59 protein-coding genes and 1 pseudogene (1 of these 60 running past the window's edge) are annotated in these 57,671 nt (G+C 45.8%); 44 read left to right on the top strand and 16 right to left on the bottom strand.

What is annotated here, in order from left to right; translation table 11 throughout:
- Positions 1-29: the 3' end of a nucleotidyl transferase AbiEii/AbiGii toxin family protein gene (locus CBF27_RS11745; RefSeq protein WP_170175103.1), read on the top strand. The gene continues 841 nt to the left of window position 1, outside the view; only the last 29 of its 870 coding nucleotides appear in the window; its start codon lies beyond the left edge, outside the window; it ends in the stop codon at positions 27-29.
- Positions 30-86: 57 nt separating this feature from the next.
- Positions 87-863, top strand: coding sequence for a Fic family protein (locus CBF27_RS11740; RefSeq protein ID WP_126814537.1), 777 nt, complete (start codon positions 87-89; stop codon positions 861-863).
- A gap of 216 nt (positions 864-1,079) precedes the next feature.
- On the opposite strand, the gene CBF27_RS11735 is transcribed toward CBF27_RS11740, so the two are convergent.
- Entirely contained in the window at positions 1,080-1,904 is an 825-nt protein-coding gene (locus CBF27_RS11735; protein WP_126814535.1) for a zeta toxin family protein, read from the bottom strand.
- Positions 1,901-2,230, bottom strand: coding sequence for a hypothetical protein (locus CBF27_RS11730; RefSeq protein WP_126814533.1), 330 nt, complete (start codon positions 2,228-2,230; stop codon positions 1,901-1,903). Before CBF27_RS11730 ends, CBF27_RS11735 begins: the two co-directional genes overlap by 4 nt.
- 366 nt (positions 2,231-2,596) lie before the next feature.
- Between CBF27_RS11730 and CBF27_RS11725 the strand changes: the two genes are divergently transcribed.
- Positions 2,597-3,856, top strand: coding sequence for a dermokine domain-containing protein (locus CBF27_RS11725; RefSeq protein ID WP_126814531.1), 1,260 nt, complete (start codon positions 2,597-2,599; stop codon positions 3,854-3,856).
- A gap of 152 nt (positions 3,857-4,008) precedes the next feature.
- Complete coding sequence (locus CBF27_RS11720; protein ID WP_126814529.1) at positions 4,009-4,299, top strand: hypothetical protein; 291 nt, start codon at positions 4,009-4,011, stop codon at positions 4,297-4,299.
- Between the two features lie 171 nt (positions 4,300-4,470).
- Here the strand turns inward: CBF27_RS11720 and CBF27_RS11715 are convergent, their stop codons facing one another.
- Complete coding sequence (locus CBF27_RS11715) at positions 4,471-4,992, bottom strand: hypothetical protein (protein WP_126814527.1); 522 nt, start codon at positions 4,990-4,992, stop codon at positions 4,471-4,473.
- Positions 4,993-5,209: 217 nt separating this feature from the next.
- Here CBF27_RS11715 and CBF27_RS11710 point away from each other — a divergent pair, with 217 nt between their 5' ends.
- The 4 genes from CBF27_RS11710 to CBF27_RS11695 all read left to right on the top strand — a co-directional run bounded on the left by CBF27_RS11710 (position 5,210) and on the right by CBF27_RS11695 (position 9,770).
- Positions 5,210-5,902: a response regulator transcription factor gene (locus CBF27_RS11710; RefSeq protein WP_126814525.1), complete on the top strand. Its 693-nt coding sequence runs from the start codon at positions 5,210-5,212 to the stop codon at positions 5,900-5,902.
- Positions 5,892-6,905, top strand: coding sequence for a sensor histidine kinase (locus CBF27_RS11705; protein ID WP_126814523.1), 1,014 nt, complete (start codon positions 5,892-5,894; stop codon positions 6,903-6,905). Before CBF27_RS11710 ends, CBF27_RS11705 begins: the two co-directional genes overlap by 11 nt.
- A gap of 105 nt (positions 6,906-7,010) precedes the next feature.
- Entirely contained in the window at positions 7,011-7,769 is a 759-nt protein-coding gene (locus tag CBF27_RS11700) for an ABC transporter ATP-binding protein (RefSeq protein WP_126814521.1), read from the top strand.
- 3 nt (positions 7,770-7,772) lie between these two features.
- Complete coding sequence (locus CBF27_RS11695; protein WP_126814519.1) at positions 7,773-9,770, top strand: FtsX-like permease family protein; 1,998 nt, start codon at positions 7,773-7,775, stop codon at positions 9,768-9,770.
- Positions 9,771-9,861: 91 nt separating this feature from the next.
- Here the strand turns inward: CBF27_RS11695 and CBF27_RS11690 are convergent, their stop codons facing one another.
- Positions 9,862-10,071, bottom strand: a complete 210-nt coding sequence (locus tag CBF27_RS11690; RefSeq protein ID WP_126814518.1) for a hypothetical protein — start codon at positions 10,069-10,071, stop codon at positions 9,862-9,864.
- A 192-nt stretch (positions 10,072-10,263) separates the two neighbouring features.
- Between CBF27_RS11690 and CBF27_RS14505 the strand changes: the two genes are divergently transcribed.
- Complete coding sequence (locus tag CBF27_RS14505) at positions 10,264-10,587, top strand: DUF1307 domain-containing protein (protein WP_170175102.1); 324 nt, start codon at positions 10,264-10,266, stop codon at positions 10,585-10,587.
- A gap of 2 nt (positions 10,588-10,589) precedes the next feature.
- Positions 10,590-10,790: pseudogene (locus CBF27_RS14500) on the top strand (hypothetical protein); the annotation flags it as partial.
- On the opposite strand, the gene CBF27_RS11675 reads toward CBF27_RS14500, so the two are convergent.
- Positions 10,785-11,018: a hypothetical protein gene (locus CBF27_RS11675; protein WP_148112299.1), complete on the bottom strand. Its 234-nt coding sequence runs from the start codon at positions 11,016-11,018 to the stop codon at positions 10,785-10,787. The pseudogene CBF27_RS14500 and the gene CBF27_RS11675 overlap by 6 nt on opposite strands.
- Positions 11,019-11,335: 317 nt before the next feature.
- On the opposite strand from CBF27_RS11675, the gene CBF27_RS11670 reads away from it, so the two are divergent.
- From CBF27_RS11670 to CBF27_RS11660, 3 genes are all read left to right on the top strand, one after another.
- Complete coding sequence (locus CBF27_RS11670) at positions 11,336-12,076, top strand: TraX family protein (RefSeq protein ID WP_126814513.1); 741 nt, start codon at positions 11,336-11,338, stop codon at positions 12,074-12,076.
- Positions 12,077-12,124: 48 nt separating this feature from the next.
- Positions 12,125-12,832 carry a DUF554 domain-containing protein gene (locus CBF27_RS11665; RefSeq protein ID WP_126814511.1) on the top strand — a complete coding sequence of 236 codons (708 nt, stop codon included), beginning with the start codon at positions 12,125-12,127 and terminating at the stop codon, positions 12,830-12,832.
- Positions 12,833-12,995: 163 nt separating this feature from the next.
- Entirely contained in the window at positions 12,996-15,506 is a 2,511-nt protein-coding gene (locus CBF27_RS11660) for a phosphatidylglycerol lysyltransferase domain-containing protein (protein WP_126814509.1), read from the top strand.
- 55 nt (positions 15,507-15,561) lie between these two features.
- On the opposite strand, the gene CBF27_RS11655 is transcribed toward CBF27_RS11660, so the two are convergent.
- The 4 genes from CBF27_RS11655 to CBF27_RS11640 form a co-directional block, all read right to left on the bottom strand.
- The gene (locus tag CBF27_RS11655) at positions 15,562-15,987 is read right to left on the bottom strand and encodes an Hsp20/alpha crystallin family protein (RefSeq protein WP_126814507.1); all 426 of its coding nucleotides are present in this window, start codon (positions 15,985-15,987) and stop codon (positions 15,562-15,564) included.
- A 97-nt stretch (positions 15,988-16,084) separates the two neighbouring features.
- Positions 16,085-17,251 carry a hypothetical protein gene (locus CBF27_RS11650; protein WP_126814505.1) on the bottom strand — a complete coding sequence of 389 codons (1,167 nt, stop codon included), beginning with the start codon at positions 17,249-17,251 and terminating at the stop codon, positions 16,085-16,087.
- Between the two features lie 12 nt (positions 17,252-17,263).
- Positions 17,264-18,160 carry an ATP-binding cassette domain-containing protein gene (locus CBF27_RS11645; RefSeq protein WP_245986068.1) on the bottom strand — a complete coding sequence of 299 codons (897 nt, stop codon included), beginning with the start codon at positions 18,158-18,160 and terminating at the stop codon, positions 17,264-17,266.
- Positions 18,135-18,542 carry a GntR family transcriptional regulator gene (locus CBF27_RS11640; protein WP_126814503.1) on the bottom strand — a complete coding sequence of 136 codons (408 nt, stop codon included), beginning with the start codon at positions 18,540-18,542 and terminating at the stop codon, positions 18,135-18,137. The genes CBF27_RS11645 and CBF27_RS11640 overlap by 26 nt, the downstream gene beginning before the upstream one ends.
- Positions 18,543-18,754: 212 nt before the next feature.
- Here CBF27_RS11640 and CBF27_RS11635 point away from each other — a divergent pair, with 212 nt between their 5' ends.
- Positions 18,755-20,197 (top strand): NCS2 family permease, encoded by a 1,443-nt coding sequence (locus tag CBF27_RS11635; RefSeq protein ID WP_126814501.1) that lies wholly within the window; start codon positions 18,755-18,757, stop codon positions 20,195-20,197.
- A gap of 120 nt (positions 20,198-20,317) precedes the next feature.
- On the top strand, positions 20,318-21,526 hold the full coding sequence (locus CBF27_RS11630) for a multidrug efflux MFS transporter (protein ID WP_126814499.1): 1,209 nt from the start codon (positions 20,318-20,320) through the stop codon (positions 21,524-21,526).
- Between the two features lie 87 nt (positions 21,527-21,613).
- Here the strand turns inward: CBF27_RS11630 and CBF27_RS11625 are convergent, their stop codons facing one another.
- Positions 21,614-21,793, bottom strand: a complete 180-nt coding sequence (locus CBF27_RS11625) for a YjzD family protein (RefSeq protein WP_126814497.1) — start codon at positions 21,791-21,793, stop codon at positions 21,614-21,616.
- A gap of 153 nt (positions 21,794-21,946) precedes the next feature.
- Between CBF27_RS11625 and dnaE the strand changes: the two genes are divergently transcribed.
- From dnaE to CBF27_RS11580, 9 genes are all read left to right on the top strand, one after another.
- Complete coding sequence (gene dnaE / locus CBF27_RS11620) at positions 21,947-25,279, top strand: DNA polymerase III subunit alpha (RefSeq protein WP_126814495.1); 3,333 nt, start codon at positions 21,947-21,949, stop codon at positions 25,277-25,279.
- Positions 25,280-25,435: 156 nt separating this feature from the next.
- Positions 25,436-26,398 carry a 6-phosphofructokinase gene (gene pfkA, locus CBF27_RS11615; RefSeq protein WP_126814493.1) on the top strand — a complete coding sequence of 321 codons (963 nt, stop codon included), beginning with the start codon at positions 25,436-25,438 and terminating at the stop codon, positions 26,396-26,398.
- Between the two features lie 37 nt (positions 26,399-26,435).
- Positions 26,436-28,193: a pyruvate kinase gene (gene pyk, locus CBF27_RS11610; protein ID WP_126814491.1), complete on the top strand. Its 1,758-nt coding sequence runs from the start codon at positions 26,436-26,438 to the stop codon at positions 28,191-28,193.
- 123 nt (positions 28,194-28,316) lie between these two features.
- Positions 28,317-29,036, top strand: a complete 720-nt coding sequence (locus tag CBF27_RS11605) for an AzlC family ABC transporter permease (RefSeq protein WP_245986066.1) — start codon at positions 28,317-28,319, stop codon at positions 29,034-29,036.
- Complete coding sequence (locus CBF27_RS11600; protein ID WP_126814557.1) at positions 29,023-29,349, top strand: AzlD domain-containing protein; 327 nt, start codon at positions 29,023-29,025, stop codon at positions 29,347-29,349. Before CBF27_RS11605 ends, CBF27_RS11600 begins: the two co-directional genes overlap by 14 nt.
- 54 nt (positions 29,350-29,403) lie before the next feature.
- A complete protein-coding gene (locus CBF27_RS11595) occupies positions 29,404-30,279 on the top strand; it encodes a CvfB family protein (protein ID WP_126814487.1) in 876 nt (291 codons plus the stop codon).
- A 104-nt stretch (positions 30,280-30,383) separates the two neighbouring features.
- Entirely contained in the window at positions 30,384-30,848 is a 465-nt protein-coding gene (gene fur / locus CBF27_RS11590; protein ID WP_126814485.1) for a ferric iron uptake transcriptional regulator, read from the top strand.
- A 109-nt stretch (positions 30,849-30,957) separates the two neighbouring features.
- The gene (locus CBF27_RS11585) at positions 30,958-31,605 is read left to right on the top strand and encodes a SatD family protein (RefSeq protein ID WP_126814483.1); all 648 of its coding nucleotides are present in this window, start codon (positions 30,958-30,960) and stop codon (positions 31,603-31,605) included.
- On the top strand, positions 31,605-32,360 hold the full coding sequence (locus CBF27_RS11580) for a DUF3307 domain-containing protein (protein WP_245986076.1): 756 nt from the start codon (positions 31,605-31,607) through the stop codon (positions 32,358-32,360). The genes CBF27_RS11585 and CBF27_RS11580 overlap by 1 nt, the downstream gene beginning before the upstream one ends.
- Before the next feature lie 322 nt (positions 32,361-32,682).
- On the opposite strand, the gene CBF27_RS11575 is transcribed toward CBF27_RS11580, so the two are convergent.
- The 3 genes from CBF27_RS11575 to CBF27_RS11565 all read right to left on the bottom strand — a co-directional run bounded on the left by CBF27_RS11575 (position 32,683) and on the right by CBF27_RS11565 (position 36,100).
- Positions 32,683-33,246 carry a YdcF family protein gene (locus CBF27_RS11575; protein ID WP_245986064.1) on the bottom strand — a complete coding sequence of 188 codons (564 nt, stop codon included), beginning with the start codon at positions 33,244-33,246 and terminating at the stop codon, positions 32,683-32,685.
- 121 nt (positions 33,247-33,367) lie between these two features.
- The gene (gene argH / locus CBF27_RS11570; RefSeq protein ID WP_126814477.1) at positions 33,368-34,741 is read right to left on the bottom strand and encodes an argininosuccinate lyase; all 1,374 of its coding nucleotides are present in this window, start codon (positions 34,739-34,741) and stop codon (positions 33,368-33,370) included.
- A gap of 156 nt (positions 34,742-34,897) precedes the next feature.
- Complete coding sequence (locus tag CBF27_RS11565) at positions 34,898-36,100, bottom strand: argininosuccinate synthase (RefSeq protein WP_126814475.1); 1,203 nt, start codon at positions 36,098-36,100, stop codon at positions 34,898-34,900.
- A 237-nt stretch (positions 36,101-36,337) separates the two neighbouring features.
- Between CBF27_RS11565 and CBF27_RS11560 the strand changes: the two genes are divergently transcribed.
- The 18 genes from CBF27_RS11560 (at position 36,338) to CBF27_RS11475 (ending at position 54,295) form a co-directional block, all read left to right on the top strand.
- Entirely contained in the window at positions 36,338-37,177 is an 840-nt protein-coding gene (locus CBF27_RS11560) for a hypothetical protein (protein ID WP_211334657.1), read from the top strand.
- 140 nt (positions 37,178-37,317) lie between these two features.
- A complete protein-coding gene (gene murC / locus CBF27_RS11555) occupies positions 37,318-38,655 on the top strand; it encodes a UDP-N-acetylmuramate--L-alanine ligase (protein ID WP_126814471.1) in 1,338 nt (445 codons plus the stop codon).
- A 340-nt stretch (positions 38,656-38,995) separates the two neighbouring features.
- Positions 38,996-39,472 carry a MaoC/PaaZ C-terminal domain-containing protein gene (locus CBF27_RS11550; protein ID WP_126814469.1) on the top strand — a complete coding sequence of 159 codons (477 nt, stop codon included), beginning with the start codon at positions 38,996-38,998 and terminating at the stop codon, positions 39,470-39,472.
- A complete protein-coding gene (locus CBF27_RS11545) occupies positions 39,462-40,151 on the top strand; it encodes a Bax inhibitor-1/YccA family protein (RefSeq protein WP_126814555.1) in 690 nt (229 codons plus the stop codon). The genes CBF27_RS11550 and CBF27_RS11545 overlap by 11 nt, the downstream gene beginning before the upstream one ends.
- Positions 40,152-40,344: 193 nt before the next feature.
- Positions 40,345-40,551 (top strand): PLD nuclease N-terminal domain-containing protein, encoded by a 207-nt coding sequence (locus CBF27_RS11540; RefSeq protein ID WP_126814467.1) that lies wholly within the window; start codon positions 40,345-40,347, stop codon positions 40,549-40,551.
- Entirely contained in the window at positions 40,548-41,441 is an 894-nt protein-coding gene (locus CBF27_RS11535) for an ABC transporter ATP-binding protein (protein ID WP_126814465.1), read from the top strand. The genes CBF27_RS11540 and CBF27_RS11535 overlap by 4 nt, the downstream gene beginning before the upstream one ends.
- A 2-nt stretch (positions 41,442-41,443) precedes the next feature.
- The gene (locus tag CBF27_RS11530) at positions 41,444-42,247 is read left to right on the top strand and encodes an ABC transporter permease (RefSeq protein WP_126814463.1); all 804 of its coding nucleotides are present in this window, start codon (positions 41,444-41,446) and stop codon (positions 42,245-42,247) included.
- The gene (locus CBF27_RS11525; RefSeq protein WP_126814461.1) at positions 42,247-42,633 is read left to right on the top strand and encodes a GntR family transcriptional regulator; all 387 of its coding nucleotides are present in this window, start codon (positions 42,247-42,249) and stop codon (positions 42,631-42,633) included. Before CBF27_RS11530 ends, CBF27_RS11525 begins: the two co-directional genes overlap by 1 nt.
- Positions 42,634-43,770 (top strand): DUF1648 domain-containing protein, encoded by a 1,137-nt coding sequence (locus tag CBF27_RS11520; protein WP_126814459.1) that lies wholly within the window; start codon positions 42,634-42,636, stop codon positions 43,768-43,770.
- Positions 43,771-43,983: 213 nt separating this feature from the next.
- On the top strand, positions 43,984-45,936 hold the full coding sequence (locus CBF27_RS11515; RefSeq protein WP_170175101.1) for an alpha/beta hydrolase: 1,953 nt from the start codon (positions 43,984-43,986) through the stop codon (positions 45,934-45,936).
- Between the two features lie 158 nt (positions 45,937-46,094).
- A complete protein-coding gene (gene polA / locus CBF27_RS11510) occupies positions 46,095-48,746 on the top strand; it encodes a DNA polymerase I (RefSeq protein WP_126814455.1) in 2,652 nt (883 codons plus the stop codon).
- 20 nt (positions 48,747-48,766) lie between these two features.
- Positions 48,767-49,621, top strand: a complete 855-nt coding sequence (gene mutM / locus CBF27_RS11505; RefSeq protein WP_126814453.1) for a DNA-formamidopyrimidine glycosylase — start codon at positions 48,767-48,769, stop codon at positions 49,619-49,621.
- Positions 49,618-50,226, top strand: coding sequence for a dephospho-CoA kinase (gene coaE, locus CBF27_RS11500; protein ID WP_126814452.1), 609 nt, complete (start codon positions 49,618-49,620; stop codon positions 50,224-50,226). Before mutM ends, coaE begins: the two co-directional genes overlap by 4 nt.
- Before the next feature lie 163 nt (positions 50,227-50,389).
- Positions 50,390-50,869 carry a transcriptional regulator NrdR gene (gene nrdR, locus CBF27_RS11495; RefSeq protein ID WP_126814451.1) on the top strand — a complete coding sequence of 160 codons (480 nt, stop codon included), beginning with the start codon at positions 50,390-50,392 and terminating at the stop codon, positions 50,867-50,869.
- Positions 50,870-52,273: a replication initiation and membrane attachment family protein gene (locus tag CBF27_RS11490; RefSeq protein ID WP_126814450.1), complete on the top strand. Its 1,404-nt coding sequence runs from the start codon at positions 50,870-50,872 to the stop codon at positions 52,271-52,273. It abuts the gene before it with no gap.
- 2 nt (positions 52,274-52,275) lie between these two features.
- Complete coding sequence (gene dnaI, locus CBF27_RS11485; RefSeq protein ID WP_126814449.1) at positions 52,276-53,205, top strand: primosomal protein DnaI; 930 nt, start codon at positions 52,276-52,278, stop codon at positions 53,203-53,205.
- A 183-nt stretch (positions 53,206-53,388) separates the two neighbouring features.
- Positions 53,389-53,781: a DUF4430 domain-containing protein gene (locus CBF27_RS11480; RefSeq protein ID WP_126814448.1), complete on the top strand. Its 393-nt coding sequence runs from the start codon at positions 53,389-53,391 to the stop codon at positions 53,779-53,781.
- Positions 53,756-54,295: an ECF transporter S component gene (locus CBF27_RS11475; protein WP_245986061.1), complete on the top strand. Its 540-nt coding sequence runs from the start codon at positions 53,756-53,758 to the stop codon at positions 54,293-54,295. The genes CBF27_RS11480 and CBF27_RS11475 overlap by 26 nt, the downstream gene beginning before the upstream one ends.
- On the opposite strand, the gene CBF27_RS11470 is transcribed toward CBF27_RS11475, so the two are convergent.
- Positions 54,282-55,061, bottom strand: a complete 780-nt coding sequence (locus CBF27_RS11470; protein ID WP_211334656.1) for an ABC transporter ATP-binding protein — start codon at positions 55,059-55,061, stop codon at positions 54,282-54,284. The two genes, CBF27_RS11475 and CBF27_RS11470, sit on opposite strands and share 14 nt — an antisense overlap.
- A 135-nt stretch (positions 55,062-55,196) precedes the next feature.
- Between CBF27_RS11470 and CBF27_RS11465 the strand changes: the two genes are divergently transcribed.
- Together CBF27_RS11465 and rpmF are read left to right on the top strand one after the other, a co-directional pair.
- Positions 55,197-55,754, top strand: coding sequence for a YceD family protein (locus CBF27_RS11465; RefSeq protein ID WP_126814446.1), 558 nt, complete (start codon positions 55,197-55,199; stop codon positions 55,752-55,754).
- A gap of 59 nt (positions 55,755-55,813) precedes the next feature.
- Positions 55,814-55,993: a 50S ribosomal protein L32 gene (rpmF, locus tag CBF27_RS11460; RefSeq protein WP_126814445.1), complete on the top strand. Its 180-nt coding sequence runs from the start codon at positions 55,814-55,816 to the stop codon at positions 55,991-55,993.
- 214 nt (positions 55,994-56,207) lie between these two features.
- Here the strand turns inward: rpmF and CBF27_RS11455 are convergent, their stop codons facing one another.
- Together CBF27_RS11455 and tnpC are read right to left on the bottom strand one after the other, a co-directional pair.
- On the bottom strand, positions 56,208-56,768 hold the full coding sequence (locus CBF27_RS11455) for an LptM family lipoprotein (protein ID WP_126814444.1): 561 nt from the start codon (positions 56,766-56,768) through the stop codon (positions 56,208-56,210).
- 140 nt (positions 56,769-56,908) lie between these two features.
- Positions 56,909-57,671: IS66 family transposase (gene tnpC / locus CBF27_RS11450; RefSeq protein WP_126814443.1), on the bottom strand; the 763-nt coding region annotated here is incomplete at its 5' end.

The raw sequence follows: 57,671 nt of genomic DNA, 5'->3' as shown, positions 1-57,671 counted from the left end.
ACATCAGCTTGTTTGAGCCGAGAGAATAGGTAAAAAATATGTCAGATGCACTTGATTTGGAATTGTAGCGTTGAAGGGATGATATAATGGATTTTACTTACGTCACGACATTGAAAAATAATTTGACTAAATTCAAGCCGTTGACTGACATAGAAGCAGCAGTGTTACGGCATAATGAGCGGCTAAACGAAATTTATAATAGTAACGCTTTAGAGGGAAATACAATCACTTTAAATGAAACCCGACTCATCTTGGACGATGGAATCACCATTGCCGGCAAGTCAATGCGTGAACACTTGGAGATTGTTAATTTATTAGAAGCAATTGAGTATGCGGAAGACATAGTCAAGCGTAAACAATGTTTGACCGAAACGGTTATTAAAGAGTTACACAGTCTCGTCTACAATAAATTGGGCGCAGATACCAGAGACCGCGGCAACTACCGACGTCTGCCTGTTGAAATCGTTGGTTCGCAACATCAACCGACGCTCCCGCAGCAAATTCCTTATGAAATGGCAAAACTAATCAAATGGAGTCAAAAAGAGAAAGAAATTCTGCATCCAGTCGAATACGCAGCTGCCTTGCACGAAAAATTTGCTGCTATTCATCCGTTTATTGACGGGAACGGTCGAACTGGCCGGTTACTATTGAATTTTGCGTTGACTGAAGCCGGCTATCCGTCTGTGATCGTCAAAGCTGATAATGAATCAAGATTGATTTACAATAATACGTTAGAAACGGCGCATGTGACTGGTGATCTGGAACCTTTTACTCGCTATATTAATGAATTAGTAGAAAATAAGCTGGAGAGAATGATTGATTTACTGGAAAAAGCAAACGCATACGATCATATTGAAAGGTAAGCTCATAACGTTAGACAATGAGTTAGTCACAGTCTTTCCGAACAATGTCGGGTCTGTGAATTGAATGAGGTATGCGTGAATGGTTTCAATTGAAATTTAAAACGATACTTTCTAAAAAATAATGCCGACCTCCAAACGTTAGAACAAAAAATCTAACTCTTGGAGGTCGGTCTGTGTTTGATTGTCTGTTGTTCATTTAGTTGCGTAACACTTGGTTTAGTTTCCTTTAATTGAACGAAATTCGCTTTTTAGAGAGAAATAGTCATCGGAATCGTTATGTCCATTTGTTTCCATAAGCGCTAAAATACGTTCCGCTCTTATTCGGATTTCGCCCATAGGCTTGGCAGACAGTTCTTCTGCCAAAATTTCTTTAGGAGACATAGCGGGTGTTTGTTGAAAGTCATAAATGACTGTTCCGTCTCTTTTGATTAGTGATATATTATCAAATAGTTTTGCCTGATAAAGATAGTCCAAGTTTGAAGGAAGAACATCAACAATTTGGTCATGAATAACTTTTGTTGTAGCTCTAGCAATACTAGGATCAATTAAAAAAGTTTTTTCGTAACGTTCAAGCGTTGCCAGATAAGATAAATAACGGGATACCGCCATAACCGCTAAATTCACCCGATAACCTTTTCTTTTTAAATCCAGAGCAGTTTTTAGCGGTGTTTCAGTTGTTCTTAATGTGCCTTCAATCATTAGGTGATAATGCTCGTCACTAAATTTATCATATAGTTCCTGAACCATTTTGCCCGAAAATCCGCTTTTATAATTGACCGATTCTTTGCCGTATGCTTTATCCAACAGGAAAGAGTTTGGGTGCTGCGTTCTGAAAGTGTCACCGTCAACCACAATAACATTGTCGTTTAGCTGATGGCGTATCAATTGATGCAGCGTACTTTTACCAGCTCCGCTTTGGCCGCCGAGTAGAAAGGCAGTAGGCCGGGCGCTTGGCGAACGGTTTAATGATAAATCCATGATGTTAGCTTGGAGCCGATATTGAAAATCGCTCTCTGAATAGTGTGTCAGTTTATCATTCATACAGTATCTCCTAAATTCTGAGTGATAGTTTCGATATAGCGGTTCATTTGTTGCCAATAAAACAATACTTCAGCCAGTTCTTCTTTGGATTTTTCAAACAAGTTGCGGTTTTTCATTTCAGATAAAGCATTTAGTAGCTCAACCATTGGATGCTTGGCATCGTTTAAATCAATAGTTGTTTGCCCTAAATAATTTATTAATTTATTTCTCACGTTTGCCGCGAATTCATTGATGACTTCAACTTCTAATGTATGCTCATAATTAACTGTCAGCATGATTTCAACTCCTTTGCAGGCAAGTTGAACGATAGTTGCATGTTCAATCATACCATGTTTCCAATATAGATTTACTGACAATAAAAGTCAAGGAAGTAATAATACTACTTAGACTAACATGGCATTAAGAATAATAGAAATCTAACACTTTTTTGGCTGGTTTGACAGACAAAGTTAGAAAATTATAAATAGTCGTTTGAAGTTTATTGAACAGGTGTTTTCAAATAATGTGATAGGTATGATGGTTTGCATTGTCCTTGTATTTTTTACAAGTATCTTAGTGACAGAATTATTTTGGAAAGACCCGGTTTTCCACGTAACCGACAATGAGTAATTTTCAGAGAAAATAATCAAAAATTGAATACTGAGGAAAATAATATGCGTTATAATAAAAGTAATCATAAGGGGGATAATAAAATGAAAAAGTGGCATGAGTGGTCAAAGAAACAGAAATATTTGTTAGTGGCAGCTGCTGTTGTAGCAGTTGGCGGCGGTGGTATCGGGGTAAAAGTTTACGCCGATAATCAATACAAGCAACAAGTCGTTCAGACGATGAAGGAATTGGAAAAACAGGGGCCGTATTTAGATGATTTGTACCGGCAAGTGTTATCGTTTAGTGACGCTGATTTTTTATTGAAAGATATTCCGGAGGATAATCTCATTAACGTATTGCATGATGCAGAAAACTATCAGTTGCCAGAATACAAGGTGAAGGATAAGCAAGTGGTGGCACAAGTAAACGCAACGAAGCAACTGGTGAAACTGATTCAGCGTACCGCTAAAACGACGGAGGAACAGTACACGCTTCAAAATAATATCAATAGCTTGTTTAAGGAAGCAGCTGTCAACGGTCGGGATGTTAAAAAAGAGTTAGCCATTACTGATGATTTAAAATTGGCAGATGTAGAGAAGTACGTTGCTGATTTAGATGCTGTATCACAACTGGAAAAGCAAGTGGCACCAATAGTTGAAAAACAAGACTATGCAGCGGAACAGGCGACGCTGAAAGACAGTGAATGGGCAAAAGCCATGCGTGACGTGCTTGACAACGCTAAGAAGCAAGTCGAGGATATTACGAATCTGACAAAAAAAGTTGATGGGTATTTCAAAGACGGCAAGCCGCAAAACACCGCCAAAGCGGCCGAACTAACTGCTCTTAAAAAAGATGTTGAAAAAATCAAAAATGACAAAGCGAAAAAAGGTTTGCTAGACAAGCTCAGTAAAGTCATTGTTGAAGTAGATAAAAAAGAAAAAGCAGCAGCTGAGAAAAAAGCCAAAGAATCCGGCGGCTCTGTCGTGAAGAAAGACGACGGTTCTTATGTTGTTGAATCTGCCGGAGATAATTCAAATAGCGGTTCACAAGCTGCGGCTGGCGGTAATAGTACCAGTAACAATAATGCTTCCGGCACAACTAGCAACGCTGGTGGCGGAAGTTATACAGCGCCCGCCACAAATAACGGCGGTGGGGGCAGTTATACGCCGCCTGCTTCAAACAGTGGCGGTGGTGGCACGTCAACACCGCCCACAAATAATAATGGCGGCGGTTGGTCTGCAAATGTAGATATGACAGAAGGTGGAGACGTAGCTGATTTTGGTAATTCTAATGGAGCTACTGGTGGAGGAAATACTTGGACAGGCAGCGGTGAATTGAGCGGTGAAGGTTTTCCTGAATGGTAATTAGTTAGAATAAGAGTGAATGTATAGCGCATATCAAAATTGATATGCGCTATTTTCTATTAATTCATCACAGAAAGGGGGTGAGACCATTGGAGTATGTAGGGATATGGTACATGATATGCAGGTTTTTATGGAATAGGAGAAAGGTAAATATGAAACATAAACAGTTCAGAAAATGGTTGTCCTTACTGGCAATTTTTTTTGTTGTCGGTGGGAACGTCTTTTCAACTACTCAGGTAATGGCTGAAGAAATCAGCACTCATCAAAAACAAGTTGCCGAAAAAGCCGGAGCGGAAGAAACAGACCAACAAGCCCCTGCCGCAACTAGCGAAAGTAGTGAGCAGCCAAAAGTTGAAGTTGAAGCGCCGACTCAGGTAGAAAAACAAGAAACCAATCAGGCCAATGCACCGCCAGCGACGACTCAGGAGCAACAGGCGGAATAGAGCAGTGGCAAACGTAAGAAACAGAATTAGCTGATAATGACTTGCAAACATCTTCTTATGGACAAAGCTGTAATGATGCCGCCATAGAATTAGCACAAGCTAAAAAGTTGAATGATTTGGTTCTGGCAGCTGATACATAAAGAGAGAACGCCATCATTTAAAAAAACAACATCAGTAATAGCACACCAGCGGAAACACCACACACATCAACGCAAAAGCTGAGCAATAAAAACCAGTGAGATGCGTCTTTTCCCCGTCAATGACGGTTCGCCGGATTTGTGCCACGTTCAGCGGATTAGTCGGGTTTTCTTTACTGTATTTTTTCCAAAAATGTTTCAGCGCATTGGTGTAGCTGATGGAGACTGGAATAGTGATGGCAAAAAGTATCAGTTGGGCAAGGTACCAGTATCTAAATCCAATCTGTTTTAATAAAAGCGGCAATGCGGCTGTGAGACTGAGCATCAAAACACCGCAAAGCATAATGACGCTTTTTAAAATAAAGCATTTTTTTGACCGTTTAAGCACGTAGCGGGACTGCATTTTCCGGCAGTGCTTCTGTTCCTGTCTTGTATAGCCTTCGAAATGTTTTTTGATGGCATGCTTTTTTTCAAGTTTAAATCGAATCAATTGAACGAGATAATAAGTCAGCATGACAATGCAGACCACTGATACTATTTGCAGCAAGTCCTCCATACAATTCCCTTTCCTGACAACAAAGCATAGTTTTTTCGTGTTCCTGTCTGTCATAATCTAGTGAAGTATAGCATGTTTGGTTGGCCGGCGTTATAATGGAATTCGCCCAATCGCATAATTAAAATATAAGTATTGGATTGCCGCTTGACGGGGCCTCTTTGCAGAATTATGATAAGGGCAGTATCTTTTTGATAGTGATAGTAAAGGAAGTGAGCATGTGGGACACCGAATCATGATTGTGGAAGATGATGTGACGATTAGCCGAGGATTAAAAGAGTACTTAAATCAGTGGGGGTTCATCAGTGAAACAATTACTGATTTTCAGCATGTGTTGGAAGAAATCAAGTCATTTGAAGCAGACCTGGTGTTGATGGATATTTCGCTGCCTTTTTATAACGGGTTTTACTGGTGCCAGATGTTGCGCAAAACTTCGCAGCTGCCGATTATATTTCTGTCTTCTGCCAGTGATAACATGAATATGATTATGGCGATGAACATGGGGGCGGATGATTTCGTGGCAAAGCCATTTGATTTGCAAGTACTGATTGCCAAAATTCAAGCGCTGCTGAGGCGCAGTTATGAATTCGGCGGGCAGGCACCGTTGGTTTTTTCGTACGGCGACTATGCGTTTTTTCCGCAAGAAAATTTGCTGCAGCTGGGAGATCAACAAGTGACTTTGACGCCGAACGAAAGCAGAATCCTTACACTATTATTTCAACAGGCCGGCGAGATTGTCACACGCGAGGCAATCATGACCGAACTGTGGGAGAGTGACGACTTTATTGACCGCAACACACTGGCGGTCAACATGACACGCCTGCGGAAAAAATTGTCTGCGATTGACTTGGATAGCCGCATTTTAACGATTAAAAATAAAGGTTATATGCTGGAGGCAGCCGATGAAAACTAATAAACGATTGATCAGGCTGGTGGGCAGCTTTATGAAAGAAAGGCGGTTGTTGTTTGCAACGTACGTGCTGGTTTGCGGTGCAATCGCTTTGACGCTTGTTTTGCACGATTTGCCGCTGGTTGTGTTTGTGGACGCGTTTTTGTTTTCGGGAGTGTTATTGCTGCTCATCTCGGTTTGGGATTTTTGGGGGTATTATCACCATTACCGGCAGCTGGTCCGGCTGAATCAGCTGGATCATTATGACAGTAGCCGGCTAGTTGATTTGCCGAAACCTGAAACGATCCAACAGGCAGAATACCAAAAATTATTCATGAGTGCAGTCAAGGAAAGCGAACAGCTGACCTCTGAATTTGAGGAAAAGAACCAGCAGCTGATGGACTACTACGCAATGTGGAGCCATCAAATCAAGACGCCTCTTGCGGCGCTGCAAGTTCTGGTTCAATCGGGCAGCACGGACGAGACGCTGATGAAAAATGAATTGTTCAGCATTGAAGAGTACTTGAAGATGATGCTCCACTTTTTGAAAATGTCGCATCTGGAAGACGATCTTGTGTTTAAAACGGTGCCGTTACGGCCTTTGGTCAATCAAATCATCCGCCGGTATGCCCCTTTCTTCATTCAGAAGGATTTGACAGTGTCTATTGACCCGTTTGAGGCAACTGTCGTGACGGATGAAAAGTGGCTGGCGTTCATACTGGAACAAATCATATTCAACAGTATCAAATATACCAAACAAGGCGGTATCACCATTCATTTTACCGGCAGCGAGCTAGTGGTTGAAGATACTGGTATCGGCATTTTGCCACAGGACTTGCCGCGCGTTTTTGACAAAGGCTATACCGGTTTTAGCGGCCGAGAAGACAAAAAAGCCACCGGGCTTGGTTTAAGCATGAGCCGCACTATTGCCGAACGTTTGGGGATTCATTTGTCATTGTCATCAGAAGTCGGGCAGGGCACGCAAGTCACGCTCCACTTTCCCCAACATACGTATGCGTATGAGTGACACCTTAAACTTACGATACTGTAAGTTTAGGGTGTTTTTTGTAAGTAGCAGTTCACCTGCAGCGCAGGTATGATAGATATATAGAAAGAAGTGGAGGTCATAAACATGACATTGCTTGAAGTATCCAATTTAAAAAAGACCTACTATACACGGATGGGCGGTGCGCAGGTGACAGCTTTGAAGCAAATCAATTTTTCTGTGGAGGCAGGCGAATACGTGGCGATTATGGGCGAATCTGGTTCCGGCAAAAGCACGCTGCTGAATTTGCTGGCAACGCTCGACATGCCGTCATCCGGCACGATTCTTCTGAATGGTATTGACGTGAATGCCATCAAAGAGAAAGACGCCACCGCTTTCAGGCGTGACCATTTAGGATTTGTGTTTCAAGATTTTAATCTGCTGGATAATTTTTCAGCAAAAGACAATATTTTACTGCCTCTTGTTCTTGCCAGAAACAATGTGGAGGAGATGGAGCGGAAGCTGGCGGACTTGGCGCCCAGACTTGGTTTGACAGATTTGCTGGAAAAATATCCGTATGAACTATCCGGCGGGCAGCAGCAGCGGGTGGCGGCTGCACGGGCAATAATCACCGAGCCGGATATTCTTTTGGCAGATGAACCGACAGGGGCTCTTGATTCCAAAACTTCAGCAGATTTACTGGCATTGTTTCAGGAATTGAACAGAAACGGACAAACGATTTTGATGGTCACCCACAGTGCAGTGGCAGCCAGCCATGCCAACCGTGTCCTGTTTATCAAAGACGGACAGGTGTTTCACCAAATTTACCGGGGCAATCTGGATAACGACACATTTTTCACAACCATCTCCGAAACGATGACCGTGTTGTTGACAAAGGAGGACTAATCCATGTTTTATTTGAAATTAGCACTCTTGAATCTGAAAAAAAACAGCCGTACTTACGGTCCGTTTTTGCTGTCAATGATTTTTCTGATGGTGATGAATACAATCGTGCAGATTATCTTTAGAAATGACGGCATGTCGACACTGCCTGGGGCACAAAATGCAAAGTATATGTTTGGTCTCGGCAATTACATTATCGTTGTTTTTATCGTGGTGTTCTCTTTGTACGCCAACAGTTTTCTACTGAAACAGCGGAAAAAAGAGCTGGGTCTCTACAATATATTGGGACTCGGGAAACGTGAACTGGCCATCGTCCTTTTTTGGGAAACAATGATTTCCTACGTTGTGACGCTTGCGCTCGGTTTAACCATCGGCTCCGTATTTGCGAAAATCGGTTTCTTGCTGTTGAAAAAGATGACGGGCTTCGGGTCTGACTTTGTTTACAACTTCTCTTTTCCGGCAGTTTTGACCGTGGCGGGTACCTTTCTAGCAGTTTTTTTGCTGTTGTTTATCTGGAATGTCCTGCAGCTCAAATTCGTCAGTCCGCAGGCTTTGCTAAAAGGCAGTCAGCATGGCGAAAAAGAGCCTAAGGTGAAATGGTTGCTGGCACTTGCCGGGATTTTGTGTCTTGGTATGGGCTACGGGATATCTGTGACGATAGTATCGCCGATTGATGCGCTGAATCTTTTTTTCATTGCCGTGATACTGGTCATCATCGGAACGTATCTTTTATTTACAGCCAGCAGTATTGCAATATTGAAGCTGTTGAAAAACAATAAAAACTATTATTACCAGTTGAATCACTTTATCTCTGTTTCCAACATGATTTACCGGATGAAGCAGAACGCAGCCGGCTTGGCGAGTATTTGTATTTTGTGTACGATGGTCATGGTGACGGTGGCGACGACCGGCAGTTTATACGTCGGCACAGATGAGATGCTAAAAAATTTCAATCCTCATGATATCAGCATCACCACACGCAAAGACCATCAGACTGACGTCGAGCAGATGCTCCGCCAGCTTGCCAACCAACATCACCTGAAGTCAATTAAGGTCCGTGACATCACGACTTCTGAAGGACTTGCCCTGATAGGAAAAAAGGACGTCTATGAAGCATTGCTGCTCGAACAGGGCAATATGACGACAATCAAAAATACCGAGATGTTCTCGCTCATGACCAGTGAAGAGTACGAGCGGGTCACAGGCGAGCCGGCAGATATAGCTGATGATGAAGTATTTCTTTATGAGTACAGCGGTAAATATCCGGCAGATACGATAAAAATAGCCGGACATACATTCAAGATTGTTCACCGTATCAATGAGATGGATGCAATGCCAAAAGCTGAGTCTATCAGCGATGCGTTTCTTCTAGTTATGTCGTCAGAGGAACTTATCACCAAGTTGGCTGACGAGCTGTTCCCTGATGACGGATATTCAGCAGATGCCTTGTTTTCTACAATGGTTTATGCAGATTTTCAAGGCAAGGAAGAGGAGCGCTTAGCCTTTGCCAGGGAAATGAAACAATTCGTTACGGCTATGCCGGACAGTCCGAGCTGCACATCGATTGACATCGACCGTGAAAGTTCTAAGTCATTTACCGGCGGTTTCCTCTTTTTGGGCATGATTTTCGGTCTGATGTTTACTCTGGCGACAGGCATCATCATTTACTATAAGCAAATTTCCGAAGGGGTTCAGGACCAGCAGCGTTACGATATTATGCAGCGGGTCGGCATGAGCCATAAAGAAGTGCGTCAAACAATCAATTCTCAGGTGTTGATGGTATTCTTTTTTCCGATAGCACTCGCTGCACTTCATCTGGCATTTGCTTTTCCGATTATCCGCAAACTGCTGCTGCTTTTCGGCTTGGCAAATTGGCAGCTGTTCCTGTGGATTTCCGTCACGACCGTCCTGATATTCTTTGTCCTGTATTTGCTGATGTATTTCCAGACATCAAAGGTCTATTACCGGATTGTTGAGCGCATGCCGGGAACCTATACATTTTAGAGTGTCAATCAAACCAGCAGGACAAAGTTCCTGCTGGTTTGATTACGTTAATGGATGCGCACCTGTGATCAGAAAAGCGGCAGATAACCGATTATTCACATTTTTTTGAATTAGACGGATGCTTCACAGCTCCCTTAAACTGAAGATAAGCGATTGTGTAAAACAACAGACCTATTAAAATAAAAAGCATTGAAAAAGCGATGAGTGGTTCATACCAATGCCAAAGAAAGTAATGCCATAAAAAAGCGCTAAGCAAAATCAACAAACCAACGGTGGTATAAATAGTACCTGATAATATCATGGACAAAACCTCCTTTTTGTAAAGTGTATCATATCCTTTTGAGCAATATGATTCTTTTTTGTCCGAACTATGTTGCATTGGCTGATATAAAAATGTTGTGTTTATCAAACTGGGTTTTCATTCCGTGTCGGATTCCACAAAATATCCGTTTAATGTGTATAATAGAACTATAGAGACATGAGAGTGGTGAACATGATGAAGCGGATATGTTGGTTAGCTCTGTTGATAGGAATCTGGGTGACGCTGTTCAGCTGCAGCAGCCATCATGCGGAAGAAACAGTTTTGAAACAAGCAGAAAACGGTATTGTATCTGTTGTCACACTGCATCATAAGGGGGACAACGTCATAAAACAGTCGTTACGGACAGAAGTTCATTACGAAGACATCGGCTTGGCATCGAAGGAAGAAGCTGAAAAATATGTAACGACTGACACTGGTTTTTTTAAGTTAAGCTTCTCCAATATAAAGATGTTAAGGGAGTTGAGTATTCGGTCGTTTTTAATGACCATTATTTAGTAGAAGAGATGATACTGGATTTTAAAAAACTGGATTTTGAGAAGGTAATGAGCTTGAGAGGGATTTGGATAGCCGAGCAAGCTCCGGAAAATAAAAATGTCAGTTTGGCAGGAACTATCAAGATGCTGGAGGATGCAGGCTATCAAATAATAAAAAACAACAGACAGCGAGCCTTGAGTTTTGGGCTCTCTGTCTGTTTATAAGCAGTGAAGTTGCCTGATGCCGGTAATTTTTTTAGGGAAAGTATCCAGCAATTTTCCGTCAGCACAGATGGTGATAGTATCGCCCGGGCGGACAGTTGCGGCAAAATCCTGATTGCGGGCGACAACGAACTGGCTGCCTTTGTCGTCAATAAAAATGACGTAATGCTCAAACACACATGTGACTTTCCCTTTCAGTGAGAAAGGAGCTGGCTTCGTTCTGTTTTTCATGTGACGAGCCAAGACGACTAAACAAACAAAAATAAAACAGCCTGTATAAAAAAAGCAGACAATTTGTGCCATGTTCTAGACACCTCTTTCGTTGAACGGGCTGACAGATTAAAAATAGGGTGGGCTAATCAACACATCTATGATACGATATGTAAGTAAATTTAATTCAAGTTTTTTGAAAAAATAATGTAAAGTTTAGTCAGCGATGATACAGTGGTGGTGCTGCGCTCAATAGGCAGAACATTCTTACGATTCCACGCGCAATCTCCGCAGGGTGAACGGCTGCCTGACAGCTGGAAAGGACAGGACATACGATTATGACAAAAAGTATTGACGCATTTCATTTAAAACTCATTGCAATAGTTGCCATGCTGTTGAACCACATTGGCAATGGTTTTGATTTTATGAGTTTTTCCCCGCCACTTTTTTGGCTGACTGAATTTATCGGAAAATTGACTTTTCCGATTATGGCTTATTTGTTGGTGGAGGGGTTTCATTATACCAGAAACCGTTGGAAGTACGGTTTGCGTCTGGCTTTTTTTTCGTTAGTGTCAGTCGTGCCGTTTCACATTTATTTTGAAAACAACTGGCAATTCGAAGTGACTGACTTATTTAATAATGTGCTGTTCACACTGCTGATGGGGTTGTGCATGATGGCCGTATGCGAGCTGACGGACAACAGATTTTTACACGTCCTGATTGTGCTCTTTTTTATGTTGACAACGAGTCTTTCAGATTGGAATTTATTTGGTATTTTGATTATTTACTGGAATTACCGCATCAAAGATCCGCGCAAACGGGTTGTGCTGCCGATTGTCTATGTCATCCTGCTATTGGGACTGATGATGATTCCGGCAGTGGGGATGATGTCTGAATCGGAGATTTTTGATAATTTGTTTTATTTAACGACGATGACAGGGCTGTTTCTGACAATACCTTTATTGCTTCGCTATAATGGTCAGCGGGGATACTCGCCTAAGTGGGTCAAGTACGGGTATTATCTGTTTTACCCAGTACATTTGCTGATGCTCTATCTCATCCGGTCAGTGTTGTTTTAGCTTGTGAGTATCAGCTAAGAAGATGGTTGCTAGAAATGAGGGAATGTTATGCTTGGTACAGGAATAAACACGTTGGCTGTTTTAGTCGGCGGATTTGCAGGGTTGTTTTTAAAGAGCGGTTTAAAGGAATCATACCGTCAGGTGATTCATCATGCGTCTGCCTTATCTGTTTTATTTGTCGGTCTGTCGGGCGCCATCAGCAACATGCTTGACCCGTCGGCGAATGCTGTCTTGTTTATCATCAGTTTAGTTATTGGCGGAATCATTGGCACATGGCTGAATCTGGAGGAAAAAATGGCATCGTTGGGGGACGTGTTGGAAGACAAACTGAGTCAGTCGACACTGCGGGGTCAGTTTTCTGAAGGATTTGTTTCAGCATCGCTCCTATTTTGTGTCGGGAGCATGGCGATACTTGGCCCGCTGGAGAGCGGTATCAACGGCAATCATGATATTTTGCTGGCAAAAAGTGTGATTGACGGTATCGTGGCGCTTGTTATGGCGTCTACTTTGGGAGTGGGAGTGGTCTTTTCTGCGGTTTCGGTCCTTGTTTACCAAGGGGTGATTACGTTGTTGGCAGGGAGCTTGGCACCGTTTTTGTCTGCGGATATGTTGAGAGAGCTGTCAATCGTCGGCGGTATTTTGATTTTCTGTTTAGGGACCAATATGCTGAAGCTCACCCGCATCAAAGTCTCGAATCTTTTGCCGGCAGTGTTCGTACCGATTGTCTATTATTTGTTAGCCAGTGTGCTAGTTTGATTAGTCAAAAACCTCTTTTTTTATGGAGGTTTTTTTCGTGTGACCGTTTGTTGTCCCGGCGACTGGCAAGTTGTGAAAAAAAATATATTTATGGTACGATATAAAAAATAACTGTTTTCTGCAGCAAGGTTGCAGTTAGCACAGGTTTATAGCGAGGTTACTTATGAAAAAACGACTGAAATATTTTTTGGCAATTATTATCTTTATCATTTCTATTGTAAAATTACGTTCTGAATTGACAGCAATCAATTTTCGGGATGTGTTCCATGCCATTCAAAAGCAATCGGTTTTTTCCGTTGTGTCATTGGCAGCAGCCGGGTTGTCCGGCATTTTAATACTAAGTTTATATGATTTGGTGCTTGTCAGGTCTCAAAAGATGCCTGCCTTGAACCTTAAGACACTGAAAATCAGCTGGATTGCCAATTCTCTGAATGCCTTAATCGGTTTCGGTGGTGTTGTCGGCTTGACAGTCCGCTACAATTATTACCGCCAATATATCTCAGAGCGTGACAAAAGCCAGTTGAAGAAAAATATTTCCCTGTTAATGATGTCAATGATTACAGGTATCGGGGTCTTGTCAATACTAGTCATCAGCGGCGTGTTCGCACCTGCCCATCTTCTGGTGGAGCGTCCGTATTTAAAAGTCATACTGGGGCTTTTGGCATGTCTGCTGCCGGTTTTTCTCGTAGTAACAGTGCTTAAACCGCCGTTGCCGCAAGACCGCTGGTTGAGCGTGAAGTATACGCTGGTTTCCGCAGCGGACTATGCGCTGGCAGGTTTTGTTATGTTCTTGGCTTTGCACTTTGTCGGTGTGACCATCAACTTCTGGCAAATGGAAAGTATTTTCATTGTGGCAACGATTGCCGGTCTAATCAGTATGGTGCCGGGCGGTCTGGGAGCATTTGACGTGATTTTTCTGCTGGGCATGACCAATGAATTCGGACTGACTGACAGCGCCGTGCTGCTGGCGGTTGTGTTTTACCGGCTGGTTTATAATATTTTGCCGTTCATTTTGGGGGTCATCTTGTCAATCAGTGAATTCCAGGCAATTTTGACGGACAAACTGGCAGACCAAAAGCTGGTTCTTTTTTCACGGGAGTTTGGTTCGATTGTTGTGTCGCTGACTCGAAAAAGCATGAGCTATCTTGCTAGATTCGGCTTAATGATCATCTTTTTGCTGGTAGCTTTTTTCCATTCGCAAGATGCAGTCTTGGCGATGTACTTTAATGTCACTTCGCCGGAACACCGGCTGAACATGGTTATTTGCAGTTTGTATTTCGTATTCAGTCTGCTGATCGTTACCAATATTTTGGGAATTTATTACGGTTCGGCAGAATCATACCGCAATTTATGGCTTAAATTGCTGATAATTTTTTTCAGTCAGCTGGCCATCTCTGTGCAAGACAGGAGCTTTGTCGGGTTGTTTTTGACCATCATGCTGATGGGACTGCTGTTCTTCTCCAAAAATCTGATGCGCGTGTCCGTCACTGTCCGCCGCTGGCAGGAGCTGTTGCTGTGGGCCGTTGTGTTAATACTGCTTTTCGTGCAAATTGATGGTTTGGCGGCGGCTGTCGGCGGATTGGTACCAGGGGCAGAGCGGCTGATTGTTCCGGTCATGCTTGGTACCACGCTTGTCTGGTGTCTTTATGCTGTCGGTTCCCGGTTGTATTTGAGGCGGACTTTGCATTTCTCGGAGGTGTGCAGACAAGACGGCATGAGTTTAGATAAAGCAGACTATCTGGCGCTCGTTAAAGAGTACGGCGGCGACAGCCTGGCACATTTAGGGCTGTTGTCAGGCAATCAGGTCCTTGTAGACCTGACGCTGCAAAATGCGGTCATCTTTCAGGAGACGCCCTACTTTGTCATGATTCTCGGCGACCCGCAGGGCGATGAAGGGGAAGTGTTCAGTTTTATTCAGAAAATCAATGACAAGGCGCTGGAGGCAGGTAAGTATGTGATTTTTTATCAAGTATCTCCGCGTCACGTCAACGTGTATATCGAGCTGGACTGTGCGTTGTTTAATTTGGGCGAAGAAGGCGAAATCGACTTGTCTGAGTTCAAAATCACCGGTAATAAAGGCAAGCTGTTCCGCCAGCTGTTGAACAAGCAGGAACGCGCAGAGCTGACTTTTGCCATCGAAGAGCCGACCGATGCGCTGATAGATGAGCTGAAGCCGGTTTCTGACAGCTGGCTGGGCAACCGGCATGAGATGACGTTTTCGATAGGTAATTTTGATGAAACCTATCTTCGTGCGGCCAATGTGGCAACAGTGCGGGATAAGCACGGCAAGCTGCAGGGGTTCGCAACGCTCATGCCGAGCTATACAAAAGAAAGTATGTCTGTTGACCTCATTCGCTGGCAAGAGCCGGAAGCTGTGCCGATGATGGATTTGTTGTATTTGCAGATGCTGCTGTGGTCGCAAGAACAAGGCTACCGCACTTTTAATATCGGTATGGCGCCGCTGTCCAGTTCTTACGAGAAGACAAACGGATTGCTGAATGCCATGACCAGCAGTATTTATCAGCATTCTTCAAGTATGTATTCGTTTAAAGGCTTGCGCAACTACAAACAAAAATTCAGACCGAAGTGGCAGCCGAAATACTTGATATACCCGAAACGCATCTCGGTGTTGACGGCGTTGTACCAAAGTTACCGCGTGATTCATCCAAAATAAAAAAAGCCCCTCCGGCTATATACTGGAGGGGCTTGAGTCATTGGGTCAAGTACAATTAGTCAATTGCGATACTGGAGTCGGTTTGTTCTTTCTTTTCTTTCGGCAGGATAATCGTCAGCTCGCCTTTATCATAGGAGGCTTTGATGTCGGAGGCTTTGACATTCGGCAGACGGTATTGTCTGTGGATAGTACCATAGTGACGTTCGCTGCTGATGACACGTCCTTCATCATCTTTGGCCTCTGAAGCAACATTACGTTCTGCCTGAACGGAAAGGACGTCATTTTTAAAATCAAGTTTGATGTCTTTTTTGTCCATGCCCGGCAAATCAATGCTGACTTTGTATTCATCGTCCTTTTCAACGATATCGGTCTTCATATGGCCGTCCCAACCAAACGATTTGAAAAAGTTCTTGCCAAAATTACCAAAAAAATCATCAGGAATAAAATCATCAAAGTCGCGTCTTCTCAAGTCGTGAACCATAAGTCATCTCTCCTTAATAATTTATCCTTACAACTTTATTGTAGTCTTGATTCGGCAATTTTTCAAATAAAACCCTTTTTATGTTCCGGAAATGGACTTATTGCGCCCTTTTTACCCATTTTAACAAATGCTGTTTGAACGGGATGCGGCGATAAATCAGAAAGTCTGTCAAAACATAGACCATTGCCCCAAACCCCAGTGTTTTTGCCGTGATACTGAAGAAACTGCCAGGTGTCTCAAAAGACAGCGGGAACAAATATCTGACATGGCGGTCGAGACGGAACAGCATCACCGTGTAGATGACGATTAGGAGCTGCATCGGTTTCCTCAGTTTGTCAAACATAAGGTAGTTGCCGTTATTTTCAAGTGACAGCCGCTGATACAGCGCGGCACCGGCCAACAAGCAGCCGCCGCTGAGCAGAAGCGGCAAGGCGACTTCTCCGGGGTGCACCACACGCGGTTGAATCGCCGGTGATGTCAGCATGTTGATGAACGGCCACAGCTGATTTGTTTTCTCATAGTATGCTGCGATTTGTTCCGAAGCAGCATACAATTGTGACGTGAACATGCCAAACGTGACGAAGAAAAAGGCGATGGTGCCGAGCCCGCTGATCCATTCCCCCAGCACCAGACCGAGCAGTGATGCGGCGATGAAAGTTGTCGCAAGGGCAAGCACATTGACGACCACTGACGGCATCAACTCCATTAAACCGGCATTCAAGTATTTCTCAGGGATGTTGCGTAATAATATCGCCAGATAGACGATTTTGCTGATAATCAGCGACAGTATGAATGTGCCTGTCACGAGCAGGTGTTTCATAAAATAGATACTCTTTTTTGAAAAACGCGATGAGAAGAGCAGTGTATTGAAATGCGTCTTCAAGTCAAACATAAAGAGCAGGCAGCCGGCAATGGCAGCGACTAGTGCAGTCGTATAAAAATAGCCTCCGGTCAAATCATAGCTGTAAAATCCCGACTCATTGAAAACTGTTGCGTTAAAATCGACATATTCCTGATAGCTGTTTGTGTAGACTTCCTCGCCGTTTTCTTTCGAGTAGAGGTATATTTTTCCGTCCTGTTTTATTTCTTCATCTTCATTGAACATCTTTTTAAACTCATCGGAGTGATAGTAAGAATAAGCCAGCTTCCAGTCCCCGACAAACGTCGCCGATACATATACGGCGTTGCCGACCAATACAACGAGCAGCAGCACCATCATCTTCCAATACCTGCGCAGCAGCAAGTGAGCTAGTCCGTTATTCATGAATTTCCCCCTTTATTTGTCAAACAGCACATAATCGCTGTCTTTCGTTAAATTAGCGGCAAACAAATCTTCCAACGTAATCGGCATTTCTTCGAACAAAGCAGGTTCAAGCTGTAAGATTTCTTGTTGGAGTTCTTCTGTCAGGTCCTCAAAGATTCCGATAATCACACGCCCTTGGACTTGAATGATGCGGCAGTTTTCTTTGATAACAGCAGGCACTTCTTTTTTGCGGAAAACCATTTGGAACTTGCGGGATGTTTCGCGGATACGTTCCAGATAGTAGTCCCTGACAAGAGTTTGATTTTTCAAAATCAGCACGTGGTCGATGATGTCTTCCAGCTCCGGCAGATTATGGGAAGAAATGATGATGCCCCGCTGATGCGTGCTGACTTCATTCAGCACCAGTCTCATGACTTGTTTTTTGATAATGATATCCAGACCGTCAAACGGTTCATCCAGCAAGATGTAGGAAGCATTGCTCGAAAAGGCTGTGATGACGCTGATAAGCGCCTGCATTCCTTTTGAAAAGCGCTGAAATTTCAAATCGGGCGCAAGCTGGTGTTTCTTCAACAACGCAAAATATTTTTCTGTGTCAAATTGCTCAAAAAACAAGCGGTAGTAAGCGGCGATTTGCTTAGGCGTCAGCCCGGCAATAAACAAATGCTGGGTATCAAGATAGAATATTTCCTGATAGCTTTTCGGCTGTTCATCAATATTTATTCCGTTAATTGAAACAATCCCGCTGTCTTTGGCATAATGATTGGCGATTGTCCGGAAGAGAGTGGTTTTGCCGGTGCCGTTGCGCCCGATCAAGCCGACGATTTCACCGGCTGAAACGGAAAATCCAATGTGCTCGAGTATGGCTTGCCTGTCGATTTGTTTATTAAGATTCTTCACTGTCAGTGTCATGGTTAGGTCCTCCAAACTGTTCTACAGCGTCTTCGATCCACTGTATCATTTCTTCTTTTCCGACTTTGATGTAAAAAGCTTCGATGACCAGCTCTGTCAGTTTCTTTTTCAGCATTCTGACGTCCAGCTCGTTGCGCAAGACCGGTTCTGTCTGTTTTACAAAAGTGCCTTTGCCTTGCACCGTTTCGATGATATCCTGGTCTTCCAAAATACCGTACGCTTTACTAATCGTATTTGGATTCAGCAACAGTTGGTTGGCCATCTCGCGAATCGACGGTATTTTGTCGCCGGGAAGCAGGGCGCCGTGCAGAATACTTTCCTTCACACCGAACACGACTTGTTCATATATCGGTTTGCTGGAATCTTTTTTAATCTGAATCACGAAAGCAGTCTCCTTTAAATCATTATGTGTACTAGTATACATAGAACACTTGTATCTGTAAAGGCGCCCTTTAACATGTATTAAAACACGAACATTGTCTTAAAAAATTCAATTTTAATTCATTATTTTATTGAATTTAATGGTGCAACTGGTTATACTTTACTATGGAATCATAAATAACGAACAAATCGCAAAGGAATGATGGTAAACGTATGGAAAAGTTTTTTAGGTTGAAAGAAAACAAAACAACTGTCGGGACGGAAGTTGTGGCGGGATTTACGACCTTTTTTGCAATGAGTTATATTTTATTTGTTAACCCGTCGATTTTATCTCTGTCGGGCATGCCGTTTCAAGCTGTTTTTCTTTCCACGATTATTGCGTCTGTCGTGGGTACGCTGGTGATGGGCCTGTTTGCGAATGTGCCTTACGCACAAGCGCCGGGGATGGGATTGAACGCCTTTTTCACCTTCACTGTGGTCATGGGGCTAGGTTATACGTGGCAGCAAGCTCTGGCAATGGTTTTTTTATGTGGTCTTATCAATATTTTAATTACAGTGACTAAATTCAGAAAACTGATCATCAAATCAATTCCTGAAAGTCTGCAAAGTGCCATCGGCGGCGGGATTGGTATATTTGTTGCGTACGTCGGCATTAAAAATGCGGGCCTGCTGGAATTTACTTCCGATGCCGGCAGTATCAAATCAGCAGTAGTTGAAGGCGATACAGTCGTCAACGTGGTGACTGGCGGCGGCATCGTACCGGCTTTGGCAAACTTCGACAACATGCCGATTTTACTGGCTGTTATCGGACTTGTTATTACATCGGTGTTAGTTGTGAAAAATGTCCGGGGAGCCATCCTGATCGGGATTATCGTGACATCGATTCTTGCGGTACCGATGGGGGTCGTTGATTTATCAGCTGTTGACTTTGCAGAAAATTCATTGGGCAATTCCGTCAAGGAACTGGGTACAACGTTCGGTGCGGCATTCGGTCCGGAAGGGCTGCCTTCACTGTTCACAGATGTATCCAAAATTCCGCAAGTCCTGCTGACAGTACTGGCGTTCAGTTTGTCTGATGTGTTTGATACAATCGGGACATTTATCGGCACAGGCCGCAGAACGGGGATTTTCAGCAAGGAAGATGAAGAAGCTGTGGAATCCGGCAGAGGCTTCAAATCAAAAATGGATAAAGCTTTGTTTGCGGATGCGATTGCAACATCTGTTGGTGCGGTATTCGGTACATCGAATACAACAACTTTTGTGGAAAGTGCCGCAGGGATCGGCGCCGGCGGACGTACCGGGTTGACTTCTGTTGTGGTAGCGATTCTTTTCTTGCTCAGCAGCTTCTTGTCGCCGATTGTCGGAGTTGTTCCAGCTCAGGCTACTGCACCGGCATTGATTCTGGTCGGTGTTATGATGATGGCTTCCTTTAAAGACATCAACTGGATTGATTTGGAAGATGCGATTCCGGCATTCTTTACGTCTATTTTCATGGGACTGTGCTACAGCATATCTTACGGGATTGCTGCCGGATTTATTTTCTACGTGATTGTTAAAGTAGTAAAAGGCAAGACCAAACAGATTTCCCCTGTGTTATGGGCGGTAACAGCGCTGTTTCTACTGAATTTTATCGTGATTGCTTTTTTAGGTAAATAAGTTGTTATAGAGAAGATGCCGAAAAACGGCATCTTTTTTTGTCTGGCAATCTTTTCTTTGCATATGTGCCAAGTAGTGTATAATAAACGGTGAACGATAATAAAATGAGGCGAATGGTAAATGAAAATAAATTGGAAGAAAAATTTGTATGTTGCATGGATTGGCTGTTTCTTTACGGGGGCAAGTATTAGTTTGGTCATGCCGTTTATTCCAATTTATATTGAACAGTTAGGCGCACCGGCTAACAGAGTTGAGTTTTATTCAGGTTTAGCTATCAGTGCAACGGCTCTTTCAGCAGCGATCGTGTCGCCGATTTGGGGGAACTTGGCCGACAGAAAAGGTCGGAAACTGATGATGATCCGCGCTGCGGCGGGGATGACGATTACCATGGGGGCGCTCGCTTTTGTGCCGAATGTTTACTGGCTGCTGTTTATGCGCTTTTTAAACGGCATACTGGCAGGCTATATTCCCAATGCCACCGCTATGATTGCCTCCCAGGCACCGATGGACAGAAACGGCTGGGCGCTGGGCACGCTGGCAACGGGGTCTGTCGCGGGTAATCTGATTGGTCCGTCAATGGGCGGTTTTTTGGCGGAGCTGTTCGGGATGCAAAATGTATTTATCATTACCGGGCTGATTCTTTTGATTACGACTGTGCTGACCATTGTCTATGTGAAGGAAGATTTCAAACCTGTTTCCAGAAAGAACATGCTGCCGACGAAAGAAGTCTTTCAGCAAATCACCCGTCCCGGTGTGCTGATTGGTATGTTTGTCACTACGCTGATTTTACAAATCGGCATGACCAGTATCAGTCCGATTCTGACACTTTATATTCGTGAATTGGGCGGCAACACCGGCAATATTTTGTTTATCAGCGGATTGATTGTGTCTGTCTCAGGGGTGTCGGCATTTGTCTCGGCGCCAGTACTTGGGAAAATCGGCGATCATGTGGGCAATCAAAACATTTTGTTTTTCGGACTGGTGCTGGCAATGATCTGCATCTTGCCGATGTCGATTGTGCAGACGCCGTTTCAGCTGGGACTGCTGCGTTTTGCGATGGGATTTTCAACAGGGGCGCTCATGCCTTCCATCAACACGCTTATCAGCAAAATCACACCGGTTGAAGGGGTGAGCCGGATTTTCAGCTTTAACCAGATGTTTACCAATCTGGGGCAAGTCGCCGGACCGCTGATCGGGTCAGCGATTGCCAACGTCATGGATTACCGGGCAGTGTTTCTGATTACCGGACTGCTGATAGGATTGAACATCCTGATTACGGTCGGTGTCTTCAGAGGGGAACTGTTTAAAATAAGAAAGACACACATGTAATGATTTGACAGCCTGACTGCCGGCTCCTTTCGGACCGCTGTTCAGGCTGGTATCAACACATGTGTGTCTTTTGTATTGTGCGCAAGATTACTGATGCTCTTTTTCCGGTTTGCTTGCTTCGCCGATTAAAATAACAACTAGGGCGGTCAATAAGGAAACAATCAGTGATTGTAAAAAGTCGTATGATCCATGAGTCAGGGAGCCACCTATGAAGCTGACAATCTGACCAAGTATAGCGGCCCAAACAAATACAGCTAATTTATCCATCAGGAACACCTCTTTTCATTGGCTAGTGTACCAATTTTTTCTTAAAAAGTAAAGATACGGGAAAGAAATATCAAAACCGGCAGAAGAAGTTAATCATTCATCATCAGAGGCACTCTATGCTATAATGAATTCTGAAAGAAAGGCGGGAAAGGCATGGGTATTGGACAGCTGCAAATGCTGACAGCATATTCGCTGCTGGCAAGCACTAACCGAATTGACGAACTGGTGGCAAAAAGCAAAGCATACGGCTATGAGGCGATTGCCATCACTGATATCAATGCGATGCACGGGGCGGTGGAATTTTACCGTGCGTGCCGCAAGGAAGATATCCGCCCCATTTTGGGGCTGACCCTCGAATACCAGTCTGCGCATGTTTCAGATGAGGTGTTTCGCATCATCCTGCTGGCTGAAAATGTGCACGGGTATCACCAGCTGATGAAAATCTCAACGGCGAAGATGGAACAATCGCCGTCAGACACTTTTCAGCTGCGCGACATTGCAGATTTTCTCGAGGACGTCATTGTCATCGTGCCTCAGCACCGCAGCGAGTTAGGTGCGGCAGCTGCAGGCGGCTATCAGGACAAACTGCCTGATTTGCTGGCGGAATGGGAAGAATTGTTTGCCGATGTGCCGGTATACGGCGGTGTTGCTGTACACCGTGACGAAGATGCGGCACGAGAACAGTGGGTGGATTTTTGCGACAGCCGGCATATCCCGCTGGCGGCTGTCCAGGATGTCCGTTATTTATACCCGAGCGATGATTTTTCTGTCAAAGTTTTGTCCCACATCCAGCAGGGCACTCAGCTGTCACTTGATATGACCGACCAAACGGGACCGTATTATTTGCCGACTGCTGATGAGATGGCTGCAAAATTCAAACGGGCGGGACTGGACAGGGCGCTTGATAACCTTGAACAAATTGTAGCTGCCTGCCAAGTGGAGCTGCCGCTTCATCAAAAGCTGCTGCCCGAATTTCCTGTACCGGAAGGCGAGACGGCACACAGCTATTTGCGGCGGCTGTGCGAAACGAATTTGCCGCTGCGGATTGCGGATGCCGGAGCGGACTATCATGAACGGCTTGACATGGAACTGTCGGTCATTCATGACATGGGTTATGACGATTATTTTCTGATTGTCTGGGACGTGATGGCGTATGCCCACAGCCGGCAGATTGTGACAGCCTGCCGCGGGTCGGCGGCGGGGTCGCTGGTGTCGTACGTTCTGTCAATTACGGATGTCGACCCGATTCAGTATGGTCTCTTGTTTGAGCGGTTTCTAAACAAGGAACGCTACACGATGCCCGATATTGATATGGATATTCCGGATAATCGGCGTGACGAGCTGCTGCAATACGTCAACCGCAAATACGGGCACCATCACGTCGCCCAGATTGCCACGTTCGGCACGCTGGCGGCGAAGATGGCTTTGCGGGATGTCACGCGTGTGTTCGGTTTGTCTCAATCTGAGGCGAACCAGTGGTCTAATGCCGTGCCGAATGTGTTGAAAATCACGCTGCAGGAAGCTGTCCGTTCGTCGAGAAAGCTCCAGCAGCTGGTTGAAACATCTGACCGCAACCGTCTGCTGTTTGACACAGCTTGTGCGATTGAAGGTTTGCCGCGGCATGTGTCGACGCACGCAGCCGGCGTGGTCATCAGCGACCGGGACTTAACACAGCTGATTCCGCTGCAGGAAGGTGCCAACGGTATTCCGCTGACCCAGTTTGCCATGGGAGATGTTGAGGCAATCGGCCTGTTGAAGATGGATTTTCTCGGTCTGAGAAACTTGTCGATTATCGGCGACACGTTGACGTCCATTGAGAAAAGACATGGCAAACGCATCGACATCAAACAGATTCCGTTGGATGATGAGCAGACGCTGGCGCTTTTCCGCCGGGGCGATACGGTCGGGGTCTTTCAGTTTGAATCAGCCGGCATCAAAAATGTGCTGAGGAAGCTGCAACCCACCTCCATTGAAGACATTGCTTCGGTGAACGCGTTGTATCGTCCGGGACCGATGGAAAACATCGATTTGTTTATCAAACGCAAGCACGGCAAAGCACCAATCAGCTACCCCCATGAAAACTTGAAGTCGATTTTGGATGTGACATACGGCATCATTGTTTATCAGGAGCAAATCATGCAGGTGGCTTCAAAGATGGCTGGTTTCACCCTTGGACAGGCAGATATTTTGCGGCGTGCAATCAGCAAAAAGGAGAAGGACGTGCTTGACAGGGAGCGTCAGCATTTTGTCGAAGGATCGCTTCAACAAGGCTACTCGGAAGCGGTGGCCAATCAAGTGTATGATTACATCGAACGGTTCGCCAATTACGGCTTCAACCGCTCGCATGCGGTCGTTTATTCGGTGATTGCCTACCAGATGGCTTATTTAAAAGTGCATTATCCGTCCTCTTTTTTTGCATCACTGCTGCACTCTGTCAGACACAATCTGCCGAAAATCAAGGAATACATTGCTGAAGCCAAACGGTTCGGCGTGACAGTGGACGCACCGGACATTAACAAGAGCGACTACAGCTTTTACCTGAATCAAAACAGTATTTTGTTCGGATTCAGTTCATTGAAAGGCATGCGGCGCGATTTCATTCAAAACATCCTTGCTGTGCGCCGGGAAGGCGGGCGGTATAAATCGCTGGACAACTTTTTGCTGCGGATCGACCGGAAATGGTTGAAAGAAGACAACATCTTGCCGTTGATTCATGTCGGGGCTTTTGACAGTCTTCACAGCAATCGGAAGCAGCTGGTGATGGAGCTGGACGGCCTGATTCGCAATATTCAGTACAGCGGCGGCAGTATGGACCTGCTGGATATGCTGACTTTGAAAAAAGAGCCGGTTGCCGACTATTCAATGGAAGAAAAGTTAAAGCAGGAAGAACATTATTTAGGCACTTATTTATCAGGGCATCCGGTCGATGAGTACAAATTTTTGCGCTTGCCGCTGGGGATTCAGTCGATTAACCAGATTGTTGAAGGACAGCAGGCTGCGTTGTTGCTTTATGTTAAAAATGTGCGCAAGATTCGCACGAAAAAGGGAGAGTCGATGGCATTTGTCGAGGGCGATGACGATACCGGCGATTTGTCTGTGACGGTGTTTCCGAAATTATTTCGGCAAATCGGCATGCAAGTTGAGATGGAGCAGGTTTATGTGGTGACCGGAAAAGTGGAGCGGAGCCGCTACAATCAAAACATCCAGCTGATTGCCGAGACATGCCGGCCGGCCGCTTCTTTCGAAGATAAAGTCGCACGCACAAAATGCTACCTTAAAATAGAAGAAACGAATGATACACCGACTGCTTTAAGACAGCTGAAAGATATTTTAATGCAGCACGGCGGAAATATCCCGGTTATCCTTTTTTATGAAAAAAACAACACGTCAGCTGTCCTGGACGAAAAATTTTGGGTGAACGACAGCGCCGAGCTGAAATCGGAACTGGGGCAATTATTACATGAAAGCCATGTAGTTTTTAAGTAAATAATCGTGATTAAAAACGGTTTTCAACATTTTTTCATCATTTTTTTCGTTTTACAAAGACATTTGATTGAAAAAATGGTAGAATGATTTTTGGATTAAAGTATTTTTTACATTTTATATAAAAATACATGATTATTATTGGTTGAGGTGAAAGAAATGAAGCGTATCGCTATTTTAACCAGCGGTGGCGACGCACCGGGCATGAATGCTGCGGTTCGAGCTGTAACAAGAAAAGCAATATATGAAGGAATGGAAGTTTACGGGATTAACTACGGGTATGCCGGACTAGTTGTCGGTGATATCCGTCGTCTGGATATTCCCGATGTGGGTGACATCATTCAAAGAGGCGGCACACGTCTGTTCTCTGCCCGCTACCCTGAATTTGCAACTGAAGAAGGGCAGCTGAAAGGCATCGAGCAGCTGAAAAAATTCGGAATTGAAGGATTGGTTGTTATTGGCGGCGACGGGTCTTATCACGGCGCAATGGCACTGACGAAACGCGGCTTCCCGGCAATCGGTATCCCGGGCACGATCGACAACGACATTCCGGGGACAGACTTTACCATCGGATTCGATACAGCAATCAATACTGTGCTGGAAAGTATCGACCGTATTCGTGACACCGCAACATCTCACGTCCGGACCTTCGTTATCGAAGTCATGGGACGTAATGCAGGCGATATTGCTCTTTGGGCTGGTGTTGCCGGCGGTGCGGATGACATCATCATCCCTGAGCATGAATTCGACATGGAGTCGGTTGCCAACAAAATTCGCGACGGCCGCGACCGCGGCAAGAAACATTGTCTGATTGTGTTGGCAGAAGGCGTTATGGGCGCCGAAGAATTTGCCGAACAACTATCAGAGTACGGCAACTTCCATACGCGTGTCTCGGTTCTCGGACATATCGTCCGCGGCGGTTCGCCGACGGCCCGCGACAGAGTTCTGGCCAGCAAATTCGGCGGCTACGCAGTTGACCTTCTGAAAGAAGGCAAAGGCGGTCTGTGCGTTGGTCTTTTGGACAATAAACTGGTTGCAGCGGACATTGTCGACACTTTGGAAAACAAGAAACACAACCCTGATTTAAGTTTGTATCAATTGAACCAAGCACTTTCTTTCTAATCGGTATTAAACAAATTTACATATAGGAGCGTTATGCATGAAAAAAACAAAAATCGTTTGTACGATAGGACCTGCAAGTGAGTCCGTAGACACACTAGTAAACTTGATGAATTCGGGAATGAACGTCTGCCGGTTGAATTTTTCGCATGGGGATTTCGAAGAACACGGCAACCGTATCAAAAACATTCGTGAAGCCAGCAAAATCACTGGCAAGACAGTGGCTATCCTGTTGGATACTAAAGGTCCGGAAATTCGTACACATGATATGAAGGATGGTAAAATCGACTTCAAAATCGGCGATGTCGTAAGAATTGCCATGGAACAAGTGGAAGGCACAAGAGAAAAATTCTCTGTTTCATACGCGGATCTGATTAATGATGTACATGTCGGCAGTCATATCCTTTTGGATGACGGCCTGATTGACTTAGAAGTGACTGACATTGATAAAGCAGCTAACGAACTGGTCACAAAGGTGCTGAATGAAGGCACACTGAAAAATAAAAAAGGTGTCAATGTACCAAACGTATCCATCAATCTGCCGGGTATCACTGAAAAAGATGCTGCTGATATCCGCTTCGGTATTTCCCAAGACATCGACTTCATCGCGGCAAGTTTTGTCCGCCGTCCAAGCGATGTGCTGGAAATCACGAAGATTTTGGAAGAGGAAGATGCAACGCACATTCAAATCATTTCCAAAATCGAAAATCAGGAAGGGATTGACAATATCGACGACATCCTGAAAGTTTCCGACGGCTTGATGGTTGCTCGCGGAGACTTGGGTGTTGAAATCCCGACGGAAGAAGTGCCGATTGCCCAGAAAGAATTAATCAAAAAATGTAACTTCCTTGGCAAACCGGTTATTACAGCGACGCAAATGCTGGATTCCATGCAGCATAACCCGCGTCCGACCCGTGCAGAAGCGTCTGACGTTGCCAACGCTATCTATGACGGTACAGATGCCATCATGCTGTCAGGCGAAACAGCTGCCGGTGATTACCCGGTAGAAGCAGTGCAGACAATGCACAACATTGCTGTCAGAACAGAAGGCGCATTGGTCGACCGTGATGCTTACACATTGAAACTGTTCAAGAAATCTGACATGACTGAGTCGATTGGTCAGGCAGTCGGTCACACGGCGAAAAATCTGGGTATTCAAACAATCGTTGCCGCTACGGAATCCGGTCATACAGCGAAAATGATTTCCAAATATCGTCCGAAAGCGCATATCGTTGCTGCAACATTTACGGAACAGCGTGCAAGAAGTCTGGCACTGTGCTGGGGTGTTTTCCCGTCAGTTATCAGCAAGCCTGAATCAACAGACGATATGTTCAATGAAGCAACGCGTCTGGCAAAAAGCACTGGTTTTGCCAAAGACGGCGACCTGATCATCATCACAGCTGGCGTACCAGTAGGTGAGAAAGGCACGACCAACTTGATGAAGATTCAGCTGATTGGCTCCAAACTGGCAGCAGGACAAGGTGTCGGCTCTGTTTCGATTTGCGGCAAAGCTGTTGTTGCAACATCAGCAGCAGAAGCCAATGCTAAAATGGAAGAAGACGGTATTCTAGTTGTCAGCACAACTGACAAAGACTATATGCCGGCTATCGAAAAAGCATCTGCCGTAATCGTTGAAGACGGCGGCTTGACGTCACATGCAGCAGTTATTGGTATTGCTACCGGCACACCAGTCATCGTCGGCGTAGACAAAGCAACAAAAGTTATCAAAGACGGCATGATTATCACTGCAAATGCGAAACACGGTGTGATTTACGAAGGTGAAACGTCCTTCATGTAAACCGCATCTGCTGTTGAAAACATCTTTCTGTAAAGAAAGATGTTTTTTTCTTTGCCGGAATCTGATAGAATGATTCTTACAACATAAAAATTCGGAATGTTCCGACGATTCAGGAGGGATTACGTGACTAATGAGTATTCGAAAGGGTATATCACGTTCAAAGAAGGTGTGAAGGCATGTGTGCCGACCATACTGGGCTATCTCGGCATCGGTATCGCGGCAGGCGTCGTTGGAAAAAGTTCCGGGTTGTCGCTGCTGGAAATCACGCTGCTGTCGGTTATCGTGTATGCCGGCAGCGCCCAATTTATTATCACCGGCATGCTGCTGATTCACAGCCCGGTGACAGCGATTGTTTTTACGACGTTTCTGGTCAATCTGCGACATTTTTTAATGAGTTTGTCGGTCGCAGATTATTTTAGAAAAGAAAAAATGCTGCCGTCCATCGGTATCGGCACGCTGTTGACAGATGAATCTTACGGTGTGCTGATGACAGCCATCATGAACCGGAAACAAGTCTCTGTCGCCTGGACCAACGGGTTGAATGTGACAGCTTATCTGGTTTGGATTTTGTCCACGATGCTTGGCGGTATTTTAGGCGAGTGGCTCCCTAACCCGGAAAAAATCGGCTTGGACTTTGCGCTGTCGGCCATGTTTATCGGGCTGATTGTATTGCAGGTGGAGCGGCCGATGCGCAAACGCACCAAGCAAACGGTCACAACTTTGCTGACGGTCATTGTCAGTTTATATGTGCTGATGCGCTGGCTGTCACCTGAGATGAGTGTACTGATTGCGACATTATTAGGATGTGGAATGGGGGTCATGCTGCATGATGACGATAAGTAAGTATGTGCTGCTGGTGATTTTGGGCAGCGGTCTCGTTACCTGGCTGCCACGCGTGCTGCCGTTTGTATTTGCCAAGCGTCTTGAATTTCCGAAAAAACTTAAAACGTTTTTGTCTTATATTCCGATGTGTATTCTCACTGCGCTGTTCGTGCAGTCGCTTTTGGTCACACACACAGACGGGTTTCCGACGCTCAACGTGGAAAATCTGCTGGCGAGTATCCCGACGCTTTTGGTGGGGGCGTTCAGCAGAAATTTGATGTGGACGGTGCTGACCGGAATTATTTCCATGGCAGTGCTGAGACTTCTCATGTAAGATTGCCCGCTGATATGGTATAATGGGGTGTCTAAAGAAAAAGAGGAGACTGACATGAGTCAATTAATTGGAACAGTATTTACAGCACTCGTCATTGACGAGAATGAACACTATTATTTTGTACAACAAGAGGGCGACACTTTCCGCCTGCGTAAATCAGAAACACCGTTGAAGCTGGGAGAGGCCGTTGAAGGCTTTGGCTATTACAATCAAAAACAACAGCTGGCATTTACGACGCAATTGCCCAAGATTGCTGTCGGCAAATTTGCTTTCTGCGATGTCGTGGATTCCCGCCGGGACCTGGGCGTCTTTCTCGATGTCGGTCTACCGGACAAAGACATCCCGCTGTCGCTGGATGAGCTGCCGGAAATGAAGACACTTTGGCCGAAAAAAGGCGACCGCTTGATGGTTGGTCTGCGGGTGGACGACAAGCACCGTTTGTGGGCGACTTTGGCTGAGGATGTTCAAATTGTCGCGACCAGCATGCCGGCTGATATTAAAAAGATGCACAATCAAAATATCACGGCGACTGTCTACCGGCTGAAGCTGGCAGGGACGTATGTGATTACCAGCGAGTCGCATCTCGGGTTTATTCATCCGTCGGAGCGCTATCAGGAACCGCGGCTCGGCGAAGTTGTGCAGGGACGGGTCATCGGCATGAGTCCGGACGGCGTGCTGAATATTTCTTTGAAACCGCGGGCGCATGAAGTGATTTCAGATGATGCCGCTATGCTGCTGACATTGTTGGAACAGTCACGGGACGGGCGTCTGCCGTTTACGGACAAATCGGCACCGGAAGACATCAAACAGGCTTTCGGCATCAGCAAAGGACAGTTCAAACGGGCGCTGGGATCTCTGCTCAAACAGCGGCTGGTCAAACAGGAAGACGGGTTTACAGTTCTGTTGAAGCCGGATAAATCTTCTAATTGAGAATGGTTGAAAAAGATGCGTGATTAATTTATAATAAATATAAATTAATCGTGCGTCTTTTACGCATAAATTATAATTATTATAAATAAGGTGTGAGATAGGCAATGACCCGACATGTACCAACACTGAAAAAAATCAAAGAACAGTTGCACGGAGCCAATTATAAACTGACTCCCCAGCGCGAGGCAACTGTGATGGTGCTGCTGGAAAATGAAAAAGACCATCTGTCAGCCGAAGAAATTTACATGCTGGTAAAATTGAAAAGCCCGGATATCGGTTTGGCGACCGTTTACCGGACGCTTGAAATGCTGACAGAACTGAAAATCCTTGACAAAGTAAATTTTAATGACGGCTTGGCACGCTACGACATGCGCAAAGAAGGCGCAAAACATTTTCACCACCATCTGTTGTGTTTGGAATGCGGCGACATTGAAGAAGTGGAAGATGATTTATTAGGCGATGTGGAACGGCTGGTCGAAAAGGAATTTCATTTTCTGGTAAAAGACCACCGCTTGACGTTTCATGGCGTCTGCCGGAAATGTCAGGAAAAAAACAACACTGCTGATTAGGACGTTTTGTGGTAAAAATCAAGGTTATAACCTTTAATTGGACGAAATCAAGGTTATAACCTTGATTTTTTTCGTTGTTCTGTTAAACTGACAGAGAAAGGGGTGCGTGATGATGTATGCGGCATTGATTGGTGATTTAGTGGAGTCAAAAAAACTGCCTGACCGCCAGTATGTTCAAGAGCAGTTGAAACAGATTCTGGCAGAGTTGAATCAGGAGTACAGCAGTGCTGTCGCCTCGAATCTGACTGTCACGCTGGGTGACGAATTTCAAGGATTATTTAAAACACCGGATGTTCTCTTGGAAATCGCAGATAAAATCAAGTTTCGCATGCTGCCGGTCAAAGTCAGGTTCGGCATCGGCTTTGGCGACATCACGACAGATATCACACGCGAGCTGAGCATTGGTGCAGACGGGCCGGCCTATTGGCATGCACGGGCGGCAATCGAGACTGTGCATGATACCGGCGGTCTGATGATTATTTGGGATGAAGACAGTCCCCTGCAGCAAGTGGTCAATGACAGCTTGGCATTGTGCGATTTTGTCGAGAGCCGCTGGCGTGACAGCCAGACGGCGTTAATCCGGGAAAGCATCCTGAATTTCGGGCATTCGCTGGATGTGTCGCAAGTCAAACTTGCCGAACTCTTGGGCATTACCACTCAGGCTGTCAATCAGCGCGTGCAAAGTACCGGTTACTATCAATACCTCGGCATGAAAAACAGTATTACCCGCAGTTTAAAAAAGGAGTGGGACAAGTGATGACGACCATGCTGCAGTTTTTCTTTATTTGCCACCTGCTTGGTGATTTTTACTTGCAGACAGACCGGCTTGCCGGGAAAAAACAAAAAAACTACCGCTATACGTTACAGCACTGCGTGATTTACAGCGTACCTTACCTCGTCGTTGCCCTGCTGGGGCGGACACGGCCCCTGCTTATGGCTGTGTTGCTGCTTGTCACCATCCATGCGGCCATTGATTTGTTGAAGTGTGCCGCAGAAAGACAGGGCGCATCGGCTAAAATCAAACGCCAGTACATCTATATTGCAGACCAGCTGCTGCATGTTGCAACACTTATCGGGGTGCATTTTTTCTTTAACCGGCAGCTGCCGGCAGTTGAAAACGTCGTCGCATCTTCAGTTGTTGCAATGACGTTGTTTCTCCTCGTGCTTTTGAAACCGACCAATATCACATTTAAAACGGTGTTTGCCAAATACCAGTACGTGCCGAAGCTGAATCAGATATCTGAACAGCTGGTTCAGCCTGCTGCTAGCGACCGGACGGTGGACGGTGCCGGGGCGCTGATTGGCAACATGGAGCGGATACTGATGGGCCTGCTTTTGTTGCTCCAGCAGTACGCCGCCATTGGGTTGATACTGACAGCCAAATCCATCACACGGTATGACAAGATTTCCAAAGACCAGGCATTTTCAGAATATTATCTCATCGGTACACTGTTCAGTGTGACCGTGACGTTCATTGCCTATCTGGTCATTTTTTCATTCCCGTGGCGCTGATGTCTGTGAAAAATACATACCGCCGGCAGCATTCGCGGTTTCAGCCGGAAACCGGAATCCTGCCTGCCGAAATGAACCGCGCCAACTCATTGGATTGGCGTTTTTTTGCGCGCAAAAAAACACTCCGGAGTTTCAATAGTGAGGTGAGTGAGACATCACAAAACTCAGGAGCGTTTAGAATGGATAATCATAGTTTATCACAAACGAATGAAAAAAGTAAGCATCAGGAAAACAGGTGCAGCTTTTACCGCAGAACAGAACTGTTTCTCTTGCACGTAGCCGATTTTTGAAAACGAAACTGTTTTCCGCCGCTGCGCCGGACTTACCAGTCAGCCAAAAAGCCGTAGGCAAGAGCCAATATTTCCCGCGCATACATCAGCACGGTTGAAGGATTGCGGGAGGGTGCAGGGATGCCGGATACCCGGTTAATCCCTAGACGTTTGGCCAGGAGCTTTGCACGGTAGAGGTGGAAATCGTTCGTCACTATCACCGTCTTGCCCAGTTCCCGCTTTGCCATCGCGTTAAGCAGGTTCTCTTTAGTCCGTGTTGAAGTGTCTTCTTTAATGAGCCGTTTGCGCTCGATTCCGCGGGTTATCAAATAGTCGGCCATCACATTGGCTTCTGTATCGGACTCATCAGGCCCTTGACCGCCGCATACGATAATAGTAGTCGCCCGATTGGCGAAAAGATACGGCAGGGCGGCATCCAGCCGTTCTTTCAGCGACTGGCTGGGGCGCGCCGGGGTGCCTTTGACTTGTGCACCCAATATCAGCAGAGTATCGGCATGATTGTCGGGCTGGCTGCGCGTGCCGGAAAGTATCAAACAAAAGATGATTGCTAAATACAACACACAGACGGCTGTCAGGACTAACAACAATGTCATCATCAGGCGTTCCCTCCTTCGAGCGGTCTTTGTGTCAATCATACACTATTCTCGGTTTTTTAGGTGACGGAACGCATTAAAAAGCACACGTCAATAATTTGGTGACGTGTGCTTTTTCAGTGACTTATGACAAGTCGGCTTTTGCTTTGGCAATGGCAGCCCGGACTTGTTCTGTCCCTGTGCCGCCCAGAGAATTCCGGCGGTTCATGGCTGTGTAGGAGTCCAACGCGTCGTAGATATCCTCCTCAATCAACGGCGAGATGTCCTGATACTCGTCCAGCGCTACATCCTGCAAGTAGATTCCCCGCTGAATGCAGGAGAGGACGAGCTTGCCGACAATTTCATGCGCCTGCCGGAAAGGAATACCTTTTGCCGACAAGTAATCCGCCAGTTCAGTTGCATTGGAAAAATCTTTTTCAGTTGACTGCGCCATAGTGTCCGTCTTCACTGTCATCGTGTCGATCATGCCGCTCATGATATCAAGACTGGTGGATAGCGTGTATACCGTATCGAACATGCCTTCTTTATCTTCCTGCAAATCTTTATTATAAGCCAGAGGCAGGCCTTTTAAGACAGTCAGCAGACCCGTCAGCTGACCAAAGACCCGTCCTGTTTTTCCTCTGACTAGTTCCGCCATATCAGGATTTTTCTTTTGCGGCATGATGGAACTGCCAGTCGAGAAGGTATCTGACAGTTCAACAAATTGGTATTCGTGACTGCACCAGAGGATGATTTCTTCGCAAAAGCGGGAGAGGTGCATCATCAAAATGGCGCTGTCACTTAAAAATTCAAGAATGAAGTCCCGGTCGCTCACTCCGTCAAGACTGTTTTCGTAAATCCCGCCAAAGCCAAGCAGTTCAGCAGTGTACTTGCGGTCGATTGGAAACGTCGTCCCGGCCAGCGCGGCACAACCAAGCGGGGAGAGGTCGATTCGTTTGAGACTTTCCGAAAGACGCTCCTCATCCCGCGTCAGCATTTGATAGTAAGCCATCAAATGATGGGCAAACGAAATGGGCTGGGCATGCTGCAGATGCGTGTAGCCGGGCATAACTGTTTCAACATGCTGTTCGGCTTTTGTCACCAGCACAGTTCTTAAGTGCCGGATTTTTTGAATCAGCTGCTGCACCATGTCTTTCAAATAGAGATGCATGTCAGTTGCGACTTGGTCGTTTCGGCTTCTCGCCGTATGGAGTTTGCCGGCTACCGGCCCAATTTCCTCATGCAAAAATGTTTCAATATTTAGATGGATGTCTTCGTTTTCAATCGTAAATGTCAATTCGCCGTTTGCCAGTTTGTCTTGAATGCGTTTCAGTCCGGATGTGATGGTGTCCATATCTTCTTTTGAAATAATGCCGCATTTGCCAAGCATGCTGACATGAGCCAAGCTGCCCTGAATATCATAGGGAGCAAGTTCCTGGTCGAAAGCAATGGATGCGCCGAACGCATCAATCCATTGCTCGTTTTTTCCTTGAAAACGGCCGCCCCAAAGTTTTTTCATGTTGATTACCTCTTTTAGTCAATTAGGAAATAAATAACAGCTTGCCGGTTTCCTTATTCCATCCGCAGAGTGGAAAGAAACTCACCTGAGGCAAGCCTTATTTATTTGGACAGCACATAGTTGCTTCCGGGCAACTGCTGCCTCGCAACAGATTTGTTATTGGTTGATGCTTTTTTGTACTTCTGCGTGAACTTTTGAAGGCAGTCCCCACAGTTTGATAAATCCGACAGCAGCTTCCTGGTCGAATGTATCGGCAGAAGTGTAGGTGGCCAGATTTTCATTGTACAAGCTGTTTGGCGATTTGCGTCCTTCAACGATGGCATGTCCTTTAAAGAGTTTCACACGGATTGTGCCGTTGACGTAAATTTGCGTGGACGCGATAAAGGCCTTCAGCGAATCGGTCAGCGGATTGAACCAGAGTCCGTCGTAAATCATCTGACTCAACTGCAATTCGATGACTGGTTTGAAGTGCGCCAGTTCCCTGACCAGTGTGATGTCTTCCAGTTCTTTGTGGGCTTTCAGCAGGACTGTAGCGCCGGGACACTCGTACACTTCCCGAGATTTGATGCCGACCAGACGGTTTTCAACGTGGTCGATTCGGCCGATACCGTGCTTTCCGGCCAGTGCGTTTAAATTAAGAATCAGCTGTGCCAATGATTTTTTCTCGCCGTTGACCGCTACCGGGACACCTTGCTCAAATTCGATTTCGATAATGTCCGGAGTGTCCGGTGCGTCTTCAATGTTCACCGTCAGGTCATAAGCACCCTCCGGCGGGGTTGCCCACGGGTCTTCCAAGATCCCGCATTCATTGGCACGTCCCCATAAATTCTGGTCAACAGAGTAGGGGTTGTCCAAATCGATAGGAATCGGAATATTCTTTTCTTTGGCATAGTTGATTTCTTCTTCCCGCGACCACTGCCATTCGCGGACCGGTGCTATAACGTTCATTTCCGGTGCGAGTGCGGCGATGGCTACTTCAAAACGCACTTGGTCGTTACCTTTTCCCGTGCAGCCGTGCGCAATCGTCGTTGCCCCGACTTCTTTAGCCAGCTCCACCAGTTTTTTCGAAATCAGCGGGCGGGAGAGGGCGGAGACCAGCGGGTACTTTCCTTCATAATAGGTATGCGCCTGAAGTGAGACAAGGGCATACTCTTGTGCGAACTCTTCTTTGGCGTCTATCGTATAGGAGGCGCTTGCCCCGACGGTCAATGCTTTCTCTTTGATGAAATCCAAATCTTTGCCTTCGCCCACATCCAAACAGCAGGCGATGACATCGTATCCTTGGTCGATCAGCCACTGTATCGCAACTGATGTGTCTAAACCGCCTGAATAGGCTAAAACAACTTTTTGCTGTGTCATGTCACTCGAACTCCTTTAATCGTATTTAAGAAGATAATACCACTGATTTTCGGTAAAAACAAGCAAAAAATAAATATTTATACATAAAAAACCGCGTATTTAAATATTTATACTTTATGCAGCCGTGAAAAAATATGCAATTTTCATAATGAATATTTATGAATATTGATAAAAACGGCTTTTGTTGTTTTTTTCTGAAAAAGTTTATGATAGTATATAAATAGCGAAATTAAAGGAATGAGACAATCGATGATTACAATGACTGATGAAAGACGTTTTTATAGATTTCCAGCCTTCGATGATGAAACAGGCGTAAAATTGACTAAAAAAAATAAACGCAAATTATTTGAAAATGACTTTAATGATTCATATAAATATAGCACTAATTACACAGAAGAAATCGAGTTTGATACAGTAGAATATCAGGACTATGACGGCTATGAACACACCAGCCAAAACCGGCCGCAGACCGCATATCACGCGCCGCAGTCCGAGTATGCCAATAAAATCTACGATAAACAGGAAGACAGTCCGGTGATTCGCCCCGGATCGCCGTTAAACACGCGTTACGGTGCCCATAACGATGGCGGTACGGGTTTCCACTCATCGCACCAGCTTCCGCGTGAAGAGGCTCCTAAGCGCTTCAGACCGAAGTATATTCCTGCGTCCATGATTGAAGACGACAGCCTGACAACGTACAGCCAAGAACAGATTATCAGCGAGCTGCGCAAAAACCGTGCCAATTTTTCTCTGGCGACCGATACAGACGATGAGTCGGATAACCCGGCTTATTTCAGCAAGTCCCAGCACAATGACGTTCCGATGACACGCAGCGAGTTTAAAAAGCAAACCAAGGATACCAGCAGTTTTTCTGTGGACAAGATGGCATCATTTATTCCGAAGTCGTTAAAAGGATTCGGCAACAAGCAAAGTGATGCCCAGCAGGAGACGGCTTATTTTAAAAAGCATTCAGAAGAAGCGGCGGATAAACGCAAAAAGCAGCGTTTGGATAAATCCCTTTCAGGCATTATCGCAAATGAAACAACGACCCATTCAAATAATTTTTATTTTGAATAAGTTGTTTTTGCTTACATTGTGGACAGCAGTGTAAGTTTTTTTTGTTGATTATTTTTTATAAGTGTATGATAATGTGAAGCGAAACCTCGGCATTTTCGTCATGGCAGGCCAGGTTTGTTTTTTGAAAAGGGAGAATAATAATGAATATTGACAGAGATAAACTATATCATTTCGTGGGCATCAAAGGGTCGGGGATGAGCTCGTTGGCTCTTTTGCTGCATCAAAAAGGCTACAAGGTGCAGGGCTCAGATGTCGACAAGTATTTTTTTACGCAGCGGGACTTGGAGAAAGTCGGTATTCCTGTGCTGACGTTTTCTCCTGATAATATTACAGACAACATGATAATCATTGCGGGCAACGCGTTTCCTGATACGCACGAGGAGATTCAGGAAGCATTGAAAAAAGGGTTGCAGGTGATTCGCTACCATAAGTTTTTAGGTGAATTCATCAAGCGTTTTACCAGCGTTGCCATTACCGGTTCGCATGGCAAAACCAGCACGACCGGGCTGATTTCCCATGTGTTCAGCGGGATTGCGCCGACCAGCTATTTGATTGGCGACGGGACCGGCCACGGACAACCTGATTCTCATTTTTTCACATTCGAAGCGTGTGAATACAGACGGCATTTCTTGTCGTATGCACCGGATTACGCGATTATCACCAATGTTGATTTTGACCATCCGGATTATTACCGGAGCATTGATGATGTGTTTGATGCGTTTCAGACGTTTGCCTCACAAGTGCAAAAGGCAGTCGTTGCATACGGTGACGATGCTTATTTGCGCAAACTGAAAACAGAGGTGCCGGTATATTATTACGGTGTAAATGAAAACGATGATTTTCAGGCGCAAAACATCTCGCGCAGTACATCCGGTTCGGAATTTGATGTGTACCATAACGGCCAGAAGATTGGCCACTTTCAGCTGCCGTCTTTCGGCTTCCATAATATCATGAATGCATTGAGCGTGATTGCCATCAGCTACCTGGAAGGCTTCGACATGGAAAAAGTAGCCGAAGAGATGGTCACTTTTTCAGGCGTGAAGCGGCGGTTCAGCGAAAAAATCGTCAATGACATGGTCATTGTTGACGACTACGCGCATCATCCTGCCGAAATCAAGGCGACGATCGATGCGGCACGTCAGAAATACCCTGACAAAGAAATCATCGCGGTGTTTCAGCCCCACACATTCACACGCACAGTAGCGCTGCTGGATGACTTTGCAGCTTCGTTGGACTTGGCAGATGCTGTGTACTTGTGTGATATTTTCGGGTCGGCACGCGAAGACAGCGGCGGCATTAAAATTGAAGATTTAGGAGATAAAATCACTAAAAAAGGCGATGTCATCACGGTCGAAAACATTGCACCGCTGATGGATTACCATGATGCAGTGATGATTTTCATGGGTGCCGGCGACGTGCAAAAATTCGAAGTCGCTTATGAAAAAGTTTTGGGACAAACCCGTAAAAATATTATGTAAACTGATATGACGAACTACTTTCTGTTTTAAGATGGAGATGATGACCAATGGCGCCCATTCACCGCGGATAAGGTGAATGGGCGCCATTGGTCATTGCTTTAATAATGTGAATTAGTTTTTCCGACAAGACTCAAGCTGCCCGCTTTGCATGCGGAATGGTCAATGGCCAACTAAACCGCCAATCCTTACCGGTCACAAGTCATTAACCTAAAAGCATGACGGCTGAACTTTTAGTCATCATGCTTTTTTCGTGTCCTGTTCGCCTAAAGAGCGGTTATTTTTCTTGTTATTTTCCTATGTTTTGATACAATGAAACTATCAACGGAGGTGGTTGACGACTATGATATTAAAACCAAGGAAAATTGGGAAATCAATTGATGACATTGAGGAAGGCGACTCGTTAAGCTTAACGGAAAAAATCGAGGACAATCAACTGCTGCTCTATCTTGGGCTGACGAATGATGCCAACCCGCTTTACATCCAGCATGACTTTGCTGCACAAACAGATTACAAAAAGCCGATCGTTCCGAGTATTATGCTGATGGGCATCATATCCAGTGCTATTTCGAAACATTTACCCGGTCCAGGCTCTCATATCGTGAATTTTTCAAGTAATTTTTTGGAACCCGTGTATCATTACGAGACCGTGACATTTGATTTCGAAGTGATCAAAGTCGATACGATGAAGGAGGTTGCCACGATTTCTGTCAAGGCAATCAATGAGGAAGACCAGCGTGTGCTTGATGCTGTTGTCATGGTGCGGCCGCCGATGAAGACATCAATTGAAGAAGGAAGTGAAAGCGATGATGGAGAATAAACAACAAGCAAAAGCAAGCGGACTGAGCGGTTTTTTCAGCCGGGTCTATGCGTATGTCGGATTGGGGGTCGGTATCAGTGCGCTGGTATCGTATCTGCTTTCCACAATGTTTGTTTACGAGTACGAACGTTTCTTATATAGTTCACCATTTACTTTTTGGGGGTTGTGGATTGCCCAGCTGGCGCTGGTATTTTACCTCGGCAGGTCGGCTGTGAAAGATACCCCGATCGTCAAGTCGATTATCGGCTATGTCGCTTATTCGGTCTTGACGGGTGTGACGTTAACAGCAACCTTGCTGGTGTACACCGGCGAAACAGTGACCAGTGCGTTTATCACAACAGCTGTCACGTTCGGCGTCATGGCGGTTTTCGGTATGGTCACCAAAAAAGATTTGTCAGGTTGGGGACATGCACTGATCAGCATGGTGCTGGGTATCATTATCGCCATGCTGCTTAATGTCTTTATCTTGCGCAGTGAACCGGTCGAACTGTTCATCTCACTGGTGACAGTCGTCGTGTTCGCCGGTCTGACGGCTTACGACAATCAAAAAATCAAGGCGCTGTATTATCATTACGGCGGCTCCGCTGTACAAGGACTTGCCATTTACTGTGCATTAATGCTGTACCTTGATATCATCAACTTGTTCTTGGCGTTCCTGCGTATTTTTGGACGCGATTAACAGCCAACAAAACATCGGATACATCGTGTATCCGGTGTTTTTTTCGCAAAAAATCGGCAAATGCAGCCAACATCCGTCATAAATAACTCGTCGGCACACCGTGAATCATCGGTTGAATCAGGGTGTTTGTTATAGTTGACATATAACATATTTTGTTATAGCATGTATATAACAAAAAAAGAAGGTGACACGCATGTTGACTCAATTAACAGCAATAGACTGGCGACCGTTCATTCCGATTTTTATTATTTACGGGCTGCTCCTCGTTTCAGCGCTGCAAGACATTATCAGGCACCGCGCTGAACGTCGGCATTTTTGGTTGTGGCTCTCGGTGATAGTCCTGATAACGACGTTCGGTCCCGTCCTTTATTTTTTGTTTGGAAGGAGGCAGAACGCATGATAGACATAACTGGCGTGACGAAGACATTCCGCGGCAAGCCGGCAGTTAAGAATGTGTCTTTAAGTCTGGCTGATGAGGAGTGTGTGGGGCTGATTGGTCCGAATGGTGCCGGTAAAACGACGCTGCTTAAAATGCTGGTGGACATTATCCGTGCCGACACCGGCACGATAATGATAGACGGCCGGCCTGTTGCCGCATGCAAAAATGACATTGGCTATCTAGGTCAGACGCCGGCCTTTCATGGTTGGCTGACCGGGGAAGACGCGTTGATTTTTTCAGGGAACTTATCCGGCTTGGCAGGCAGTGTGTTACAGCACCGTGTGACCGAGGTTTTGCATCAAGTCGGTTTATGGGACAACAGAAAACGCCAAGTTTCTCATTTTTCAGGAGGGATGAAACAGCGGCTCGGCATTGCGCAGGCAATATTGCACAACCCGCGTTTTTTGGTGCTCGATGAGCCGCTGTCCGCGCTCGATCCGATTGGCCGGCGCGAGGTGATTCACATTTTGACGGAACTGAAGCAAACGGCGACAATCATCCTTTCAACGCATATTCTAAATGACGCCCATGAGCTATGTGAACGTTTCTGTCTGATGAAGAAAGGGCAAATCATCCGTGATATTTCTTCTGCTGATTTTTTGGAAAGGAATGGCTCAAACACGATTTTCATTGAATTTTCAGGAGATGTAAAACAGGTGCTGGCTCATTTATCGCAGCTGCCCTTTGTTGTATCGGCTGCTCCGTACGAACGCGGCGTGACAGTTGTCTTGCAGGAGCCGTTGTTTAAACACCAGCTTCTGACAGTATTGCTGTCAGAGAAAATCGACCTGTTTAAATTTGAAGTGACGCAGGATTCGCTGGAAGACATCTTTTTGAAAGAGGTGTTGTAAAAATGACAGCATTCAACACATTATTTAAAAATGAATTGCGTCAGTCTGTTACTGACAAGAAGATTGTGTGGCTGCCGCTTGTGATGGCGCTGCTGGGAATCAGCCAACCGCTGGTTCTGGCATTTCTGCCGGAGATTATGGCGCAAGTTGGCGGCATTGAGTCGGCCGGCATCATCATCCAAAAGATTAATTACTCGGGTGCAGAAGTGTTGAACAGCACACTGTCGTCACAATTTGACCAGCTCGGCTTATTCATTATCATCGTCGCGTTTGCAAACGTGGTGCTTGCGGATAAAAAGAACGGTATGCTGGACTATCTGCTTACGAAGCCGGTGTCGGGAACGGCATACATACTGAGTAAATGGGCTGCTGCCTGTTTGATTACTGCTGTTAGTCTGGCAGTTGGTTTTGGTTTGTCCTGCTACTATACGGCGATCTATTTCAGTTCTCCGTCTGTGCAAAGGACCGCCGCCGGTTTAGCAGTTTATCTGCTGTGGCTTATGCTGGTACTAGGTGTAACTGTATTCGCCAGTACTGTTTGCCGGGGACAAGCCGTCGCAACCATCATTCCGTTGGGTGCGGCCGTGTTGCTGCAGTTGATTGCCGGGCTTGAGTTGAAGTTGAACCGCTACAATCCAGCCGGTGTCAGCCGGCAAGCGGCGAATCTTTTGCTGGGGGACCGGCTGTCTCCTGATTTTAAAGTACAGGCGGCAGTACTGGTGATGTGCCTCTGCGGGTTGATGGGGGCGCTGTGTTACTTGCTGGCCGGCAGATATGTGTCAACAGGCAAGGAAGGAGAGACGTAATGTATATACGGATAGAGCCCGAGAGCAAAACCCCGATTTATACGCAGCTCATTTATCAAATTAAAACAGGGATTCTTCGAAAGGAACTGCTTCCGGGCGAGACACTGCCAAGCGTCCGCAGTCTTGCCAGAGATATCGGCATCAATATGCACACAGTCAACAAAGCTTATAAACGACTGCAGGAAGAAGGGGTGCTGATTCAGGATAAAAAAGCATTTCTCGTGAATCCTTCTCAACAAATCGACGTACCGGACGAGGTTAATCGGGATTTTGAGGAACGGTTTGAAGAATTGCTGATTGATGCGAAAATTTTTCGCATGACAAATGACACCATGGAGCAGTTAAAGGAAAAAATCGAAGTCAGATTAAAAAAGGGTGAGTCTTAAATGGTCGGTATGTTTGTTGGATTGATGGCAGGGTTAGTGATTTTTATGGGTGTGATGACCGGCTTGACGCCGTATTTCAGCCGGAAAAGCAGTCAATTCGGTGTGACGCTGCCTCCCGCTTATCAAAAAAAGCCTGAAATCAGCCGCTATCAAAAATATTTTTTATGGCTAAATACAGCAGCCGGCATTCTGGCTGCGCTGCCGATGTGGTTTTTTGCCGGGATAAAAGATGAGGAACGCATGGCGATGCTGGTTTCCTTGTATACTGTCTTTGCGATACTGATTGTATTCATTGTATCAGCAGCGGGTTTTTTAACGATTCGCAGCCGCATTCTGGCATTTAAGAAAAGTCTTCCGAAAACAGCTTTTCAAACCCAAAAAGAGATTGTTGTGGATACGCATTTCCGGGAAAAACGTCTGGTTGTACCAAACAGTATATTTATCGGCATCCAGCTGCTGATTATTGTCGCAGTCGTGGCCATCACGGTGATGAACTATGACACGATTCCCGACAGAATCGTGACGAATTGGGATATCAACATGCAGCCGAGCCGAACCGTACCTAAACATCTCGGGTCAGTATTTGCCATACCGGTTATGCAGTTGTTTATGCTGGCAGCCTTGACGGTGGCAAATCGGTCATATCAAAAAGCCAAGCAGCAAGCAGACAGCCGCCACCCTGAAATCAGTTTCCGGAAAAACCGTAAGTTCCGGTTTGCTTCATCGCTTATGCTGCTGATTGTCAGCGTGGCAACGCAGCTGCTGTTTGCGCTGATTCAAACGATTATCATATTTGACAACATGGAGCGGATTAATTTTCCGCTGATTATTATTATTTTTGTAGCGGTTTGTCTGGTACTGAGTCTGTTCGTGTCGTTTAAATATGGTCAAGGCGGTGAGCGGTACCGTCTGCCGGGGGAAAAAACGGGAGAAGCGGATGAGACCGTCGCTCATTTTGATGATGATGCCAACTGGAAATTCGGGGTCTTTTATTTCAATAAGCAAGACCCGTCGCTGTGGGTCGAAAAGCGATTCAGCATTGGAACTAGTCTGAATTTTGCCAACTGGCGCAGCTGGGTGCTGATTGGACTGATTCTCTTGCTGCCGCTCTTGCTTACTGGGCTGCTGATGCGCTAAATACAACCAAAATAAAGCCGGGCCTTTTGCCGGCTTTATTTTTTTGTCTGCAAAAATAATGTTCCGAGCGGCCGTGTCAAGATGGCTGGCAGTTGATGGAACGCATCTGCTTATAGCGGTTTTTGCGGTGTTCGGCGAAAAATAATATAAAAACATTTCAAGAATCATGCTAGATTTAGAAGTTGGGGGGACAAATTTGCAGAGGAGATGCGTATGAAAAAAACAATAAAATTATTGGCTGTCGGGCTGCTTCTCGGCCAGCTGTGTGCCGCACCGGTTGTTCATGCCGCAGAAACGGCAAGGGTTGAACGCAGCGCACAAACGCTAACAAGCAAAGAGAAGAAAATCGTGGATGCGCTGGTGGATGAATTTGTGACAACGTACAAAGCGTACAAGTCGGAAAAAAAGAACAGGACGACAAAAAGCATCATCACCGATACACTTGCCGACATTATTTTTAACACGGCGTTTGGCCGCGATTCGGAGCTGGCCGATTTAATTCTGAATGATTACTCAAGCTACGGCTGGGTCGACTGGTATAACAGCCTGCCAAACACCGAAACACGTGAACTGACGGTTTATGATGAAGTCACGCAACAAAATCTGACTCTGAAATCAGAGTATATTGACAACGGTGCGGATAAAACGATTTTGCTGCAGCAAGGCTGGCGTTCCAACGGCTACAACATGATGTCCCATGCACAGCAGTACAGTGCACTCGGCTACAATTTGCTTATTCCCGATGCCCGAGCCCACGGTGAAAGCGAAGGGGACTACAATACATTCGGCCATTATGAACAACACGATTTGAACAAATGGCTTGATGATGAGCTGCGCCGCCGGCCGGAACAGGAACTGATTGTTATCGGCGTGTCGCTAGGGGCAGCAACAACGATGCTGTCGCAAGAAACTCCGCATCAAAATGTAATAGCCTATGTGGCAGACAGCGGGTTTCAAAGCATGGACAAGCAGTTCCGTTCGCTTATCGGGATGATTTATGAGTACATCCAGTTCATTCCGGAAATTGACAAGTATGACTGGGATGAGTCCGCAAACTGGCTGTTGGATTTCATGGAAGAGCACCGAATCAAACCGATTCTCGGCATGTCGCTGGCGGATGTCTCGCCGTTGGCAGCTGTTCAGAAGTCTCCGCTGCCCAAGCTGTTTCTGCACAGCGAGGCTGATGCCATCATCAAGATGGAGCAGACAGTGACATTGTATAACCGTGCCGTCGGGTACAAAGAACTTCATACCCGTCCGGGTTCAGCCCATGCACAACTGATTCTGGATTACCCGGATGAATATGCGGACATTGTCATGACTTTCATTTCGTCGGTCCGCGAACAACAGACCGACCGTAATTGCCTGCCGGCAAAAATTGCGGAAAAGAAAAACCTATTGGAAAATCCGTCATTTCAACTGACAGAAACAGGCTTTGAAAGCTGGCTGGTCAAGGAAAACGGGGCCTTTATCGACAAACGGCTCCAGAAAAACAGCAAAGGCGAATGGGTATTAAGCAAGTATAAAAAAACCAAACTTGACGGTATGACAGCTGCCCAAGCAGGAAACGGTGTTTCTTTTTATGCGTATCCGAAAGCTGAAGCTGTCATGCTGGGACAAGAGGTCTGGCTGCAGGCGGGTCAAACGTACCGTCTTGATTTTTCCGTGCAGAACACATCGCCGGGAAGATGGACGATTCCTGAGATGATTTACGGGTTCGGCGACCAAATGCACCAGGAATCACTGAAGCTCAAGAAAACTGTGACAAAATCACTGAACTATACACCGGCAACCGATGAATCAGCGACAGTCCAGTTCGGTTCGCAAGTGAATAATTACAATATTTTTGACTACAATTACACGTATCTCAATTTTTCGGATATTGCAATCTACAATGCGGACTTTACACCGCCAGCGCAAGTCAAACTGACTGACACGACTTATGATGTCACGGAAAATAAACTGACCGGGACAGGTCAAGGAGAGCCTGACAGCTTGATAAGCATTGTCTCGGAGGACGGCAATGTTTTGAAAGAGGTCAGGACTGATGCAAAAGGCATGTTCCGGTTTGAATTGCCGCACATCAGCGAGTTGACGCATGTTCATGTTGTGAACTGTGATGCCAACGGCAATCAGAGCATCTCTAAAGTGTTGTATTTAAAGTAGAGCCAATAAAAAGATAACAGCCTGTTTACGGAAGCTGTTATCTTTTTTTGTCAACCGTCATACTTCCTGGATTGTCTTTGTTGTAAAGCTGTTGTTATTTTTCGCATTGTCCGTTAAAATTTGATAAAATGTAAAGGATAAGATTGGAGAGAACCTAAATGAAAAAAAACAAGCTGCTTTTAGTAGATGGCAACAGTATTGCATTTAGGGCTTTTTTTGCCCTTTATAATTCGCTAGAGCGATTCAAAAATAAACAGGGGCTTCACACTAACGCAATCTATGCGGTGAACACCATGTTGGAAAATATCGTGGCAGAAGAACAGCCGACCCACATCTTGGTGGCGTTCGATGCCGGAAACACCACGTTCCGTCATGAGTACTTTGAAGACTATAAAGCCGGACGGGAAAAAACACCAAGCGAGTTCAAAGAGCAGATGCCGTACATCCGCGATTTAATCGACGGCCTGGGCATGAAGCACTACGAACTGCTGAATTATGAAGCCGACGACATCATCGGGACGCTCGCCAAGCAAGCGGACCCGGAAGAGTTTGACATTGTGGTATTGTCGGGGGACAAAGACTTGACGCAGCTCGTCTCAGACAATGTCACCGTCAATGTCACCGTCAAAGGAGTCAGCGAAACGGAAGTCTATACGCCTGCACACATCAAAGAGAAATACGGGCTGACGCCTCAACAAATCATAGACATGAAGGGGCTGGCGGGCGACCAGTCCGACAACATTCCCGGTGTGACCAAAATCGGCGAGAAAACGGCAATCAAATTGCTGACAGAATACGGCACAGTTGAAAATATTTATGAACACATTGACGACATGAAAAAAAGCAAAATGAAAGAGAATCTCATCAAAGAGAAAGACATTGCACTTTTGAGTAAAAAACTGGCGACCATCAATGTCGAAGCGCCGATTGATGTGTCGTTGGATGACTTGAAATACGAAGGAAAAAATCTGGATAAACTGGTGCCGTTTTACAAAGAAATGAACTTCAACTCATTTCTGGATAAACTTGGTACTGACGGAATTGAACTGCCGGCTGAAGATATGGCAGAAGTCCCGTATACATTGGCAGAGGAAATCACATCGGACATGTTTGAAACGGACATGTCGCTTTACGTGGAAATGCTGGATGACAATTACCACACAGCAGATGTCATCGGCATTGCGTGGGGCAATCAGGAGCGGATTTATGTGTCGGAAGGCTCGGCTGTTCTTGAAAACCAGCTGTTCCAAAACTGGCTGGCAGACAGCTCGCTGACGAAAAAAGTCTTTGATTTTAAACGGACATATGTTGCGCTGAACCGTTTTGGCGCAGCGTTTAACGGTGCAAAATTCGATATTTTGCTTGCAGCCTATCTGCTGGATACCTTAGGCAGCAATGACGACATCGGGGAGTTGGCATCAGGGTTTGATTACCGTGATGTGGACACTGACGAAGCAGTTTACGGCAAAGGAGTCAAAAAAGGTGTTCCCGCAGATAAAGCTGCCTTTCACAGTCATCTTGCACGCAAAGTCAAAGCCATTGATGTGTTGTACGCGACATTGACGGCAGCTCTTGAAGAGAAAAATCAGTCGGAACTTTTTTACGACATCGAGTTCCCGCTGTCTAAAATTTTGGCTGATATGGAAATCACCGGCATCACTGTCCAAGCGAGCCGGCTGGAAGAGATGAAAGTCGAATTTGCCCAGCGGCTGCATGAAATCGAACAAAAAGTGTATGAGGAAGCAGGCGAAACTTTCAACCTCAATTCGCCGAAACAGCTGGGTGTGATTTTATTTGAAAAAATGCAGCTGCCGGTCATCAAAAAAACGAAAACAGGTTATTCTACAGCAGTCGATGTGCTGGAACAGCTGCGGGATAAAGCGCCGATTGTCGATTATATCCTGCAGTACCGGCAAATTGCTAAAATCCAGTCGACTTATGTGGAAGGCTTGCTGAAGGTCATTTTCCCTGACGGCAAGGTTCACACACGTTATATCCAGACATTGACACAAACAGGCCGGCTCAGTTCAGTCGATCCCAATTTGCAGAATATCCCGATTCGTCTGGAGGAAGGACGTAAAATCCGGCAGGCGTTTGTGCCGAGAGAGAAAAACTGGAAGATTTTCTCATCAGATTACTCTCAAATCGAACTGCGTGTGCTGGCTCATATATCGGATGATGAACATTTGAAAGAAGCGTTTATCGCCGGTCAGGATATCCATGCCAGTACTGCCATGCGGGTGTTTGGCATCGAGCACGCGGAAGACGTGACCCCGAATATCCGCCGTCAGGCAAAGGCAGTCAACTTCGGCATCGTCTACGGCATCAGCGATTATGGTCTGTCGCAAAATCTGGGCATCAGCCGTAAAGAAGCAAGAACATTTATTGATACGTATTTTGAAAAGTATCCCGGTGTCAAAAAGTATATGAAAGACATCGTCCGTGAAGCCAAAGACAAGGGTTATGTTGAAACACTGTATCACCGCCGCCGCTATCTGCCGGATATCAACAACCGCAACTTTAATTTGCGTTCCTTTGCGGAAAGAACGGCCATCAACACGCCGATTCAAGGCAGTGCGGCAGATATTCTGAAGATAGCCATGCTGATGATAGACAAACGCCTGCGGGAAGAAAACATGCAGGCAACCATGCTGCTGCAAGTGCATGATGAACTGGTCTTTGAAGCACCGGAATCGGAAATTGAAACATTGCAGACAATCGTTGAAGACGTGATGGAGAATGCCGTGAAACTGCGCGTGCCTTTGAAGGCGGACAGCAGTATCGGCGATACGTGGTATGAAGCTAAATAAGAGATGTTAGGAGAGTTGTTATGCCTGAATTGCCAGAAGTTGAAACAGTCCGCAAAGGATTGGAACAGCTGGTTTTACAGAAGAAAATTAGCGAGGTGTCTGTGTATTGGCCGAGGATTATCGACAGTCCGGAAGTCGAGTTGTTCACACACCAGCTGATTGGCGAAACCATCGAGCAAGTGAACCGGCGCGGGAAATTCCTTATTTTTTCGCTGACACATGTTGACATGGTTTCCCATTTGCGCATGGAAGGCAAGTATGAATTTCATCAGAACGGCGATGCGCTGGCGAAGCACACACATGTGGTGTTTCGCTTTGATGACGGGACGGAATTGCGGTATTTGGATGTGCGCAAGTTCGGCAGAATGACATTGCTGGAGAAAGGGGCTTGGCCGACACATCCGGGAATCCGCAAGCTCGGACCTGAGCCGGTATCTGAACAATTTCATTTGGCGCCGTTCCGCGAAGGATTGAAACGTTCCGCCAAAGCCGTCAAGCCGCTCCTTTTGGAACAGAAACTGGTGACTGGTCTAGGTAATATCTATGTTGACGAAGCGCTGTTCCGCAGCCGTATTCACCCGCTGCAGGAAGCAAGCACATTGACGAAGCAGGAAACAGCCGTGCTGCACAGCGAAATTATCGCGGTGCTGGCGGAAGCTGTCGCGGCCGGCGGGACCACTATCCGGACATACCAAAACGCATTGGGGGAAGCCGGAAAATTCCAGGTTGCTTTAAGTGTATACGGACAAACCGGCAAACCGTGTCCCGTCTGCGGCACACCGATTGAAAAAATAAAAGTGGCTCAGCGCGGCACGCATTACTGTCCAACGTGCCAGAAATACCGCAAAAGAGTCATAAAGCAGGTGAGAGCGTGACATTTGTACTGGGATTGACAGGGGGGATTGCATCCGGAAAATCCACTGTCAGTCAGTATTTCAAAGAAAAAGGGGTGCCTGTGATTGATGCCGATGATGTGTCAAGGCAAGTTGTCGAACCGGGCACCGTTGGGTTGGAGCGGGTCGTTGCCGGTTTTGGCGCAGATGTGTTGCAGCCGGACGGCCGGCTAAACCGCAAGAAGCTCGGCAGCATCGTTTTTAACGACAAAGAAAAACTCAACCAGCTGAACCGTCTGCTCCACCGGGAAATCAGGAAAAAGATACTCGCTGAGATAGACCACTACAAAGAAAAACATACGCCGTTTATCGTCGCGGATATCCCGCTGCTGTTCGAAACGGACTATGAGGACTATATGTCGCAAATAATGACAGTATTTGTACCGCCAGCGGTGCAAATAGAGCGGCTGATGAGCCGCGACCAACTGACCAAATCCGAGGCTGAACACCGGATGGACACACAGCTGCCGCTTTACATCAAAACCCAGCTGTCCGATATCGTCATTGATAATTCGGGTACAATTGAAGACACACACCGTCAGATAGACCGCTGGCTTAAAGAAATGACCCAAAAAGGTTTTATTTAAAAACAAAGGAAAATCCTTTGTTTTTTTCTTTTCCGGTGATGTCGGACAGGCCGTGGTTTTGTTTGTTTTACTATACCAATTTGGTCTATACATGTTATAATGTGGATAATTAGGTGGTTGTGTCACCTGACATAAAAAAACACATATAGAGAGGAGAAACAGAATGCAGTGTCCAAGATGTCATTATAATGGGTCGCGAGTAGTCGACAGCCGTCCGGCAGATGAGGGACGTGCTATTCGACGACGCCGCGAATGCGAAAGTTGTGGGTTTCGTTTTACAACATTTGAAAGAATAGAAGTCGCTCCTCTGTTAGTCGTGAAGAAAAACGGTGCTCGTGAGGAGTTCAATCGTGATAAAATATTAAGAGGTCTGATTCGTTCGGCCGAAAAACGCCCGGTATCCATGGAGCAAATGGAACAAATCGTTGATAAAGTAGAAAACAAAGTCCGCCAGTTGGGTGAAAGCGAAGTGTCCACCACGCAAATCGGCGAGTACGTGATGGAGGAACTCGTTCATCTGGACGAAATTGCCTATATCCGTTTTGCCAGTGTGTATCGCCAGTTTAAGGATATGAGCGTCTTTTTGAAAGAGCTGCAGGAGATTATCGGGGACGACCCCCGCGAGAGCAAAGGAGCAGGTTAATTGGTTAATCCGTGGGAACAGTTACAGCCGAAAGACAGTTATTCAGTACAAGCGGCCGGCTCGTTATCCAATCTGGATATTCAAGTCTTGACTTTTTTATACCAGCCGATTATCGGCATCGAAGCATACAGTCTCATGATGACGCTTTTGGCAGAGCATGAACTGAGCGAGGCTGATTCAGATCACGCCGCACTGCATTCGGAACTGTTGAATCAGGTGAATCTCGGTCTGCCTGATTTTTTCAACGCCCGTGTGCGCTTGGAAGGCATCGGACTTATCCGGACATTTGTCAAAGAAATTTTCGACAGACGGCATATGCTCTATGTGATCCAACGCCCGCTGAGTGCATCAGACTTTTTCAAGGATGACATCCTTTCGTTGTTCTTGTTGGACTGTGTCGGCGAAAAGAAATTTAAAAAATTAGCTGAGACATTCCGTACGACGCTGGTGATGGATGATTCCTACACGGAAACGACGAAAAAGTTCGTGGATGCGTACCGGTTGTCAGACAGACTGCTGGCCGGAGGGCGGGAACTGGCAAATCAAGTCAAAGAAAAGTTTGCTGACGACAAACCGTTTGACCGGGATATTGACACCGGGACATTTGACTGGCAGTTTTTTACCAGTATGTTGGACGGGCTGTACATTGATAAAAAACAGCTTGATGAGCTGCGCGAAGTTATTTTGACATTTCACAGTTTGTACGGTGTCGATGAAATTCAAATGCAGCAGTACGTCATGCGTTCAGTTGATTACGTCACCAACCGCGTTCAGATAAACCAGTTGAAACACCTGATATATACGGCGTATCACGGCAAAACGGTGCAGCACACGCGTCAAGCGGACAAGACGGAACAAGCGCTGACCTCGCCGGAGGAGAAAAAAACTTACCGGTATAACAGTTTAAAACTTGACGGGTTTACCGAAGGCGAGATTAACGTGATTTTATCCAGCGAGGGCAGTCCGCCGATGCTTTACTTGAAGGCGATTAAGAAACAAAAAAAAGGATTCGTCACTGACAACGAACGGTGGACGGTGGAAAACATCCGCAAGCAGTCTGCATTGCCGGATGCGGTCATCAATGTGATGATACATTATATCCTTGTGGTGCAGAACAACGCCTCTTTGAACCAGAAACTGGCCAACGCCATCGCCAATGACTGGGCACAAGACGGTATCCGCGCACCGGAAGACGCAATCCGCAAAGTCCAGAAGATGGCGGAGGACAAACGGAAAAAAAACGCAGCGCCTAAGCGCCAGTATAAATCATCGGGACGCAAGGAAACCTTGCCCGAGTGGGCGAAACAGGCACCGAAGAAAGAAACACCCGTATCCAGCGAGGAGCAGAAAGCGCTCAATGAAAAGCTGGAGCGTCTGGGATTGTCGAGAGAGGATGGTGACTAGTTATGGAAGATATCGGAAAAGAGATGGGACGCCTGTTGGAATCCCGGCATTTGAATGAAAAATTCGATTCGCTGGTCAGCGAAGTGTTGGCGGATGAAGACGTGCAGCAGTTTATTGAAGAGCATCGCGACCGCTTGACAAATGAAGATATTGCCAAAAGTTATGCGAAGCTGTACGAATTTGTTCAAGAAAAAAAGAAATTTCAAATGAAAGATGCGACCATGCTGGCACCTGGTTATGAACCTCGTCTGTTTTTGAATTATCATTTCATTGATGTCACGTATGTGCCGACTGAATCGCTTTTGGCTCGCCAGCGGGAAGCGGAAATCCGCAGCCGTGTCCAAGCCATGGACATGCCGAAGGATATCCGTGATGCGCGGCTGACTCAATTTGAATTGACGAACGAGCGTAAGGAAGCTTATATTGCGGCGCTTGATTTCATTGACGCCTATCAACAGGACCCTAAAGGCTATCACAAGGGGCTGTATTTGCAGGGAACGTTCGGTGTCGGTAAAACATATTTATTAGGTGCCGTTGCCAATGCGCTGGCAGAGAAAGGCTTTCAGTCGACGCTGATGCATTTCCCGACTTTTGCAGTTGAGATGAAGCAGGCGATCGGCAAAGACACGATGGCCGACAAACTGGAAGCGGTGAAAAAAGCGCCGATTTTGATGCTTGATGATATCGGTGCCGATTCGATGAGCAGCTGGATAAGGGACGATGTGCTCGGTGTGATTTTGCAGTTTCGCATGCAAGAGCAGCTTCCAACCTTTTTCTCATCCAACTTCAGTATGAAGCAGCTGGAAGAAGAACATTTGAGATTGACGCAAAGAGGCGAAGATGAACCGCTGAAGGCCAAGCGGATTATGGAACGCATCCGTTACTTGTCGCGTGAAATAAACATGGTGGGCGAGAACAGACGGAATGTCTGACAGAGCTGAACAGCCGCCTTGACCATAACAAAAAACCGAAAAAGCGTACCGCCCGAAAGGCTTCCTTTTTCGGCTTTTTTAATGCACCGCCGACGCAATCATTATGTAAAAGAATATCTTTTTCGGGAAGCAAACCAGCCGCACGAGATACACCAAGTAAAATTAAAAGAGGTGACTAGCAAGATGAAACGTTTAATACCGGCGGCCGCTGTGATACTGCTGTCGCTGACGTTATGGGGGTGCCAGTTCCAAACACGCCAGAACGGGCAAAGCACGGCCAGTCAATCAGCCGATGAAAAAAAGATAGCAGTGTCGGTCACGCTGACTGCAGATCAAACAACAACGAAAAAAGACATCACAACCACGCTGAAAACCAGTCTGATGGATGTGATGAAGGACAATTTTGATGTAGTGGAAGAAAACGGCATGATTACAGCCATCGACGGTCTGGCTCAAAATGAGCAGGAAAAACGCTACTGGGTTTTCACTATCAACGGTGAACAAATCAATACCGGTGCAGCCGACACCTACCTGAAAGAAGGGGATGCCGTTGAGTTCACGTATGAATCCTTCTAGCAAAGAGTCCGGCCGCGTATTTTCCTTGCGAGAGCTGTCTTATATGGCTTTGATGGTCGCAGCATGCGTCACTGGCCGCCTGCTGTTTCAGGGCATTCCCAACGTGCAGCCGATGACCGCCATTTTTCTGATTATAACAGTACAGCTGGGAGCGAGCCGGGGCATGCTCATCAATCTGCTGTCTGTTGTCGTGACCAACATCTATTTGGGAATGGGGCCGTGGACAATCAGCCAGCTCATCAGTTTCAGCGGCATCATCGGTCTATTCGCACTTTTACGGAAAGCGGAGCGGTTCCGGCGGTCGCTTCTGCTGCAAGTAGCGGCCGGCTTTTTGGCAGGTTTTGTTTACGGACTTATTATCTCAGTGATCGATGCTCAACTGTACGGCATCCCGGCATTCATCCCTTACTACATGCAGTCGCTTCCGTTTGATTTTTTGCACGCGGTTGGCAATGCCGGCTTTTACTTAGTGTTGGCTCCTGTCCTGAACAAATTGTTTGTCAGGCTTTTATGACATACTGACGGGTGCCTTGGGAAATAATACGCACTTTTTCCGGATAGAAATCATTCAATACCGATTCGTTCATCAGTTTGCCGGTACTCCCTTGGGCATAAATTTTGCCGTCCCGCAAAAGCAGGAGGGAATTAAAGACCGGCAGTATTTCTTCTGTGTGATGCGTCACATAGAGGACGGTCGGTGCGTGAGGCCGTTCAATCAGCCGGGACACTGTCTCAAGCAGCTCTTCCCGTGCGAACAGGTCGAGTCCGCTGCAAGGCTCGTCAAGAATCAGTACACGCGGGTCGGCCATTAGCGCTCTGGCAATCAGCACCAGCTGCTGCTGTCCCTGAGAGAGCGTGTTGTAGGCGGAGCCAATCAGCTTTTTGCCGCCGCAGTCAGCCAGCAGCTGGACGGCTGTAGCCAGATCATCATCGGAATAACGTTCATAAATACCGATGCTGGCAAATTTTCCGCTCAGCACGATTTTCTCGGCTGTTTCCCAACCTTTTATGCGTGCTTTCAGTGCGGAACTGACCCAGCCGATTTGTTTACGCAGTTCCGGAATTGATGTTTGACCGAAGTGTTCGCCCAGCACAGTGACGTGACCGGTTGTCGGCCACTCGTAGCCGCAGAGAATTTTCAGCAAGGTCGTTTTGCCGGAGCCGTTCAGTCCGAGAATGGCCCAGTGCTCACCAGCATTTACTTGCCAGCTGATGTCTTTGAGAATCGCTGCCTGTTCTTTCACAAAACTAACATCTTGAAATTTAATCACAACTGTCACTCCTTTTCATCATATTGTACTAGAAGTCGCAGATGAATTCTATAACAAACAATTTTTTGAAGGTGTCAAGAAAAACTCATTGACAAAGGAAATGGAGACTAGTATAATTACTCTTGTTGCTTAGAGGTGATAAAAATGAAATGGTCATTACTGGAGCTGAACAAATTTCAACACACACAGCTCGAATTTGATGAAGTATTGGATTTAGAGGCCTCCTTGCTTGAAAGAGACCGTGAAATCATCGCTGTGAAACCTGTTCATGTTTCAGGATTCCTCTCTGTGGAGCCGGATAAGTATTTGGCGTATTTCACTGTGGAGACCGTTGTGACACTCCCGTCATCTCGCTCGCTGACACCGGTTGATGTGCCCCTTGTCTTTTCAACAGACGAAACGTATATGACAACCGCCCAGTTCCAACAGATTGCTGGCGATGACAAAGATGCAGAAGAAGAAATCATGATTTTAGAAAAAGACACGATTGATTTAATCGAAGCTGTCGAAGATTTTGTGTTATTGAATCTGCCGTCTCAAGTGTTGTCAGAAGAAGAAAAGCAGGCAACAGAGCTCCCGAAAGGCGAATTTTGGGCAATTATTTCCGAAGAAGACTATGAAAAACAGCGTCAAACGACTTCGGAAGCTGAAGTGGATCCTCGTCTTGCTAAGTTATCCGAATTATTTGAGGAAAACGAGTAGGATTGGAATATATGCGTAATGTTTATTTGCGCAGATTTATTTAAGGAGGTGTAATACCAATGGCAGTACCAGCTAGAAGAACGTCTAAAGCTAAAAAAGCAAAACGTCGTACTCACTATAAATTGTCAGCACCTGGTTTGACTCCATGTCCAAACTGCGGTGAAATGAAAAAGAACCATCACGTATGTCCAGAATGCGGATACTATGATGGTAAAGATGTTATGAACGCAGAAGCATAACACATTTTTAAATTGAGAAAATGTGAAAAACCGTAGACTAACCATGGGGTCTACGGTTTTTTATTTTTTGGGCTCTTTGTCAAATGATGTAGATGGCTAGCATTTCAGCTTAATTTAATAACAGACTTAGACAAATTCGCTTAAACAGGGGGAACGGAAAATAGAAGTCAAGCATATAATATTGTTAAAAGTTATAAAAACCCCAAGTGAAAGCCTACTCGATATTGAATTCTATTTGCCCTTCTAAAACAGCTTTTTTCCCGCTATTCTCACTTTTGAATCCGACAAGTTGGATTTTATGTTTGCCAACGGCAATTTCGGTTAAGTCTATTGGATATAACACACCGTATGGGCTGTTGCTTTCTGGGCCTTTTGATGGGTCAACTATAGTCATGATAAATTTCCCATCTAAGTATAATGCTTGAGGCATTTCTATCGTGTTATCTTTAACAGCCACATAAATCAATTCACTAACATCTTCAGTAGTTAATGTTCTTATACCCTTCAGAAAATCTTCGTAGCGAGTCCAATCGTTAAACTCTTTGTCATTCAGTAACAATTGAATATTGTCACTTTGAGTATCACTAGTCGAACTTATATCAAACGATAACGGGAAGGTAAAGTCGTTTTCTTCATTGCTAGTTGACTCCATTTGATTTGAAGATTGAGCGATTGAAGAGGAGTTGCTAGGTGATTCTACATTTTTTTTTGCACTGCATCCACTTAACAATACAATAAAAAACATTGATAATATTAAACAAATCTTTTTCTTCATTGTCCTTACCTCCAAGTTTTTCTCACTTATGCGTTTATTTTGTAAGCGGGTAATAATCACACGGGCGCACAAATAGCGTCAGATAAGGTATGATTTTCATAGAAAACCATCCAACTTATCTGGCGCTCTTTTCTATAAGGTTAGCGACACGTTTGTTGACTCTGTTCTGACCATGGCAAATAAGTTTCCAATAATTCTGGATGCTGCCCAAACTCCACGTTAGGTAAATCAGAAAAGAGGCGACAAAGGTAGCGATACGGGTTGAGGCCGTTGGCCTTAGCTGTTTCGATTATGGTATAGGCCATGGCATTCGCTTCCGCCCCGGCTTCGCTCGTTGAAAAAAGAAAATTCTTGCGTCCAATGGTCAACGGGCGGATATGCCTTTCCGCTGAGTTATTCGATAAGACGAGACGACCATCTTCCAAAACCCGCATCAACGCTTCTTTCAGCTTTAGCCCATAAGCCACTGATTTCCCCAGTTTACTTTTACTCAAAACTGGCAAATTTTCTAGCCACGTCCAAAACTCTTCTAAGATAGGTCGCAGATGGCGGTGTCGATGCGTTTTTCTCTCAGAGGGTGACAAGTCTTTGAACGCTCTCTCAAGCGCAAACAGCTGGTTACAATAGGCAAGACCAATAGCGGCTTGTCCCTGGTCATCACCCGCTTCATGAAATTTCCGTCGCATATGCGCCCAGCAGCCGACAACGGTTAAACCGGGGATATGCTGATAAGCGGAATAACCATCGCAATGACAGTAACCGTGAAAGCTGTCCGTCAGGACATCGAGAATGTTCTGACGCTCTCGCGTCAGAGACGCATGATAGAAAACAACGGGATGGTCGGCTTTATCCAGTGTTTGGAATAACCACATGCGACCATCAGAGGTCGCGGGACGGCCATCT

This window comes from Vagococcus acidifermentans (assembly GCF_003987655.1).
GTDB classification, from domain to species: Bacteria; Bacillota; Bacilli; order Lactobacillales; family Vagococcaceae; genus Vagococcus_B; species Vagococcus_B acidifermentans.
This window is presented reverse-complemented; position numbering and strand designations above follow the sequence as displayed.

Coding starts and splice junctions, on each gene's coding strand:
- CBF27_RS11540 (WP_126814467.1), top strand. CDS start 40,345: ATGTTGACTCAATTAACAGCAATAGACTGGCGACCGTTCATTCCGATT.
- CBF27_RS11705 (WP_126814523.1), top strand. CDS start 5,892: ATGAAAACTAATAAACGATTGATCAGGCTGGTGGGCAGCTTTATGAAA.
- CBF27_RS11480 (WP_126814448.1), top strand. CDS start 53,389: ATGAAACGTTTAATACCGGCGGCCGCTGTGATACTGCTGTCGCTGACG.
- CBF27_RS14505 (WP_170175102.1), top strand. CDS start 10,264: ATGATGAAGCGGATATGTTGGTTAGCTCTGTTGATAGGAATCTGGGTG.
- mutM (WP_126814453.1), top strand. CDS start 48,767: ATGCCTGAATTGCCAGAAGTTGAAACAGTCCGCAAAGGATTGGAACAG.
- CBF27_RS11630 (WP_126814499.1), top strand. CDS start 20,318: ATGAAAATAAATTGGAAGAAAAATTTGTATGTTGCATGGATTGGCTGT.
- CBF27_RS11565 (WP_126814475.1), bottom strand. CDS start 36,100: ATGACACAGCAAAAAGTTGTTTTAGCCTATTCAGGCGGTTTAGACACA.
- CBF27_RS11725 (WP_126814531.1), top strand. CDS start 2,597: ATGAAAAAGTGGCATGAGTGGTCAAAGAAACAGAAATATTTGTTAGTG.
- CBF27_RS11650 (WP_126814505.1), bottom strand. CDS start 17,251: ATGAATAACGGACTAGCTCACTTGCTGCTGCGCAGGTATTGGAAGATG.
- fur (WP_126814485.1), top strand. CDS start 30,384: ATGACCCGACATGTACCAACACTGAAAAAAATCAAAGAACAGTTGCAC.
- CBF27_RS11525 (WP_126814461.1), top strand. CDS start 42,247: ATGTATATACGGATAGAGCCCGAGAGCAAAACCCCGATTTATACGCAG.
- CBF27_RS11550 (WP_126814469.1), top strand. CDS start 38,996: ATGATATTAAAACCAAGGAAAATTGGGAAATCAATTGATGACATTGAG.
- CBF27_RS11695 (WP_126814519.1), top strand. CDS start 7,773: ATGTTTTATTTGAAATTAGCACTCTTGAATCTGAAAAAAAACAGCCGT.
- CBF27_RS11625 (WP_126814497.1), bottom strand. CDS start 21,793: ATGGATAAATTAGCTGTATTTGTTTGGGCCGCTATACTTGGTCAGATT.
- nrdR (WP_126814451.1), top strand. CDS start 50,390: ATGCAGTGTCCAAGATGTCATTATAATGGGTCGCGAGTAGTCGACAGC.
- CBF27_RS11655 (WP_126814507.1), bottom strand. CDS start 15,987: ATGGTTCACGACTTGAGAAGACGCGACTTTGATGATTTTATTCCTGAT.
- CBF27_RS11660 (WP_126814509.1), top strand. CDS start 12,996: ATGAAAAAACGACTGAAATATTTTTTGGCAATTATTATCTTTATCATT.
- murC (WP_126814471.1), top strand. CDS start 37,318: ATGAATATTGACAGAGATAAACTATATCATTTCGTGGGCATCAAAGGG.
- CBF27_RS11715 (WP_126814527.1), bottom strand. CDS start 4,992: ATGGAGGACTTGCTGCAAATAGTATCAGTGGTCTGCATTGTCATGCTG.
- CBF27_RS11735 (WP_126814535.1), bottom strand. CDS start 1,904: ATGAATGATAAACTGACACACTATTCAGAGAGCGATTTTCAATATCGG.
- CBF27_RS11635 (WP_126814501.1), top strand. CDS start 18,755: ATGGAAAAGTTTTTTAGGTTGAAAGAAAACAAAACAACTGTCGGGACG.
- CBF27_RS11580 (WP_245986076.1), top strand. CDS start 31,605: ATGACGACCATGCTGCAGTTTTTCTTTATTTGCCACCTGCTTGGTGAT.
- dnaI (WP_126814449.1), top strand. CDS start 52,276: ATGGAAGATATCGGAAAAGAGATGGGACGCCTGTTGGAATCCCGGCAT.
- CBF27_RS11530 (WP_126814463.1), top strand. CDS start 41,444: ATGACAGCATTCAACACATTATTTAAAAATGAATTGCGTCAGTCTGTT.
- pfkA (WP_126814493.1), top strand. CDS start 25,436: ATGAAGCGTATCGCTATTTTAACCAGCGGTGGCGACGCACCGGGCATG.
- CBF27_RS11575 (WP_245986064.1), bottom strand. CDS start 33,246: ATGATGACATTGTTGTTAGTCCTGACAGCCGTCTGTGTGTTGTATTTA.
- CBF27_RS11720 (WP_126814529.1), top strand. CDS start 4,009: ATGAAACATAAACAGTTCAGAAAATGGTTGTCCTTACTGGCAATTTTT.
- polA (WP_126814455.1), top strand. CDS start 46,095: ATGAAAAAAAACAAGCTGCTTTTAGTAGATGGCAACAGTATTGCATTT.
- CBF27_RS11740 (WP_126814537.1), top strand. CDS start 87: ATGGATTTTACTTACGTCACGACATTGAAAAATAATTTGACTAAATTC.
- pyk (WP_126814491.1), top strand. CDS start 26,436: ATGAAAAAAACAAAAATCGTTTGTACGATAGGACCTGCAAGTGAGTCC.
- CBF27_RS11465 (WP_126814446.1), top strand. CDS start 55,197: ATGAAATGGTCATTACTGGAGCTGAACAAATTTCAACACACACAGCTC.
- CBF27_RS11455 (WP_126814444.1), bottom strand. CDS start 56,768: ATGAAGAAAAAGATTTGTTTAATATTATCAATGTTTTTTATTGTATTG.
- argH (WP_126814477.1), bottom strand. CDS start 34,741: ATGAAAAAACTTTGGGGCGGCCGTTTTCAAGGAAAAAACGAGCAATGG.
- CBF27_RS11690 (WP_126814518.1), bottom strand. CDS start 10,071: ATGATATTATCAGGTACTATTTATACCACCGTTGGTTTGTTGATTTTG.
- rpmF (WP_126814445.1), top strand. CDS start 55,814: ATGGCAGTACCAGCTAGAAGAACGTCTAAAGCTAAAAAAGCAAAACGT.
- CBF27_RS11520 (WP_126814459.1), top strand. CDS start 42,634: ATGGTCGGTATGTTTGTTGGATTGATGGCAGGGTTAGTGATTTTTATG.
- CBF27_RS11700 (WP_126814521.1), top strand. CDS start 7,011: ATGACATTGCTTGAAGTATCCAATTTAAAAAAGACCTACTATACACGG.
- CBF27_RS11665 (WP_126814511.1), top strand. CDS start 12,125: ATGCTTGGTACAGGAATAAACACGTTGGCTGTTTTAGTCGGCGGATTT.
- CBF27_RS11515 (WP_170175101.1), top strand. CDS start 43,984: ATGAAAAAAACAATAAAATTATTGGCTGTCGGGCTGCTTCTCGGCCAG.
- dnaE (WP_126814495.1), top strand. CDS start 21,947: ATGGGTATTGGACAGCTGCAAATGCTGACAGCATATTCGCTGCTGGCA.
- CBF27_RS11730 (WP_126814533.1), bottom strand. CDS start 2,230: ATGATTGAACATGCAACTATCGTTCAACTTGCCTGCAAAGGAGTTGAA.
- CBF27_RS11545 (WP_126814555.1), top strand. CDS start 39,462: ATGGAGAATAAACAACAAGCAAAAGCAAGCGGACTGAGCGGTTTTTTC.
- CBF27_RS11595 (WP_126814487.1), top strand. CDS start 29,404: ATGAGTCAATTAATTGGAACAGTATTTACAGCACTCGTCATTGACGAG.
- CBF27_RS11585 (WP_126814483.1), top strand. CDS start 30,958: ATGATGTATGCGGCATTGATTGGTGATTTAGTGGAGTCAAAAAAACTG.
- CBF27_RS11670 (WP_126814513.1), top strand. CDS start 11,336: ATGACAAAAAGTATTGACGCATTTCATTTAAAACTCATTGCAATAGTT.
- CBF27_RS11675 (WP_148112299.1), bottom strand. CDS start 11,018: ATGAAAAACAGAACGAAGCCAGCTCCTTTCTCACTGAAAGGGAAAGTC.
- CBF27_RS11560 (WP_211334657.1), top strand. CDS start 36,338: ATGAGACAATCGATGATTACAATGACTGATGAAAGACGTTTTTATAGA.
- CBF27_RS11535 (WP_126814465.1), top strand. CDS start 40,548: ATGATAGACATAACTGGCGTGACGAAGACATTCCGCGGCAAGCCGGCA.
- CBF27_RS11600 (WP_126814557.1), top strand. CDS start 29,023: ATGACGATAAGTAAGTATGTGCTGCTGGTGATTTTGGGCAGCGGTCTC.
- CBF27_RS11645 (WP_245986068.1), bottom strand. CDS start 18,160: ATGACACTGACAGTGAAGAATCTTAATAAACAAATCGACAGGCAAGCC.